The sequence below is a fragment of the Pseudomonas sp. B2021 genome (genome assembly GCF_018135665.1).
GTDB classification, from domain to species: Bacteria; Pseudomonadota; Gammaproteobacteria; order Pseudomonadales; family Pseudomonadaceae; genus Aquipseudomonas; species Aquipseudomonas lactis.
The window spans coordinates 987,109-1,037,280 of the sequence record NZ_SMOF01000001.1 but is presented as its reverse complement, the minus strand read 5'-3'; the positions used below and the strand labels follow the sequence as shown (position 1 = coordinate 1,037,280).

Sequence of the window (50,172 nt, the reverse complement as noted above, 5' to 3'; positions counted from 1 at the left end):
CCGCTGTCAGAGCGGAACCCTAGGTGGCCGTTACCGCAGCAATGGATATGTACACTATCCAACTGTGTTGACTGCCAGGCCGCCTTCGCGAGCAAGCCCGCTCCCACAGGTTGATCGCGGGGGGTCAGGTAGAGAAGCGTCGGTTGGCAGGCCGCCATCGCAGGCAAGCCAGCTCCCACAATTGGATCACCCCAGGCCTCGATTACAAGGCAACCGGCGCCCGCTCGCACAGTGTAATAAGCGCCGCCGCCCACTGCGGCTCATCATTCAGACAAGGCACCAACACCAACTCCTCCCCCCCCGCTTCACAAAATTGCTCGCGACCGCGATCACCAATTTCCTCCAACGTCTCAATGCAATCGGCGACAAACGCCGGGCACATCACCAGCAGCTTCTTCACGCCTTGCTGGGCCAGTGCCTCAAGGCGCGCCTCGGTGTAGGGTTCGATCCACTTGGCCCGGCCCAGGCGGGACTGGAACGCCACCGACCATTTACCCTCCGGCAAACCCAACCGCGCGGCCACGTCCCGCGCCACGCTGAAGCACTGCGCGCGATAACAGGTGGCAAGCACCTCGGGGGATGCGTTCTTGCAGCAATCGGCGTCCTTGAAGCAGTGCTGGCCAGTAGGGTCGAGCTTGGTCAGGTGACGCTCAGGCAAACCATGGAAACTGAGCAGCAAGTGATCGTAATCCTGCTCTACATAAGAGCGCACACTCGCCGCCAGCGCATCGAGGTACTCGGGCTGATCGTAGAACGGTTGCAGGATCGAAAACTGCACATTCAGTTGCTTGTCGCGCACCACTCGCTTGGCTTCCTCTATCACCGTGGTGACGGTGCTGTCGGCAAACTGCGGGTACAACGGCGCCAGTGTGATTTTTTGAATACCCTGGGCGGCCAGGCGTGTCAGGACCGTTTCCAGGGACGGCTCGCCATAACGCATCGCCAGTTCCACCGGGCCCTGGGTCCACTGCGCAGTCATCTGCTGTTGCAGGCGGCGGCTCAGCACCACCAGCGGCGAACCCTCGTCCCACCAGATCGACGCATAGGCATGGGCCGATTGCTCGGGGCGCTTGATCAGGATCAGCGACACCAGCAAGCGCCGCACCGGCCACGGCAAGTCGATCACATAAGGGTCCATCAGGAACTGATTGAGGTAGCTGCGCACATCGGCCACTGAAGTGGACTTTGGCGAACCCAGGTTGACCAGTAACAACGCGTGATCGGTCATGCAACATCCTATCTTTAGAGGCGGCTGGACAAGTCGTCCAGAGCCGCACACAACTCAGTGAACTGGAAAGTGAAACCTGCGGCTTGCAGCCGTTCAGGCAAAGCCTTTTGCCCACCCAGCAACAAGCCGGACAACTCGCCCAGGCCAACCTTCAACGCAAATGCCGGCATCGGCATGAACGCCGGGCGGTGCAGCACCTGGCCCAGGGTCTTGGCAAATTCGCGGTTGCGCACCGGGTGTGGCGCGCAGGCATTATAAGGACCGTTGGCGTCTTGCTTGTGCAGAAGAAAATCAATCAGGGCGATTTGATCCTTGATATGCACCCAGGGCATCCACTGCCGCCCATTGCCAATCGGCCCGCCCAGCGCCAGTTTGAACGGCAGCAGCAGGCGCGACAAAAAGCCGCCCTCGGCAGACAGCACCAACCCCGTACGCACCAGCACCACACGAATGCCCAAGGCTTCGGCACGCTGGGCGGTTTCCTCCCAGGCGATACACAACTGGCTGGGGAAGTCATCCAGCACCGGGCCGCTGGCTTCGGTCAGTTCGCGCTCGCCGCCGTCGCCGTACCAACCCACAGCAGAACCGGAGATCAGCACCGCCGGTTTCTGCTCCAGACTTTCCATCCAGGCCAGCAAGGTTTCGGTGAGGTGAATGCGACTGCTCCACAGCAACGCCTTGCGCTTGTGGGTCCAAGGCCGGTCGGCGATAGGCGCGCCTGCCAGGTTGACTACCGCGTCCACCGCGCCAATCACCTCTTGCAAACGCGCCACCCCGAGCACCTGCGCACCACACACCTGGGCGACCGTTTCCGGTTGCCGGCTCCACACCGTCAGGCGATGGCCTTGTGCGAGCCAGTGCTTGCAGAGTTGGCGACCGATCAAGCCGGTACCGCCGGTCAGCAAAATATGCATGGGACTCTCCTCATGTAACGTTCGCCGCCGCTCACTGGTCTATTTTATAAGCAGGGATCAATTTGATAATGGAGCGTGACGGGGGTTTAAGCCTTAGCTTAACCATAGGTCACGCCACACAATCAGGCACGCCAAAACTTATACCAAAAAACAATATTGTACAGCTATTGGTGTCGGCGTAGTCTGTACCCAACGGTAAAACGAGGCCTCCCATGACTGTTCCCATCGCGATCATTGGTACCGGCATCGCCGGTCTCTCCGCCGCCCGAGCGCTACAAGACGCCGGGCATGCAGTGCAACTCTTCGATAAAAGCCACGGCAGCGGTGGCCGCATGTCCAGCAAACGCAGCGACGCCGGCGCGCTGGACATGGGCGCGCAATATTTCACCGCCCGCGACCGGCGCTTCGTCAACGAAGTGCAGCGCTGGCAGAGCAACGGCTGGGCCGAGCAGTGGAAGCCCCAGCTGTATAACTTCAAGTCCGGGCAATTGACGCCCTCCCCCGATGAGCAGATCCGCTGGGTGGGCACGCCGCGCATGAGCGCCATCACCCGCGCCCTGCTCGACGACTTGCCGGTGGAGTTCGGTTGCCGCATCACCGAAGTCTTCCAGGGAACGCAGCATTGGAACCTGCTCGACGCGGACGGCGGCAATCACGGCCCTTTCAGCCATGTAATCATTGCCACGCCGCCGCCCCAAGCCACTGCCCTGCTGGCCGCCGCGCCCAAGCTGGCGAGCGCCGCCGCCGGGGTAAAAATGGACCCGACCTGGGCCATCGCCCTGGCGTTCGACAAGCCGCTGGATACGCCGATGGAAGGCTGCTTCGTGCAAGACAGCCCCCTCGACTGGCTGGCGCGCAACCGCAGCAAGCCTGGGCGCGACACCACCCTCGACACTTGGGTGCTGCACGCCACCAGCGCGTGGAGCAAGGCCCACCTGGACCTGCCGAAGGAAGCGGTGATCGAACACCTGCACGGCGCCTTCGCCGAACTGCTGCACAGCGCCATGCCCGCGCCGTCATTCAGCCTGGCGCACCGCTGGCTCTACGCGCGCCCATCGAGCAGCCATGAGTTCGGTGTGCTGGCAGACGCCGACCTCGGCTTGTTCGTCTGCGGCGACTGGTGCCTGTCCGGTCGGGTGGAAGGTGCCTGGCTCAGTGGCCAGGAAGCGGCACGACGCTTGATCGAGCACCTGCAATGAACCGCATCAACCCCGCCAAACTGCTGCTGTCAAAATGGACGGCAGCTCATCCGCGCCACAAGGAAAAACACTTCCTGGTCACCGAGTTGTTCCGTGACGAAGAGGGCACGGTGCTGGACATCGAACTGCAAGCCATCCTCACCCGGCGCGCTGAACGCCTGCCCTGGGAGACGTTGAAAAACGCTGAGGACTGGAAAATCGGCTGGAAATAACGCGGCCGCACAAACCTGTACAAATTATTTGACTTGTACAACATCGAGCCTATGATGAGATTTAGTTGTACAAGATTTTTAGCTTGTACAGGATTCTTGCAGAGGTTTGCTTATGTCCAGCCATGTGAAACCGAAGATCGCCATCAGCGCCTGCCTTCTGGGTGAGAACGTGCGCTTCAATGGCGGTCATAAACAGTCCCTGCTATGCAGCCAGACCCTCAGTGACTATTTCGATTTTGTCCCGTTGTGTCCTGAAGTTGCCATCGGCCTGGGCATTCCTCGGCAAGCAATCCGCCTGGTCGGTGACCCCGACCATCCGCAGGCTGTGGGCAGCGTAAACCCCGCGCTCAATGTCACGCAGCCACTGGACGACTACGGCCAGCGAATGGCCCAGGAACATACCGACCTGTGCGGCTACATCTTCATGCAGAAGTCACCGTCCTGCGGCCTGGAGCGGGTCAAGGTCTACCGCGACAACGGCACGCCCGTCGACGGTGGCGGGCGCGGTATTTACGCCCAGGCGTTTTGTGCGCGTCACCCTAACCTGCCGGTGGAAGAAGACGGTCGTCTGAACGACCCGGTGCTGCGGGAAAACTTCCTCACCCGCGTATTCGTGTACGCCAGTTGGCAGCAACTAATGGCCGACGGGCTTACCCGTCACCGCTTGCTGACGTTTCACTCGCGCTACAAGTACCTGCTGATGGCCCACAGCCCGGCGCATTACAAAAGCCTGGGCCACTTGCTCGGCAGCATGGGCAAAGGCATTGACCTGCCAGCGTTGGCCGACGGCTATTTCAGCGAACTGATGGCGGGCCTGAAAAAATGCGCGACTCGCGGTACCCATACCAATGTGCTGCAACACATCAGTGGCTACCTCAAGCAGGCCATCAGTGCCGATGACAAACAGGAAATGCAGACCGTCATCGGCCAATACCGCCACGGCATCGTGCCACTGGTGGTGCCGCTGACCCTGCTCAAGCACCACTTTCGCCAACACCCGGACCGCTACATCGCGCAGCAGGCCTACCTGCAACCGCACCCGGAAAACCTCAGCCTGCGTAATGCGATCTAACCCATGAAACCTGCCCTGCTCGACGAACCCGGCGAAGACCTCGCCCTGGCCCTGGAAAACGGCTGGCTGCCGATCCGCGAGGTGGCGCGCCAGACCGGCGTGAATGCGGTGACGCTGCGCGCGTGGGAGCGTCGCTACGGCCTTATCGTGCCCCAGCGCACGCCCAAAGGGCATCGGTTGTTCAGCGCCGAACATGTGCAACGCATCCAGGCCATTCTCACCTGGCTCAATCGCGGCGTGCCGGTCAGCCAGGTCAAAGGGCTGATCGACTCCGCCCAAGGCAGCCCGGAGCCGATGGAAAACGAGTGGCAGAGCCTGCGCCAGCATTTGGTGAGTGCCATCAGTGAACTGGCCGAGCGCCGGGTCGATGACGCGTTCAACCAGGCCATGGCGCTGTACCCGCCGCGCACCCTGTGCGAGCAATTGATGCTGCCGCTGCTCAACGAGCTGGAACAGCGCTGGCAGGGCCAGTTCGGCGCGCAGATGGAGCGGGTGTTCTTCCTGTCCTGGTTGCGCAGCAAGTTCGGCGCACGGATCTATCACAACAATCGTCAACTCCACGGCGCGCCGCTGTTGCTGGTCAATCATTCCGACCTGCCCCTGGAACCCCACCTGTGGCTCAGCGCCTGGCTGGCCAGCAGTGCCGATTGTCCGGTGGAAGTGTTCGATTGGCCGCTGCCGGTCGGCGAACTGGCCCTGGCGGTGGAACACCTGCAACCGCGTGCGGTGCTGCTGTATTCGAGCAAGGCCCTGCAGGTGCCGGCACTCAGCAAACTGTTGGGCGGCATTAGTTGCCCCACGGTGATTGCCGGACCAACGGTGTGCATCCACCACGCCGAGTTGGGCGTATTAACCCAGGACATCCCTGAGTTGTCCGTGGCCGAGGACCTGTTGTCGGCCCATCAATTATTGATCCAGCGTGGAATTGTCTGAATGCATCTGATCTGGCTGCGCACCGACTTGCGCCTGCACGACAACACTGCCCTGGCGGCCGCGAGCCAGCGTGGCCCCGTTGCGGCTGTTTACCTGATCACGCCCGAGCAATGGCAGGCGCATGATGACGCGCCGTGCAAAGTCGATTTCTGGCTGCGCAACTTGCAGCACCTGAGCCAGGCACTGGGCAACCTCAACATCCCGCTGTTAATCCGCCACGCCGCGACCTGGGACCAGGCGCCGACGGTGCTGAGCCAACTGTGCCGCGAGCTGTCGGTGGAGTCGGTACACGTCAACGAGGAATACGGCATTCACGAGAGCCGCCGCGACAGCGCCGTGGCCCAGGCCCTGGAAGCTGACGGCGTGACCTTCCACAGCTACCTGGACCAACTGTTTTTCCAGCCGGGCAGCGTGCTGACCAAGACCGGCACCTACTTTCAGGTGTTCAGCCAGTTCCGCAAGGTCTGCTACAGCCGCCTGCACAGCGCCCTGCCCCGCGTGGTGCCGACGCCAAAGGCCCAGGCCGAACCTGGCGTGAAGAGCGACCCTGTGCCGACGGCAGTAGAAGGGTTCCCAACACCCAGCGAAACCTTGCGTGCCCTCTGGCCCGCGGGTGAAGACGAAGCGCGCCGTCGCCTCGATGCCTTCGCCGATCAGCAGATCAGCTATTACAAGGATGAACGCGACTTCCCGGCCAAGCCCGGCACCAGTCAGCTTTCTGCCTACCTGGCCGCCGGAGTGGTTTCGCCGCGCCAGTGCTTGCACGCCGCGCTGCAAACCAACCAGGGCGAGTTCGAAAGCGGCGACATCGGCGCCATCACCTGGATCAACGAGCTGCTGTGGCGCGAGTTCTACAAACACATCCTGGTCGGCTACCCACGGGTTTCCCGCCACCGCGCGTTCCGCCCGGAAACCGAAGCCCTGGCCTGGCGCAAGGCGCCCGAAGACCTGGCCGCCTGGCAACAGGCGCGCACCGGCTTGCCGATCATCGACGCGGCCATGCGCCAACTGCTGGAAACCGGCTGGATGCACAACCGCCTGCGCATGGTGGTGGCGATGTTCCTGACCAAAAACCTGCTAATCGACTGGCGCGAAGGCGAGCGCTTCTTTATGCGCCACCTGATCGACGGTGATCTGGCGGCCAACAATGGCGGCTGGCAGTGGAGTTCGTCCACCGGCACCGACTCGGCGCCGTATTTCCGGATATTCAGCCCACTGAGCCAATCGGAAAAATTCGACGGCGACGGCGTGTTCATCAAACGCTGGCTCCCGGAACTGGCCGCGCTGAATAAAAAACAAGTGCACAACCCCGAAGCGGCTGGCGGACTGTTCGGGGTGGCGGATTACCCGCGTGCCATCGTCGATTTGAAACAGTCTCGCGAGCGCGCCTTGGCCGCATTTCGCCGGCTGCCTTCGCGTCAGGAGATGGCCGAACATGAGTGACTTCCTGCGCCAGTTCGCCCCCACCTTCGCCACGCTGGACAAGCACAACCTGCACCTGCTCGGCCGCCTGTACAGCGAGGACGTCGCCTTCGCCGACCCCCTGCATGAAGTTCAGGGCCTGCCAGCGTTGCAGCGTTACTTTGCCGACTTGTACAGCAACGTCAGCGAGCTGAATTTTGACTTCCACGGCTTCGATACCGTGGCCGAAGGCGAGGGCTACCTGCGCTGGACGATGCGTTTTCGTCACCCACGCCTGGCCGGCGGCCAGGTGATCGAGGTGCCAGGCTGTTCCCATTTGATGTGGCACGACAAGGTTTACCGCCATCGCGACTACTTCGATGCCGGCGCCCTGCTCTATGAACATGTCCCCCTACTGGGTCGCGTTATTCGTTGGCTGAAAAGGAGAATGGGATGAGCCTTACACCGCCCCGTCGTTACTGGCTGACCGGCGCCAGCAGTGGTATCGGTGCCGCGCTGGCCGTGGAGTTGCTCGACAGCGGCGCCCACGTGGCCCTCAGTTCCCGCACCCAAGGCCCGCTAGATGCCCTCGCCCTTCGTTATCCAGGCCAGGTGCTGGTGGTGGCCGGCGACCTGACCAACAGCCAGACCGTGCGCGAGATCGGTGAGCGTATCAGCGAGGTCTGGGGTTCACTGGACACCGTGATCCTCAACGCCGGCACCTGCGAATACGTGGACGCCCGGCAATTTGACGCCTCGATCATCGAGCACGTGGTGCGCACCAACCTGCTGGCCAGCAGTTATTGCATCGAGGCCGCGCTGCCGCTGTTGCGCGCCGGGCGTACCCCGCATCTGGTGGGCGTGGCCAGCGCCGTGACCTACCTGCCCATGCCCCGCGCCGAAGCCTACGGCGCGTCAAAGGCCGGCCTGCGTTACTTGTTCGAATCCCTGCGTATCGGCCTGTCGCCGGAAAACATCGATGTCACGGTGATCAGCCCAGGCTTCGTCGACACGCCGCTGACCGAGCGCAATGATTTCCCGATGCCCCTGAGCTGGCCGGCCGACAAAGCCGCGAAACACATCTTCGCCAAGCTGGAAAAACGCCCGCTGGAAATCGCCTTTCCGGCCCTGTTCATTGCCACCTTGTGGCCGCTGTCGAAGCTCCCCAACCGCGCGCAACTGATCATCGGCAAACGCATGCTGCGCAGCCCGCCACCGAAGAAGGACGACCTGTGAAGATCGCCATTATCGGCAGCGGCATCGCCGGGCTGACCAGCGCCTACCTGCTCAGCCGTCGCCACGACATTACGCTGTTTGAAGCCAGTGACTGCATTGGCGGGCATACCCACACGGCCAACGTGACGGTCGACGGCAAAAGCTATGCGGTGGACACGGGCTTCATTGTGTTCAACGACTGGACCTACCCGAATTTCATCCGCTTGCTGGAGCAAATCGGGGTCAGGTTCAAACCCACCGAGATGAGCTTTTCGGTGTGCGACCAAAGCACCGGCTTTGAGTACAACGGCAACAACCTCAATAGTCTGTTTGCCCAGCGCCGCAATATTCTGTCGCCGGGGTTCTGGGGCATGCTGCGCGATATCCTGCGCTTCAATCGCCAGGCGCCCCTGGACTTGCAAGAGCAGCGCATCAGCGCCGACATGACCCTGGGCGATTACCTCACCGCTGGCGGCTATGGCCCCAGGTTTATCCGGCATTACATCGTGCCGATGGGCGCGGCCATCTGGTCGATGTCCTTGGCCGATATGCTCAAGTTTCCGCTGCAGTTTTTTGTGCGCTTCTTCAAGAATCACGGCTTGCTTTCGGTGAGCAACCGCCCGCAATGGTGCGTGATCGAAGGCGGCTCCAGCTGTTATATCGAGCCGCTGACCCGCAGCTTTCGCGAACAGATACGGCTCAACTGCCCTGTGCATAAGGTGCAACGCAGCGACGAAGGTGTAGTTATCCACAGCCCGGCCGGCAGCGAAACCTTCGACCGCGTGGTGTTCGCCTGCCACAGCGATCAGGCCCTGGCCTTGCTCGACGACCCCAGCCAGGCCGAACAGCAGATCCTCGGTGCCCTGCCCTACGCCGACAACGACGTGGTGCTGCACACCGACACACGCCTGCTGCCCGACCGCAAACTGGCCTGGGCCAGCTGGAACTATCGGCTGACGGGCAACGTGCAACAACAGGCCGCCGTCACCTATGACATGAACATCCTGCAAGGCATCGACAGCGCCACTACCTTTTGCGTCAGCCTCAACCAGACGCCGATGATCAACCCGCTGAAGATCCTGGCGCGCTACACCTACGCGCATCCGCAATACAGCCTGGCCGCAGTGGCGGCGCAGGCACGCTGGGAAGAAGTGAACGGCGTGCGCAATACCTTTTACTGCGGGGCCTACTGGGCCAACGGCTTTCACGAAGATGGCGTGGTCAGCGCCCTGCGCGTGGCCCAGGCTTTTGGGGAAACCCTGTGAACAGCGCCTTGTACAGCGGCTGGATCGCCCATCGCCGGTTTACGCCCAAGGCCCACGCCTTTCGCTACCGCATCGGCCTGTTGTACCTGGACCTCAGTGAAGAGGATGAAGTACTGGGGCTTTCGCCGCTGGCCGGCACGGGTCGCCTGGCGCCTTTCGGTTTCCGCCAGCAGGATTACCTGCGTGAATTCACGCGCCACGGCATGAGCCTGAGCGATGCCGTGCGCCAGGAAGTCGGCAAGGCCCTGGGGCAAACACCCCAGGGCGCTATCTGCCTGCTGACCCAGGCCCGCAGTTGGGGCCTGGCTTTTAACCCGGTGAGTTTCTTCTACTGCTTCGAGGCTGACGGGCAACTGGCCGCGATCCTGTGTGAAGTGACCAACACCCCATGGCGCGAGCGCTATCACTACGTGCTGCCCGCCCAGGCACTGGGCGCCGATGAGCACCAGCATTTCGCCGTGGCCAAGGCCTTCCATGTGTCGCCGTTTTTGCCTCGCGGCCTGGAATACCGCATGAGTTTCAGCCCACCCGCCGCCAGGCTCGGCGTGCACATGGCCGATTGGCAAGGCACGCAAAAAGTCTTCGATGCCACCTTGAGCCTGGAAAAACAGGCACTGAGCCGCGCCAGCCTGCATCGCTATTTGTGGCGCTTTCCCTGGATGACCGCCAAGACCGGCCTTGCAATCTATTGGCAAGCTTTGCGCCTGCTGCTCAAACGCACACCGATTTTTTCCCACCAGGCCGCCGATGGCGCCTCTCGCACCGCAGTCGGGTATACCAAGGATCGCCGCCATGAAATCCCCTAGCTTATCGGTCAAGGCTAACCGCCTGAACGTCAACGGCATGACCGCTGCGCTATTGCGCAAAGGCGTGTTGCGCCAGCTCAGCCAATTGCGCCACGGCCAGTTGGTGATCATCGAGGATGGCGAGCGGCAAGTCTTCGGCGCACGGGAAGCGCACCTGCTGGGCGAGATCCAGATTCTCGACGCGGCGGTATGGGGGCTGGTGGCGGCCAATGGCTCGATCGGCGCCGGCGAAGCGTTTATCCATGGTTATTGGACCAGTCCCGACCTCACCGCCGTGGTGCGTGTGATGGTCAGCAACCTGGAGGTGCTCGACGCCATGGAGGGTGGCTTGGCTCGCCTGGCCCGGCCGTTCACTCAGGGCCTGCACTGGCTCAACCGCAACACACGCAAAGGCTCGCAAAAAAACATCGCCGCCCATTACGACCTGGGCAACGACCTGTTCGAAGAATTTCTCGATCCCACGATGATGTACTCGGCGGCGCAGTTCCTGACCCCCGATGACACCCTGGAACAGGCACAACTGAACAAGTTGGCGCGCATCTGCCAGAAACTGGCGCTTAAGCCCAGCGACCATCTACTGGAAATCGGCACCGGCTGGGGCAGCATGGCGTTGTATGCGGCGCAGCATTACGGTTGTCGGGTCACCACCACGACCCTGTCCAAGGAACAGTTCGCCTACACCGCGCAGCGTATTGAGGCGCTGGGCCTGCAAGACCAAGTGACGGTGCTGCTGAGCGATTATCGCGACCTCACCGGTGAGTACGACAAACTGGTGTCGATCGAAATGATTGAAGCGGTGGGCCATCGTTTCCTGCCCACCTATTTCAAACAATGTGCCCAGTTGCTCAAGCCCGACGGCTTGATGCTGCTGCAAGCCATCACCATACGTGAACAGCGCTTTGAACAGGCCAAGCGTAGCGTCGACTTTATCCAGCGCTACATCTTCCCCGGCGGCGCGCTGCCTTGTGTGCAAAACATGCTGCAAATCGTCAGCCGCGACACCGACATGAACCTGCTGCACATGGAAGACTTCGGCCTGCACTACGCCCGTACCCTACGCCTGTGGCATGAGAATTTTCGCCGCGCCCATGGCCGTCTTGCGGAACTGGGTTATGACGAGTACTTCCTGCGCCTGTGGGAGTTTTACCTGTGCTACTGCGAAGGCGGCTTTATGGAGCGCACCATCGGCACCGCACAGTTGCTGCTGGCCAAACCGGCGGCGATCAATCCACCGCTGCTCGGGCGTTTCAGTGCTTAAACCCCTGGCCAATGCCGTGCTGTTTCAGTGCGGCTGGTTTGTCTGCGTGCTCGGCGGCGATAGCCGTTGGCTGCTGATTGGTATCGCGGCGCTGGGCGTCCATCTTCTGTGGATAAGTTCATGGACCAGAGAGGGGCAAGTGATTCTGGCCGTGACGGTGCTGGGCACCCTGGTCGATACGGCACTGCGCGGGCTGGGCGTGTTTGAGTTCAATACACCGGGGCCATTGATTCCGCTGTGGCTGATACTGTTATGGGCCTTGCTGGCCACCACCTTGCGGCATTGCCTGGCCTGGAGCGCACAGCCCTGGTGGCTGGCCAGCCTGCTAGGCGCGGTGGGCGGGCCGTTGTCTTATTACGCCGGCAGCCAATTGGCGGGTGTGAGTTTTGGGTACGGCACCATCCCAACACTGATCGGCCTGGCGCTGTTATGGGCCATGCTCTTTCCGCTGTTGCACAGGATTGCGCAGAGGCTGGAGCATTGACGCCCGTCCGAGCATTCATACGCGTCTAGCGCACTTGCCTTACACTGCGCGCCTATGACCAACATCCCTCACATTCAAATCACCGAACCCGTCACCTGCTCGACGTGCGCGGCCTGTTGCTGCCAGCTGGAAGTCATGCTGATCACCGACACTGGCGTGCCGCAACGCTTTATCGATACCGACGATTGGGGCGGTGAGGTGATGCTGCGCCTGGACGACGGCTGGTGCGCAGCGTTGGACCGCGACACGATGATGTGCACGATTTATGAGCTGCGGCCGCTGATTTGCCGGGAGTTCGAGATGGGGGCGCCGGAATGCCTTGAAGAGCGCGAAGGCATTACCACGGCCTACCGCTGATTCTATAGGAGCGAGCTTGCTCGCGAAAAACCTGAGAACGCCGCGTTAAACCTGATTCGCTGCGTTATCGTTGAGGTTCTTCGCGAGCAAGCTCGCTCCTACAGTGCATTACAACGGCATGGTGTAGTGCAGCGAGTAGCTCTCTACCCCATCGTTATTGCTGCTGATGCCGGCGTTGGAATAATGCGTGGCACGAATGCCCACTTCATGCCCGCCGTTGAACCGCAGGCCGAAACCCAGGCGGTCTTCGAACTGGAAGGACTGGCCGATGTTGTTGTCTTCCAGCCGAGTGCGAGAGAACAACGCCACGCCGATACCGGCTTCGATGTAGGGCTTGACCGACTCGCCGGCAAACTCATACACAAATACCGGCGAGAACGACAGGCTGCTGGCGCCCGCACGGTCATCCCCTTCCCAATAGGTATAGGCGCCGCTCCAGTAGCCGGTCAGTCGGCCGACATTGCTCTGCATCCAGCTTTTGTCCCAATCGGAGGTCAGGCCCAGGCGGTAGGTCAGCGTCGAATCGCTGGTGCTGCCCAAGCCGAACTCCAGGCCGGTGGCCTGGGCTGAAACAGAGTGTCCCAACATAGCGGCCGCAATCGCAGCCAAACAGAACAAGCGCTTCATGTGAAACGTCCTTTGCAAACGGAATAATTGGGTTATGTACAGGCTAACGGGCTATAGAAGCCGACGCATAGCCAGAAGTTCAGCTTTTTTCAGTGTTATTTCACGAAATTTTCACGAGCCAAAGCTTCGCACAACTCCAGGATGTTTCCAAAGTGTCGGTAGGATATTTCTTAGGTGACACCGATCGCCGCTGGTCCAGAACTGTGCAGGTTCAGGTTCGCCAACGGCCAGCAGGTCGCGCTCACCGAGCAAGCGCTTGAGCTGGCGCGCCACGGCGGCGCCGGTATCAATGAGGATGATGCTGGGGGGCAGCATCTGCGCCAGGAGTGGCTTGAGGAAAGGATAGTGAGTACAACCCAGGATGATGGTGTCGCAACCAGCGCTGAGCAGCGGCTCGATATAGCCTTGCAGCAGGGCGCTCAAGGCGGGGCTATTCAGGTCGCCAGCTTCAATCAACTCCACCAGGCCTGGGCACGGCTGGGTAATCACTCGCACATCGGTGGCGAAGCGATCGAGCAAGGCGGCGAACTTGGCGCTTTGCAGGGTGCCGGTGGTGGCAAGCACACCCACCACACCGCTGCGCGTGGCAGCAGCAGCAGGTTTGACCGCAGGCTCCATGCCGACCAATGGCCAGTCGGGGTAGTCCTGGCGCAAATCGGCGACGGCGGCGACGGTTGCCGTGTTACAGGCAATCACGAACGCCTTGGCGCCCCGCTCGCGGAAAAACTCAGCGACCGAGCGAGAACGCTCGAGAATGAACGCCGGGGTTTTCTCGCCATAGGGAATGTGCCCGCAGTCAGCCACGTACAGCAGTGACTCGCGGGGCAATAATTGCTGAATTTCTTCCAGCACCGTGAGGCCGCCGATGCCGGAATCGAACACACCGATAGGCGCGCCCTTAACCATGTTGTGTTCCGCAGACGCTGCAGCCAGGGTCGCGCTTGACGCGCAACTCACGAAAACGCGTGGTCAGCGCATCGATCAACAATAGGCGCCCCACCAACGGCTCACCAAAACCGGCCAGCAGTTTCAAGGCTTCCAACGCTTGCAGGCTGCCAACCACCCCCACCAACGGCCCGACGACGCCGGCTTCGCTGCAGGTCAGTTCAGTGTCGCTGCCGTGCCCATACAAACAGTGGTAACAGGGGCTGTCGGCGCGACGGGAATCGAATACCGACAATTGCCCCTCAAGGCGAATGGCCGCGCCACTGATCAACGGTTTGCCAGCGGTTACGCAGGCCGCGTTGACCGCCTCGCGGGTAGAGAAGTTGTCGCTGCAATCGAGCACCAGGTCCACTGCGTTGACCGCAGCGGCCAGCGAGTCGGCATCCAGCGCAGCACGATGGGCGACCAAGGTGACGTCAGGGTTGATCGCCCTCAAGCGCCCCATGGCCGAATCGACCTTGGTCTGCCCCACGCTGTCAGTGTCATGGATGATCTGGCGTTGCAGGTTGGTCAAATCGACCGTGTCAAAGTCCGCCAGGTGCAACTCGCCCACACCGGCAGCGGCCAGGTAAAGCGCCACCGGAGCGCCCAGGCCACCCAGGCCGACGATCAACGCGCGGCTCTGTTTCAGGCGTAATTGGCCTTCGATGTCGACATGCTGCAACAGAATCTGCCGGCTATAGCGCAACAGCTCCTGGTCGGTCAGCACGGGCGGCGTCCCAAAGTGATGCGTTCGTGACCGCCGAGGTCGATGCGGCTGTGTACGCCTTCAAAGCCCTGGTTCAGCAACAAGTCGCGCACGGCCTGGGCCTGGTCGTAACCGTGTTCGAGCAACAGCCAGCCGCCGTCGTTCAGGTGGGCAGGAGACTCTGCAATGATCAAGCGCAAATCGTCCAGGCCATCGTGCCCCGCCACCAGCGCACTGGCCGGTTCGAAGCGCACATCGCCGGCCACCAGGTGCGGGTCATTGTCGGCAATATAGGGCGGGTTGCTGATGATCAGGTCGAAGCGGTGGCCTTGCAGGGCGCTGAACCAATGGCTGCTCAGCACCGTGGCGTTATGAAGGTGCAGGCGTTGGCGATTGCGCTCGGCCAGGGCCACGGCCTCCAGCACGCGGTCGACCGCCGTGACCTGCCAGGCCGGGCGCTCGCTGGCCAAGGCCAAGGCGATGGCGCCGCTGCCGGTGCCCAGGTCCAGGACCTGGGCGGGCGTGGCGGGCAGCAATTCCAGGGCGGCCTCCACCAGCAGTTCGGTTTCCGGGCGCGGGATCAGGGTGTGCGGCGCCACTTCAAGGTCGAGTTTCCAGAAACCTTGTTGGCCGAGGATATACGCCACCGGCTCGCCGCTGCGGCGGCGCTGCAGGTAGCTGGCAAACGTCAGGGCATCTTCGCTGCTGACGATCTTTTCCGGCCAGGTATGCAGGTAGCTGCGCGATTTACCCAGGGCAGCGGCCAGCAGCAACTCCACGTCCAGGCGCGCTGTCGGCGAGTCGGGCAGGTCAGCGGCGCGCAGCAGGCTGGCAATGATGGTCATTTAGTCACCTATCGCCGCCAGTTGATCGGCCTGGTATTCGGCGAGCAACGGCTCGATCACCGCATCCACGCCACCGGCAAGGATTTCGTCGAGGGAGTACAGGGTGAGGTTGACCCGATGGTCGGTAACCCGGCCCTGGGCAAAGTTGTAGGTGCGGATACGCTCGGAGCGGTCGCCGGAGCCCACCAGCAGCTTGCGTTCGCTGGCAATCGCGTTGGCCGCGGCGCTGGTCTGCTGGTCGTTCAACTTGGCCGACAACCAGGACATGGCCCGCGCACGGTTCTTGTGCTGGGAACGTTCTTCCTGGCACTCAACAACAATGCCCGACGGCAAGTGAGTGATACGGATCGCCGAGTCGGTCTTGTTAACGTGCTGGCCACCCGCGCCGGATGAGCGGTAGGTGTCGACGCGCAAATCCGCCGGGTTGATCTCGATGGCTTCCTGCTCGTCCGGCTCAGGCAACACGGCGACGGTGCACGCCGAGGTGTGGATACGGCCTTGGGATTCGGTGGCCGGCACCCGCTGTACGCGGTGCGCACCGGACTCGAACTTCAGCTTGCCGTAGACGTTGTCGCCTTCGACCCGGGCGATGACTTCTTTATAGCCGCCGTGCTCGCCCTCGTTCTCGGAGAGGATCTCCACGCGCCAGCCGCGACGCTCGGCATAGCGCGAATACATGCGGAACAGGTCGCCGGAGAAAATCGCCGCCTCGTCGCCACCGGTGCCGGCACGGATTTCAAGGAACACGTTGCGCCCGTCGTTAGGGTCCTTGGGCAGCAACATGCGTTGCAGGTCACCCTCAAGCTCAGCGAGTTTTTCCTTGGCTTCGCGGACTTCCTCCACGGCCATTTCGCGCATGTCCGGGTCGCTGTCCTTGAGCAGGGCCTGGGCGCCTTCAAGGTCGGCCTGGACTTTCAGTAGGTTTTTATAGGTGGCCACAATGGGCTCAACTTCGGCGTATTCCTTAGAATAAGCACGGAATTTGGTTTGATCGGAAATGACCTCGCCATCGCCGAGCAAGGCGGTCAGTTCTTCGAAACGGTCCTGGAGCACGTCCAGTTTATTGAGCAGTGACGCTTTCATTGCGGTTTTTTATCCGAAGAGCTGTCTGACGCGCCCTCACCGAGGGCAAAGAGTTCCTGGGCCATGGCCAGCGCATCGAGGCGGCCTTCGGCGGTAAGCTTTTTCAACTGAACGCTAGGGGCGTGAAGCAGCTTGTTGGTCAGGCCACGGGCCAATTGCATCAGCACCTCTTCGGCGCCGCTGCCGTTGGCCAGCATGCGCTGGGCCTTGAGCAACTCTTCATCACGCAGGCGTTCACCCTGCTGACGATACGCCTTGAGCACATCCACTGCCGCCAGTTCACGCAGGCGCACCATGAAATCTTCGGCGCCGGTGCTGACCATTTCCTCGGCGGCCTGGGCGGCACCCTGACGACTCTTGAGGTTTTCAGCGACCACTTCATGCAGATCATCGACGCTATAGAGGTAAACGTCGTCCAACTCGCCGACTTCGGGCTCGATATCCCGAGGAACGGCGATATCCACCATGAAGATCGGCTTGTGCTTGCGAAGCTTCAACGCGCTCTCGACCGCGCCCTTGCCCAGAATCGGCAATTGGCTGGCGGTGGAACTGATGACGATATCACTGCGTACCAGTTCAGCGGGAATGTCCGACAGCAGCACCGCATGCGCACCGAACTGCTCGGCCAGAATGCTGGCGCGCTCCAGGGTGCGGTTGGCAACCACAATACGCTTCACGCCAAGGTCGTGCAGGTGACGGGCCACCAGGGTAATGGTTTCCCCGGCGCCGATCAGCAGGGCCTGGCTGCGCTGCAAGTCGCTGAAGATCTGCTTGGCCAGGCTCACGGCGGCAAAGGCCACGGACACCGGGTTTTCGCCGATGGCCGTATCGGTGCGCACTTGCTTGGCGGAATTGAAGGTGGCCTGGAACAGGCGGCCCAGCAAGGGGCCGACGGTGCCGGCCTCGCGCGCCACGGCGTAGGCGGACTTCATCTGGCCGAGGATCTGCGGTTCGCCCAATACCAGCGAGTCGAGACCAGCCGCCACGCGCATCATGTGACGAACTGCCGCATCCTCTTCATGCACATAAGCGCTGGCGCGCAGGTCATCGAGGCTCAAATGGTGATAATCGGCCAGCCAGCGCAGCACCACATCCGCCGAGAGATGTTCCTGCTCTATATAGAGCTCGCTGCGATTGCAGGTCGAAAGGATCGCAGCTTCGCGGCTGTCGGTGAGCCGGCAGAGCTGCTGCAGGGCCTCAACCAACTGCTCTGGCGTAAACGCCACGCGCTCGCGCACGTCTACGGAGGCAGTCTTGTGGTTAATACCGAGTGCGAGGAAGGCCATTCAATATCGCTGATGATGTCGGGAAGCCGACAATTGTCCTACTTCGAAAGATCCAGAACAACCACCGTCGTCTATTGTCCCTATACCTTATGCCTATCAATGCACTTTTGTAGGAGCGAGCTTGCTCGCGAAAAACCTGAGAGCGCCGCTGAGCGCCAGGCGTCCCGCATTATCGTTGACGATTTTCGCGAGCAAGCTCGCTCCTACAAAGGAAAGGCAAAAGGCAGCAATAGTCGTATTCCGAGTGCCCCGGTTATGTTTGGCCGAAGGCTTGTGTCATGATGATCCGACCGCAGGTTAGTCGTCCTCTTCCTATATGAATAGATCTTCCGCGTTGCTCCTCGCTTTTGTCTTCCTCAGCGGCTGCCAGGCCATGGCCCCCGTGTCGCCGGACGCTACGTCGCCGGTGGAAGACAGCACTCCGGCCCCTGAAAAGCCCAAGGTTTATTCCTCGTTCAGTGAAGAAACGATCTACAGCCTGCTGACCGCTGAACTGGCCGGCCAGCGCAATCGCTTCGATATTGCGCTGGATAATTACGTGACCCAGGCCATCAATACCCAGGACCCGGGGATTTCCGAGCGAGCGTTTCGCATCGCCGAATACCTGGGCGCCGACCAGGCAGCGCTGGACACCTCGCTGATCTGGGCCAAAAACGCCCCGGATGACCTGGAAGCGCAACGCGCCGCGGCCGTGCAACTGGCGCGTGCCGGGCGCTATGACGACTCCATGGTCTATATGGAGAAGGTTTTGCAGGGCAAGGGCGACACGCATTTTGACTTTCTTGCGCTATCGGCCGCCGACACCGACCAGGACACGCGCAATGGCCTGATGAAGAGTTTTGATCGCCTGCTGCAAAAGCACCCTAAGAACAGTCAGTTGATTTTCGGCAAGGCCCTGCTGCTGCAACAGGACGATGAAGCTGACGCCGCGCTCAAACTCCTGGAACAGAACCCGCCGGAAGAAGGCGAAATCGCGCCGATCCTGTTGCGCGCACGCCTGCTGCAAAGCCTTAACCGCGGTAAGGAAGCGATTCCGCTGCTGGAAAAAAGCATCAAGAAATACCCCGGCGACAAGCGCCTGCTCCTGACCTATGCACGCATGCTGGTTGAGCAGGACCGGATGGAAGACGCCAAAGTGCAGTTCGCCAACCTGGTCCAGCAATACCCGGACGACGACGAACTGCGTTATTCCCTGGCATTGGTGTGCCTGGAAGCCAAAGCCTGGGACGAGGCCAAGGGCTACCTGCAAGAGCTGATCGAACGTGACAGCCACGTGGACTCGGCGCACCTGAACCTGGGCCGCATCGCTGAAGAGCGCAACGACCCGCAAGCGGCCCTGCTTGAATACGCCCAGGTCGGCCCCGGCAATGATTATCTGCCCGCGCAATTGCGCCAGGCCGATATCCTGATGAGCAACGGCCGCACCGACGAAGCGGAAAAACGCCTGGCCGCGGCCCGCGATGCCGAACCGGACTACGCGATCCAGCTGTACCTGATCCAGGCCGAGACCTTATCGGCCAACAAACAGGGCGAACGCGCCTGGAAACTGTTGCAACAGGCGTTGCTGCAATACCCCGACGATTTGAACCTGCTGTACACCCGCGCCATGCAGGCAGAAAAACGCAATGACCTGGCGCAGCTGGAAAAAGACCTGCGCCTGATCATCAAGCGTGACCCGGACAACGCCATGGCCCTTAACGCCCTGGGTTATACCTTGTCCGACCGCACTACACGCTACGCCGAAGCCAAGGTGCTGATCGAACAGGCTCATGCGCTCAACCCTGAAGACCCGGCCGTGCTCGATAGCCTGGGCTGGGTGAATTACCGCCTGGGCAACCTCGACGAGGCCGAGCGCTTGCTGCGCCAGGCACTGGAGCGTTTCCCGGACCAGGAAGTTGCCGCGCACCTGGGCGAAGTGCTCTGGGCCAATGGCAAGCAGCGCGAAGCCCGACAAATCTGGGAAAAATTCCTCAAGGAACAACCCGACAGCCCTATCCTGCGCAGCACCATCAAGCGCCTGACCGGATCCGAGACCCTTTAAGCTTATGTTCTTGCGCCACATTATCGTTTTCAGTTTCATCGCCCTGCTCGCCGGTTGCGCGGGCATCGGCAGCCGTGAATCCGTTGAAGGCCAGGGCAACCCGGCACAATGGAAACAACACAAGGACCAGCTCAGCAGCATCGATGGCTGGCAGATCGAGGGCAAGGTCGGGGTGCGTGCGCCGAAAGACTCCGGCAGCGGCACCCTGTTCTGGCTGCAACGCCAGGACTACTACGACATTCGCCTCTCGGGCCCCCTGGGTCGTGGCGCAGCCCGCCTGACTGGCAGGCCAGGGCAAGTAAGCCTGGAAGTGGCCAATCAGGGCCGCTACGAGGCAACCTCCCCGGAAGAACTGCTGGAGCAGCAGATTGGCTGGAAGTTGCCTGTCTCGCATTTGGTCTGGTGGGTGCGCGGCTTGCCGGCGCCGGACAGCAAGAGCCGTCTGAGCCTCAATGGCGACAGCCGCCTCGCCACACTGGAGCAGGATGGCTGGCAGGTCGAATATTTGAGCTATGTGGAACAAAGCGGCTACTGGCTTCCAGAACGTATCAAGCTGCATGGCACCGACCTTGACGTCACGCTGGTGATCAAGGACTGGCAACCGCGCAAGCTGGGGCAATAACGTGTCCGCACAAAAATTGACCCTGCCCTCCCCGGCCAAGCTCAACCTGATGCTGCACATCCTCGGTCGCCGTGAAGATGGCTACCACGAGTTGCAAACGCTGTTTCAGTTTCTCGACTACGGCGATGAGCTGACCTTTGCCGTGCGTGACGATGGCGTTATCCAACTGCACACCGAATTCGACGGCGTACCCCACGACAGCAATCTGATTGTGCGGGCGGCAAAAAAACTTCAGGAACAATCCGGCTGCCCACTTGGCATTGATATCTGGATCGACAAAATCCTGCCCATGGGCGGTGGCATCGGCGGCGGCAGTTCAAATGCCGCCACCACCTTGCTGGGCCTCAATCACTTATGGCAACTGGGCTGGAACCACGACCGCCTTGCTGCGCTGGGCCTCACGCTGGGCGCCGACGTCCCGGTTTTCGTGCGGGGGCACGCCGCATTTGCTGAAGGCGTTGGGGAGAAACTCACCCCTGTAGAGCCCGAAGAACCTTGGTATGTCGTGCTGGTGCCGCAAGTATCTGTAAGTACAGCAGAAATTTTTTCAGATCCGTTGTTGACACGTAACTCTTCTCCCATTAAAGTGCGCCCCGTTCCCAAGGGAAACAGTCGAAATGACTGCTTACCGGTTGTAGCAAGGCGTTATCCAGAGGTACGTAACGCTTTGAATTTGTTAGGTAAATTTACCGAAGCAAAATTAACCGGCACTGGAAGTTGTGTGTTTGGGGGCTTCCCAAGCAAAGCTGAAGCTGATAAAGTCTCGGCCCTTCTTACAGAGACCCTTACAGGGTTTGTAGCAAAAGGAAGCAACGTTTCGATGTTGCATCGCAAGCTGCAAAGTCTGCTCTAAAAGGAACCGAGTGTTAGGCACTCGTTGCAACAGATACAGGGGCGTCGCCAAGCGGTAAGGCAGCAGGTTTTGATCCTGCCATGCGTTGGTTCGAATCCAGCCGCCCCTGCCATTTTCTAATACTCATCCAGGTTACCCTCAGCCTCTAGGTACTGCGCGTGTCCAAGATGATGGTCTTTACGGGGAATGCCAACCCCGATCTGGCTCGACGTGTCGTACGTCAGCTGCATATCCCTCTCGGTGACATCTCTGTCGGTAAATTCTCCGACGGCGAAATTACAGCCGAGATCAATGAAAATGTCCGCGGTAAAGACGTCTTCATTATTCAGCCGACCTGCGCTCCGACCAACGATAACCTGATGGAACTCGTCGTGATGGCTGATGCCTTCCGCCGCTCCTCAGCGACTCGAATCACAGCTGTAATCCCTTACTTTGGTTATGCCCGTCAGGATCGCCGTCCGCGTTCCGCTCGTGTGGCTATCAGCGCGAAAGTCGTTGCTGACATGCTGACCGTGGTAGGTATCGACCGTGTGCTCACGGTTGACCTGCACGCTGACCAAATCCAGGGGTTCTTCGATATTCCGGTAGATAACATCTACGGCTCCCCCGTTCTGGTGGATGACATCGAAGACCAGCGCTTTGAAAACCTGATGATCGTGTCCCCGGACATTGGTGGCGTCGTGCGTGCACGGGCTGTTGCCAAATCCCTGGGCGTGGACCTCGGGATCATCGACAAACGCCGTGAGAAAGCCAATCACTCTGAAGTGATGCATATCATCGGTGATGTCGAAGGGCGTACCTGTATTCTGGTTGATGACATGGTCGACACCGCCGGCACCCTGTGCCACGCGGCGAAAGCCTTGAAAGAGCACGGTGCAGCAAAAGTCTTCGCCTACTGCACACACCCTGTGCTGTCGGGCCGAGCGATCGAGAACATCGAGAACTCCGTGCTGGACGAACTGGTGGTGACCAACACCATCCCGTTGTCCGCCGCAGCTCAAGCCTGTGCACGTATCCGTCAACTGGATATTGCACCGGTCGTTGCCGAAGCGGTTCGCCGCATCAGCAATGAAGAATCGATCAGCGCGATGTTCCGTTAAGGGTCAAACCAACGGATCACCTCACTGACGAAAAGCGCCCCGCCCCAGCATTCCGCTGGGGCGGGGCTTTTTTGCCCATATCGAGTTCGGCGCTGGTCGCAAACGCCCCTCGATGATGGCTATTTTGGAGATACAACATGAACGAATTTACTCTGAACGCCCAAGCGCGTACTGACCTGGGGAAAGGTGCGAGCCGCCGCCTGCGTCACGCCGCCAACATCCCAGCCGTTGTCTACGGTGGTAACAAGCCTGCTGAATCCGTGACCATCCTGGCCAAGGAAATCGCCAAGCTGTTCGAAAACGAAGCTGCCTACAGCCACGTTATCGAGCTGAACGTCGACGGCGCCAAGCAGAACGTCATCGTTAAAGCGATGCAGCGTCACCCTTCCAAGCAGTTCATCATGCACGCTGACTTCGTTCGCGTTGTTGCTGGCCAAAAACTGACCGCCATCGTGCCTGTGCACTTTGTAGGTGAAGAAGCTCCGGTCAAGAAAGGCGGCGAGATCTCTCACGTCCTGAACGAAATCGAAGTGACCTGCCTGCCAAAAGACCTGCCTGAGTTCATCGAAGTCGACCTGTCGGCTCTGGAAATCGGCGCCATCGTTCACCTGTCCGACCTCAAGGCTCCTAAAGGCGTTGAGTTTGTTGCACTGGCTCACGGTGATGACAAAGCTGTTGCCAACGTTCACGCTCCACGCGTTGCTCCAGAAGAAGCTGAAGAAGGCGCTGCAGAGTAATTCACTCTGTATTGCCGGAGCTTGAGGAAACATCGCGGACCGAAACGTAGCGAGAAAGCGGGCGATAACGCGGCGTTTACTCTTGAGTAAATGATGTAGTGTCGTCCACTTTCGCCGCACCTGGGTACGGCGATGTTATCCACAACTCCAAAGGAAGGGCCCCTGTCGTGACTGCCATTAAACTGATCGTTGGCCTGGGAAATCCAGGCGCCGAATACGAACAGACCCGGCATAACGCGGGGGCCCTTTTTGTTGAGCGCATCGCCCACGCCCAAGGCATCAATCTGGTGGCCGATCGCAAATATTTTGGCCTGACCGGGCGCTTCTCGCACCAGGGTCAGGATGTTCGTCTACTGATTCCCACCACCTACATGAACCGCAGCGGCCAGGCTGTCGCGGCGCTTGCGGGCTTCTTCCGGATCAAACCCGAAGAAATCCTGGTGGCCCATGACGAACTGGACCTGCCACCCGGTGTAGCCAAGCTCAAGCTCGGCGGCGGGCATGGTGGGCACAATGGCCTGCGCGACATCATCGCGCAGTTGGGCAATCAGAATAATTTTTACCGTCTGCGGCTCGGCATTGGCCACCCAGGCGTTGCCAGTATGGTTTCAAATTTCGTCCTGGGTCGTGCGCCACGCGCCGAACAGGAAAAACTCGATGCCAGCATCGATTTTGCCCTCGGCGTGCTGCCGGATATCTTCGCCGGTGAATGGAACCGTGCGATGAAAAACCTGCACAGCCAGAAGGCCTGACTCTTACCGAGGGGAAACACCATGGGATTCAATTGCGGCATCGTCGGCCTGCCCAACGTCGGCAAATCCACCCTGTTCAACGCCCTGACCAAGTCCGGTATTGCGGCGGAGAACTTCCCCTTCTGCACCATCGAACCCAACAGCGGCATTGTGCCGATGCCGGACCCGCGTCTTGACGCACTGTCGGCCATCGTCAATCCCAAGCGCATCCTGCCGACCACCATGGAGTTCGTCGACATCGCAGGCCTGGTTGCCGGCGCCTCGAAAGGTGAAGGCTTGGGCAACAAGTTTCTGGCCAACATCCGCGAAACCGATGCCATCGCCCACGTGGTCCGCTGCTTTGAAGACGAGAACGTGATTCACGTCTCCAACAGCGTCGACCCCAAGCGCGACATCGAGATCATCGACCTGGAACTGATCTTCGCCGACCTCGACAGCTGCGAGAAGCAACTGCAAAAAGTCGCACGTAACGCCAAGGGCGGCGACAAGGATGCAGTGGTCCAGAAAGGCCTGCTGGAGCAACTGATCGCGCACTTCACCGAAGGCAAGCCGGCGCGCAGCCTGATGAAGAACATGGGCGCAGACGAGAAGGCCGTGATCAAGGGCTTCCACCTGCTGACCACCAAGCCTGTGATGTACATCGCCAACGTTGCCGAAGACGGCTTCGAGAACAACCCGCTGCTCGACGTGGTCAAGGCCATTGCCGACGAAGAAGGCGCCATCGTTGTTCCGGTGTGCAACAAGATCGAAGCGGAAATCGCCGAGCTCGACGACGGCGAAGAAAAGGACATGTTCCTCGAGGCCCTAGGCCTGGAAGAGCCTGGCCTGAACCGCGTGATCCGCGCCGGCTACGAAATGCTCAACCTGCAGACCTACTTCACAGCCGGTGTCGAAGAAGTTCGCGCCTGGACCGTCAAGGTCGGTGCCACCGCGCCACAGGCCGCCGGCGTGATCCACACCGACTTCGAAAAAGGCTTCATCCGCGCCGAAGTGATCGCCTACAACGACTTCATCCAGTTCAAGGGTGAAGCCGGTGCCAAGGAAGCTGGTAAATGGCGCTTGGAAGGCAAGGACTACATTGTTAAAGACGGCGATGTGATGCACTTCCGCTTCAACGTATAAGCGTTAGCTGAACACCCTGCCCTATACAAGAAACCGATGCATTGCGTCGGTTTTTTGTTGCCTCCTATTTCTATCTACCACTCAACTAAAGTCCCTCTACATAGAAACCTTAATCATCCAGATCCGGCGATCCATTTGAACGATGAATCCCTCAACCCTTAAGTCTTCTCCTACACTAAACGCTCAATAACCGACACTAAAGCACTTGAATAATACAGCGCGCTGACATAGTTAATCTTTCACACATTCTCCCGCAGCATTTTCATACTCACAGCCACGATGACATTTTTGATTATTTGCGTTCTACTGGCCGTACGCCAACAGCGTTCTATCAACAGTGAAGTGATAGCGATAGTGGAGTACCCGGACTATGTCAGCCTCTTACAAAATAACAAATGAGACATACCTCCCCTCTGTTGAAGCCTTGGACATCGAGCATACGCTCAAGAGTACTGCGGCGCTCGATATCGACATTTTATTATTAGGAGAGACGGGGACGGGCAAGGATACCTTGGCCCAACGGATCCATCGTTTGTCGGGACGACGAGGTCATTTTGTTGCCGTGAACTGCGCCGCCATCCCGGAAAGCCTCGCAGAGAGCCAGCTGTTCGGCGTCAACAGCGGCGCCTATACCGGAGCAGTGCAATCACGTGCGGGTTTTATCGAAGCCGCCCATCTGGGTACCTTGTATCTGGATGAAATCGACAGTATGCCGCTCTCCATGCAAGCCAAACTGCTACGGGTACTGGAATCAAGGGGTGTGGAACGGCTGGGCTCAACCCGGTTTATCCCGGTAGACATGCGAGTCATCGCCTCTGCGCAGCAATCCCTGCATGAGATGGTCGAGCAGGGAAGGTTCAGGCGCGACCTGTATTTCCGCCTTAACGTCGTAAATATCAATCTGCCTCCGCTGCGCAATCGCCGTGACCGAATCGTCCCGTTGTTCCTGAATATGATTCAAGAGGAAGCCGAGCACTATAAGTGTCTCGCCCCAAACCTGTGCAGCGAGCTGGTCCAACAGTTGCTGTGCCACCCTTGGCTGGGGAATGTGCGTGAGCTGCGCTCCACTGCCAAACGTTTTGTGCTGGGCCTGGTGCCGTTATCAAGCTCACCCTCGAACGTTACAAACGAGCCAATCAACCTGAAAGAACGCCTGCAACAAATCGAGAAAGCTCTGATTGAAGAGTCGTTGCGTCGTCATACCTATTGTGTGGACGAGGTGGCTGCAGAGTTGGGGATGGCGAAGAGAACGCTTTACTATCGCATGAAACAACTAGACATACAGTAGCCCGCAGCGCAGTCCACAGCCACCGAAGAAATTTCCAGACACACCCTTCAAGTAAAAGCTGGAACCATATTCGCTCCGGAACCACATAAGGATGAGCCTGATATATTTAGTGCCTATTGGAAGCAAAAATATTGCAACTATATATCAAGACTCAGACATCATTTCTTAGATATTGGAGTGTCACTATGAGTACTTCTAGCGTTAACGCACAAACCTATCAACCCCCTGTCCAAAGCTTCGGCGGCGGCGGCGGCGAAAACGAAGACCTTAAACAAGAAAGGAAAGAAGCGGCTCGCCAATCCCTGAAGGACAGTATTGAGGCCTTCAAGATCACTGAGCAGAAAAAGAACATCGACGCGATACGCTAAATAGCATTACCGCTCTTTGTCACCAAAGGGCGGTTCCCCAAGAGGTCTATATGCAGATAAAAGAATTCGATGTATTACGCGAATATCAGAACGGCCTCACAGCCCGCAGGCCCCCTGCCCAACCTACGCACCACGGCGAAGATGTAAACTTTTTCAGCTCGTTATTGGAACCCTCGATGCAACGGGCTACCGCCACGTCATCATCGAATGCCCTGACCGACGCTTTGCAGCATTTGGACAAAGCGAAAAATGGCATGAGTCGAGGCCTCAAGGACTTCAACAATGAGTTCAAAGAGAAAAGTCGGGTCAACTATGCCTCTCATCTTTCAGACTCCGTACTGCTGACCCAAACCCTAGTGAAGTGCGTCGGCAAGGGCGCGCAATGCCTAGAAAAAGTCAGTAACCTACAGTAGGAAAAAATGATTCGTTTTCTATCCATCGGATTAGTTTTCTCGCTGACGCTGATACTGGGCGGCTGCGGCGAAAGTGTCGAACTGCATCGCCAGCTCTCCGAGCAGGATGCCAATGAGGTCATCGCGGAACTGGCTGACAAACACATACGCGCGCAGAAAGTACCTGCCAAGGACGGCGTCGTGGTGCGTGTCAATGCAGCCGATATCAGCCGCGCCGTTCGCACACTGGAAGCGGTCGGATTACCCAAGGTCGCCCGTGCCACGATGGGTGACACCTTCCGCAAGGAGGGTGTCATCTCTACCCCGTTGGAAGAGCGTGCCCGGTATATCTACGCCCTGTCCCAGGAGTTGGAGGCTACGCTGTCAAACATCGATGGCGTCATCGTCGCTCGTGTACACGTGGTGCTGCCCGAACGCGTGGCTCCCGGTGAACCCGTCCAACCCGCCTCCGCCTCGGTGTTCATCAAGCACGACCCGCGACTGGAGCCCGACAGCATCCGGGCGCGCGTACGCAGGATGGTATCCAGTAGTATTCCCGGCATGACCACTGCATTGGATAACGCGCAGAAGCTCACGGTGGTTTTTGTGCCGGCAGCGGCTTACCAAGAGCAGCAACGCCTGAGCTATTTCGGTCCGTTCCTGGTCCCCGAGGAAGACATCGGTTTTTGGCGTACCACTGTCAGCTTGTTGGTTATCGGCGCGATACTGACGCTCGTCGCTGCGCTGTTCTGGCGCATACGAGGCCAACGATCAAGGCAGGAACCTGTCGCCCCAGCGCATCTACCGAATGAGTGATCATCTGGCCTGGGCCCAATGGTGGGCCAGTCCGTGGCAGTTTTCGCACCCGGATGCGACCAGCGCTCAGGCTTACCATGCATTACCCGCCTTGTGTCGCAGCCAACCCGCGCTGGCGTGTGCAGCGTTGGGCATCGAGCCGTGCCTGCCTCCCCCTCCCCGTGCAACGGTGCTTGGTTTGGCCCTGGCTTCACGGGAGCAGTTCGATCTGGCGATAGCGCTACTGGAGCTTACGTGCCATCCCAACGTCGACAGCCCCTTGTACGATGAACACCGCAAGTGGTGTGAGCGCCTCGCCAAGGCGCTGCACCCTGACACGCTGTTGCAGCCGGAGAGTGATTCACTGCAGTTGCTGAGGGCATGGGTTGAGCCTGCTGTCTGGCAACGTCTTCGGCTACGCTTGCCCCCTGACCGGGTACAGGCGCTTGAAACCACTCACCTGCCACTCGACGACGCGCATGGCCGGCTCAATACGCTGTGGCAGGCGATTGTCTGGCGTATCGAAGCAACGGGCAGCGAAACAACTCGTCGTTAACTGCAACAAGCCAGAGCAATTGTCTATGTTGACCCTACGCAAAATCGAATTGCACAACGGCGCTTGCGGGCAGCCAAAAGTATTGATTACCCGGGAGATGCTCGCCGATTGCGTTCAGTCCGCGCAGTTGCTGGGTAGCGCACAGGCTCAAGCTGAAGAGTTGCTGCGCCAGGCGGCTGAGCATCGCGAAGAAATGCTCGAGCAGGCCCGCCTCGACTTCTGGTCACGTGCCCACGCGCAACTCAGCGCGTGGGCGCGCCAACGCCAGACAATGTGTGACAGCCTCGAACACTACGCAACATCCATTGCCAGCCGAGCCTTCCACTGCCTGTTGGAAGAAGTGCCGCCCCCAAAGCGTCTTTCGGCACTGGTCAAACAGTTGGTAGCGACGCAAATTCCACCTATCAAGGCAACCTTGGTTTGCCACCCGCACGAGCATGAGCAGATAGCCCAAGCCTTGGCCCGGTTGGGCTCTACACCCTGGAAGCTTCGCCCCGATGACCAGATCAAACCTCAATCACTGCTACTGGAAACAGATGAAGGCGATTTTCGTATCGACTGGGCCTCGATGCGAGAAATATTGTTTACAGGCGAGTAGGACATAGCGGTAGAGGCAGGCGATATCTTTAAAAAAATGTCTGCCGATGGAACTGGTGGCAAACAACCCGCCACACAGTTCAGACACATCTGGAGTAAAAATCATGGACTTTCACGGAAACCTGAAAAACCATCTACTGAAGCAAGTTCAGGCTGATATCAAGCGAGTCAATACAGCCTATAAAGATCCGATTGCGCTCGATGCGGATATCGAATACTTCGGCGACCTCATGAAACAACAAAAGCTCTCTATCATCGCGCTAAACGAACATACGCGCTCCAGGCATACGCTGCTCAAAACAGCGCTGGATGGCGTGCAGTAAGTTGCGAGCACTCCTTACCAGTTGGCTGAATGGCCACGAAGAGCAGCTCACTTTGTTTGAGAACGAAGACGAAATCATCGTTCAACGCGTTTCGAACAGACTGCTGGTAAAGGTCCAGTTGACCAAAGCGGGCGAAGACAAAGCCCATCTGCGCACCTGGATGCGTCTGGGAGGCCCCAGCCTGAGCTATTTTCACGGCGCAGTTGCATTAGCGCCATCCACCGGTGCGCTTTGGCTTATTCAATGTGTGGCGATGGGGAACGGCGAACAGCTGGCGAAGTGTCTCGAATCCCTTCTCAACCAACGCGATACCTGGCGTGCCATCGTCGCGCGCCAGGCGCGGTCTGTACGCACATTCATACCCACGTCGCTGCGCTCGATACCGCACTAATCAGAGACTTTCCCATGCCTGACAAAAAAGACAAGCACAAACGCTTGCGCCCTCACGTACCTGCTTCGACCCACCGCGCCGCCTGGTGTTGGCTCATCATGCTGCCTGGGTGGCTGCTGCCACTGGATAGCGCGCTGGCAGCAATCCCTGCCGAATGGAAAAACACGGCCTACGCTTATGAAGCCCAGCACAAACCAGTGCGCGAAGTGCTGGAAGATTTTGCCCAGACATTTGGTACTCAGCTCCAGGTCGAGGGGCTGCTCGAAGGTAACGTCAACGGCAAGATACGCGCTAATACGCCACAGTCATTGCTCGACCGGCTGGGGGTTGAGCACCGCTTCCAATGGTACATGTACAACAACACCCTTTATATCAGCACCCTGGACCAGCAAGAATCCGCACGCCTGGAAGTCTCTTCCGAGACCATCGCGGACCTCAAGCAAGCGCTGACCGATATAGGCTTGCTCGACAGTCGTTTCGGCTGGGGCGAGTTGCCGGAAGACGGTGTTGTGCTGGTCTCCGGCCCGAAAGTTTACATCGAACAGATCAAGCGTTTCAGCAGCCAGCGCCGTTCCGCGGATGAAAAACAGAGCGTGTTGAGCTACCCACTGAAGTTCGCCAGCGCGGCGGACCGCCAAATGGAATACCGCAACGAAAAAATCACCATCCCCGGTGTAGCCACCATGCTACGAGGGCTTCTGGAACCGCGCTCAACCTCGACGTTTTCGGCACAGGCTCAACGCTCCATCACCCAACCCGCGTTCATTACGCCCGTGGTTCCACGCTTGAGCAACCCGTTGCTGGGGCAAATGCTCGGCTCCACCGCGACAACCGGGCTGAACGGCTCGACCGATACGGGCATGTCAATCACACCGCGGGCCCCGGTCAGCCCAGCCCGTATCCGCGTCGAAGCCGACTTGCGCAATAACGCCATCCTGATTTATGACGTGCCGGAACGGCAGGCCATGTATCGCGAACTGATCACTCAACTCGACGTGGCACGCAAACTGGTGGAAATCGATGCCATCATCCTCGACATCGAGCGCACGCAACTGCGTGAGTTCGGGGTGAGATGGGGCTTTCAGAACAGTCGCTTCAGTGGCGCAGCCAACATGATTTCCGGCAACGCTCAACTGACCATTGAAAACCGCGGTCGTTTCGACGCGGAGATACGCGCGCTGGAAGCCAAGGGCCTGGCAACCATGGTGTCCAATCCATCAGTCCTGACCCTGGAAAACCAGCCTGCGGTAATTGATTTCAACCGGACCCAATACCTGACTCGCGGTCGGCAGAACGCTACGATTTTACCGATCACCGTGGGTACCAGCTTCCAGGTCGTGCCCCGCGTCATCACGAGCCGTGGTGGCCATCAGATTCAGCTGTTGGTAGATATCGAGGACGGTAACTTCGAAGAGGCCAACCCTACTCCCGGCAGCTTCGATGTACGCCGAGGCAAAGTCAGCACTCAAGCCATCATGGCCGAAAAACGCTCGCTCGTGGTCGGTGGTTTCCACGTCACCGAAAGCACCGACAAGCGCAGCAAGGTACCCCTGCTGGGTGATATTCCTCTATTGGGCAAGGCGTTGTTTTCCTCGACTGAACGACAGAACAATCGGCGCGAACGTCTATTTATCCTCACTCCACGCGTTATCGGCGACCAGGCCGACCCGTCACGCTACCTGCCCCAGGCAGACCAGGTCGAATTGCAAGCCGCTCTTACCCCCCTGGCCAGGCGCTCCGACCCTCACCAGCCAGTGATCAAGCGCAGCGACATTATCAGTACCCTGGCGCACCTGGTCACCGGGCAAGTGCCCAAAGCCTTCAAGGTAGCGCCGATGCCCCTGGGGTTGAACACCTTGTGCAGCACCCGCAGCCTGCTGGCGCTGAACACCGAGCGCAGCCAATGGTACGCCGGCCCGCAGTACAACGTAGCCGTGGTGGTGCTGCGCAATCAGTTCAACCGCAATGTGCGTATCGACGAAAAGGAATGCAGTACGTCGCAAACCCTGGCCGTGAGTGTCTGGCCGCGCGCCTGGCTCAAGCCGGGCGAGGAAGCAGAAGTGTTTATCGCCATGCGACCGGTGGTCAAGGATGAACACATCAGCGTGCCTCGTCCCTCCCTGATCACTCCAACCCAAAAGGCCAAGCCATGAAACATCGCTTGCTGTACGTCACCCTGATCGGCGCGGCGCTGCTTGTCGCCGGCTGCACGCCCACCTGCAAGGGCGACTCCTGCTCACGTCCGCAATCGACCAAGGACAAGCTGGTGATCTGGTGGCCGCCACAAATGCGCGTCGAACCCGGCCCAGCCGGAGAACGTCCGGACTATCAGACAGTGTCGCTGGAACGATGAGCGCCCACGGAATCCCGGCCGATGAACGCCAGGTCTTCCTCGACAGCCTGGTGGGCGGCTCTGCCGCTCACCTGAAACTTGGCCCGGGGGTAACGGCCAGCAGCCTGCAAGCCGGAACCCGTCAGGGTCTGGCCCTGCACGTGGCTCGCGAGGCACTGCAAGCTTCACAATTGCAGAACGTGCTGGAGCGGCGTTTCGAGCAAGCCGTGGCATTCGATGGCTGCTTTATCTACATTGACGCACAGGACGCCCTGGTGATCTGGCATGCACTGCCTCCACAGCGCAACCTGCTCAACAGCCTCCTCAGCCGAATGTTGTCGTTGGCCAACCTTGAAACCCTGGATGCGCGTACCCGGGGCTGATCAACGCAGATCAAGCTCCGGCAATTCCAGGGTTTCACGCTTGGCCTCATCATCAAGCTCGCGCAGGGTGCGGTAGATCAATGCCACGGCCTGCAGAGTTTCACGAGGAATGGTCGCCCCCAGCTTGTTCGTATACAGCGTACGGGCCAACCACACGCACTGGATCACCGGTACATCGGCCGCTTTGGCGCGAGCAATCAACGCACGAGCGTCGTCATCAGTCCCTTTGCTCACCAGCAGGGGCAGCGGCGTTTCACCGGGGCGGTAATACAAGGCCACGGCAAAGTGCGTCGGGTTGACCACCAGCATATCGGACTCCTCCAGCTTGGGCAGCTTGACCTTCGGCTCCTCCTGGGCCAACTGCTGCGCCAGGGCGCGGCGCTGCCCCTTCACGTGGGGATCGCCCTCCATGTCTTTGTACTCTTTCACGACCTCGACCTGGGTCATGCGCATGCGCTTGGCAAAGAAGTACTTCTGCATCGCCAGGTCGATAAGCGCCAGCACCAGCAATAACCCAAGACAGGCATGCAGCAGATAGCGGAACAGGGCGATCAACCCCAGGATGTAGCTTTGCAGATCGCTGCTGGCCATATTGATCAACACCCCCAGGGAAGGCCAGATCACCACGTACAGGATCAGGCCCAGCAGTGTTGCCTTGACGATGCTCATCAACAGGTTCATTACCGACTGGACAGAGAACATTTGCTTGAGTTGGCTGAGCGGGTTCAGACGATTGAAGTCGAGCTTCAAGGAGTCCGGTGCGAACAGAATCCCGAACTGCATCCAGCTGCTGACCAGCTTCGTGATAATCGCCACCGCGGCCATCAGCAGGGCGAAGGAGAAAAACAACATCAAGCCTTCGACCATCACTTCTTCCAGCGCCTGCGGGAAAGGCAAGGACAGGCGCGAGATCGGCAGCAGCATCAACTGCTGGAAACGTTGCAAGCTGCTTTCGGCGGTGAACAAGGCGATTTCGCTGATGGCTGTCAGCACCAGCAGCTTACCCACATCCTGGCTTTGGGCGACTTGGCCTTTCTTACGCTGATCGCGCAGCTTCTTGGCTGACGCGGGGTGCTTCTTTTCCCCCGAATCACTCATGACAGCGAGACCTCGAAAAACACGCCCAGGGAGTGCTTGAGGTCTTTAAGCAAGCCCATGCGTCCGACGATCAGGTCCTGCAGCAACGCAAAATACAACAACAGCACTCCGATACCCGCCAGGCTCTTGAGGGGCGGCGCCAGCGTACTCACTTGCAATTGCTGACTGTAGACCCCCAGCAGGGCAACGCCGAACTCCAGCAACAGCAGCACTGCAATAAAGGGAGCGGCGTAGAGCATCATGTGCATGAAGGTATCGCCCAGCAGGCCGACAAATACATCGAAGCCATCGGCAGCGGGCAGTGGGAACCACACCGTCGGTGGCCAGAGCAGATAGCTGTCCCAGATCACCTGCGTCAACGCCCCAAGGCCCATGCTGGCCATCAGCAAAAAAATCGCCAATTGCTTGAACAAGTGCCCGGCTGGCGTAGCGTCTGGACCAAGCGAGGGGTTGAGCTGACCACCGGCCAAAGCGCCCCGCTGGTTGTCCAGCAACGCCCCAACCGACTCGAACAGCCAGAACGGCATGGACAGCAACACGCCCAGCAATAATCCCAGGGCCAACTCTTTGAAGACCAGCCCACCGAGCATCAGCGCCGAGTATTCCTGGCCCGCCAGCATGACGTGAATGGCAGGTGCAGGCAGCAGTGCCATGACCATCACAATGCTGTGCCGCAGCATGCCGCGTATATGTTGAAAACAGAATGCCGCCACGAGGAAGGCACAGGGGTAGATACGCGCCATGGCGACCAGCAGGCTGGGCAAATACTCAAGATATAGCAGCACAGGCAAGACCTCAGTGCAGGGCCGAGCGACCGATCATGTCAAAGGTCACGTTCATCAATTGGATCAACTCCACACCGATCCAGCGGCCGGTCATGATCAGGGTGATCCCCACTGCCACCAGCTTGATACCAAAGGGTAACGTCTGGTCCTGCACCTGCATCAGCGCCTGCACCAGGGAGGTCATGACCCCCACCACCACCGCCACAATCAGCGGCGGCGCCGTCAGCATCACTACCAGCAACATGCCCTGCTTGAATAATACGATGGGTTCCATAGGCCACTCAGAGATAGGAAAGGAACAGGCTGTCGAGCAACCGCGACCACCCGGAGACCATCACGAACAAGAGCAATTTGAGCGGCAGGGAAATGGTCATGGGCGAGACCATTTGCATCCCCAGCGCCAACAAGAGATTGGAGACAATCAGGTCAATCACGATGAAAGGGATATAGATCAGGAAGCCGATTTCGAACCCCGCCTGCAACTGTGACAGCACAAAGGCCGGCGCCAGCAGGATCAGGTCCTCACGTTGAACCTCCTGCGCCATCTGTGCCGGCCACATGCGCATGGCATTTTCCAACAGGTGGGTAAGGATATCCGGGTCACTGTTGCGCAGCATGAAGGTGCGCAATGGTTTGATCGCCTCCATTCCCGTCTGCTGAAGTGCGCCCACGCTGGTCAGGTCCAGGGGCGACACCTTGACGATCTCGGCCATCTCATAGCCTACAGGCGCCATGATGAACAGGGTGGCCGCCAGGGCAATACCATTGATGGCCATGCCCGGAGGCACCTGCTGCGCACCGATGGCATTGCGGGTGATCATCAGCACAATCACGATCTTCAGGAACGCCGTGCAGACGACCAACAGCATGGGCATCAACGACAATGCCCCCAGAAATATTGCCAGGACGACCGGATCTATTCCCTGGAAACTACTCATCGAGAAAAGATCACGCGAGTCATCTGCAGCCCCAGCCGCCCGTCCACTTCAACCAACTGGCCCTGGCCGAGGGGGCGGTCGCCGTAGTAGAGCCCCGCAGTGCCAGGGGCGTAGCCTGCGACCCCCAGCACCGCGCCGGGCGCAAGGTTGCGCAATTCGCCGAGGGTCAGGTTCAGCGTACCGCACCGCACATTGAGCGCCATGCTCAGCTCGTCGAAGGGTTCATGCCCGAACACATCCATCACCGCTGTTTCATCCTCATGCCCTGAGTAAGGCTGTGTTGCAAAATCCTCGTCCACAAACATATCCTCGATAGAAGTAAGGGTAAGACGCGTCGGCCCGGATCCAGCGTCGATCCAGCCCACCAGACGCTGTTTGCCAACCTGCACGTGGCCGGTTCCCGACGCACTGAAAAAGGCTCGTTCAAGCACCAGCACGTCACCGGCACGCAAGCTGCGCAGCTGGTGCATCGACAACCGCAGGCGCCCGAGCGTTACGTCCACCGCCAGCTGAAACTGCGCCGGCATTGGCTCAGCCTTGAGCCGCCACGGCCCCGCCTTGCATAGCGCCAGAAAGCTCTCGACAGACAGCCACAGATAGCCCGTGACGCGAGAGGCGCCGAGCGTCACGCAGAGTCGACAACCAAAGTTCAAGGGGCGGGTGCCGGGCAGCAAACGCAGGTAACCAAACAGCGCTTGCACCTGAGGGCTCAGATGATGCTGAAACAACTCCCAGAACCAGGCGTCGGGATCGTTGCCGGCCTGTGCGAACGTCACCGGGCATTCGCCCATCAAGCTCAACTGCGGTCCTGGCTCACTGAAGGCCAATACTCCACAGGCGGTTTCGAAGCAGAGCGGCTGTATACCCACCGGAGCAGTACCAGGCTCCATTCTCAACTCGCCTCTCGACCCGGCGACCTCGAACGGCATACACAACCCTTGCCCCAACCGCTGCCGGGCAACCGCAATATCGGCTTTGAATGTGGGAAATATCAGAGGTGGCAGCATCATGCCTGCGCCGATTTTGCCAGATACACATTGACGGGCTGGCGCAGGCTCGCCGCCAGCCGTTGCTCACATTGTTGGCGTACGCCACTGAGCCAGCGCGCCGTGTTGTCTTGCTCCGCGTCCAGCTCGACATTCCAGCTCCCCTGCTCCCGGCGGACACTGGCGTTGATCCGTCCCAGGCGGCCCAGGTGAAAAACCGCCATCATCGGCCATTGCGAACCGACGAGCATTCGCGGCGCCAACTGCTCGGTCAACGCCTCGATCATGGCGACATCGCCCGAGGCTTTGATTGCGTTCAGAGACGTTCCATATCCCCCGCCGTCCTGGCCCCCATCGTTAAACAACCGGGCGAACAATCGTCCTTGCTCCCAAGGCACGAGGGCGCCGAATTCAGGCGCACGGTCATCGCGAGACTCACGCGGACGCGGACGTTCAGGCGGACTAACTGAAACCTGTTTCATATCGGCTCCTGCGTCAGTAACTTAGATAGCTCTTGGATTTTTTCCACCTGGCGCAAGCACAAGGTGACGTGTTTCTGCGCGTGGCCGACCTGTGCAGCCTGCTCGTGCTGCTGCTCTTTGAGTTGCAACAACTGGCCTTCTTCACGCCGGGTACCCGCCGATAATTGCCGCTCCTTGGCATTCCAGTTTTTCAGCGCCTTGAACGTCACTACCTGCCCCTGGTGCAAACTCAACAGCTCGGCGCATTGCCGGGCCTCTTCCAGGCGGGTTTGCTCGAGGACTTCTTGCGCCTCCCGGATGTGCTCGACCAGCGCTTGCTGCGCCCGTTTTGCCTCACGCAGCGCACGCTCGGCGCGGTCAGCACGGTGTCGGCGCAAACGTCGCAGGGTGTCGATTTCACCCGGTAACACTTCAGAATGGGACATGGGCGGTCAACTCAGCCAATTGATCCATGGTGGCGGCAAGCGGCGAAGGTTCGCGCAAGTCCTGGCGCAGAAAGCCATCCACCGCCTGCCGACTGTCAACTGCCAGGTCGGTGAGCGCATCGTTGCCGGGCTGATATTCCCCTAGCTTGAGCATCAGCTCGATCTGCTGGTAAGCCGACAGCAAGCGTCGTAACGCCGTACCGGCACGGATATGCACGGGCTCGGCGACATTGCTCAGAATCCGCGAAAGGCTGGCCAGTACATCGACCGCCGGGTAGTGGCCGCGCTCGGCCAGCTTGCGCGACAGGACGATATGCCCGTCGAGCAGAGAGCGCACCTCATCCGCCACCGGATCGTTCATGGAGTCCTGTTCGATCAGCACTGTATAGATGGCCGTGATCACGCCTTCACGGGTCAAGCCGGCACGCTCCACCAAGCGTGGCAGCAAACTGTAGACCGACGGCGGCAGACCACCGCGCCCCAAGGGTTCACCGGCAGCCAGGCCGATTTCACGCTGGGCCCTGGCAAAACGCGTCAGAGAGTCGATCAGCAACAGCACCCGCTGGCCCTTACGCCGGAAACCTTCGGCCAGCGCGGTTGCCGTGAACGCGGCACGCGCGCGCTCCATGCTTGAGCGGTCGGAGGTTGCGCACACCAACACGGCCTTGGCACGCAACTGCTCGTCCAGTTCGTGATCAAGAAACTCGCGCAACTCCCGGCCCCGCTCCCCGATGAGACCGAATACGATCACATCGCACTCCACGTTACGGGCGATCTCGGCCAACAAGGTGGTCTTGCCACAACCGGCACCGGCAAACAGCCCCACACGCTGGCCTTCCCCTAGGGTCATCAGACCATCAATCGAGCGCACACCCGTAGCGAGTGCACGGTTGATCCGCGGCCGTTCGGTAGGAAGAGGCGCCTCGCATAACACGGTGGTCGCCCCAGGTGTGTCCGCTTCCACGAACGCGCCCACACCATCGCCCGCAATCGGGCGACCAAAACCATCCAGCACCTGTCCCAACAGCTCATCACCGACCCGAACCTGATGCGGAACCCCCAACCGCGCAACGCTGGCCCCTACACGCACGCCTTCCAGATTGCCCAGGGCACTGAGCACCGCATCGCGCTGATCGAACCCGATGATCTCGGCGAGCATGTAGTCGCCTGGTGTTTTTTCCACTTGGCATAGGTCGCCGATACGGGCCTGCGGCAATCGGCATTGCAGCAGCATGCCGTTCACGCGCTGAATACGACCGCGCATTGTCACCGGTGCGAAACTGCTCAACGCCTGTGACTGGTTCAGTTGCCAGGCCTCCAGACGCTCCTGCAGCGACCCCTTCACCAGCCCACCTCATAACGTTGCTCGCCGTCGAAAACCACTTTGCTGTTATCAATCAAAACCAGGCGCAGACCATCTACTTCATCACCCACGAATAAGCGGGTTCCTTCTTCAAGCACCACGTGGCCATTCGGACCGCCCACTATCTGCAAGATCTTGAACGGTAACCTGGCATCGCGTACCCGTACGCGACTGATCACCGGCACCACAGTGTCGAATTGCTCGGCAAAACGGTCGAGCATGCGCGCAATCAGTTCCACTTCATCTTGGGAAACAACACCATTGAGGGCAATCTGACCATTGACGATCTGCAAGCTGACACGCTGGAGCAATTCGCGCTCGTTGAGCATCCTCACGAGTTGCTGGCGCACCTCAGCGGGTGAGTCCAACCCAGGTTTCTGAATGACCGCCGGCATCAGCGATGCCTGGGCCTCGCGCTCACCGCTGAAGATAATGCCGACCGCAGCGATGATCACGGCGCATAGCAGCACCAGGCTGACCAAGCGTTTTTGCTGCAACGCGGAAATGGAAGACAGCGTCAGCGGCAATGGCGCCTGGGGCAAGGGCTCCGTTGCCGGCTGAGGCGGTTTGAGCACTGATGCCTGGCGCCAAGGATGATCGGCAGGGCTGACACACAAGCTGACGGAGCCAATCACAAACGGCGTGTTGAGTGCCAGATCGCCGATCTGCGCCAACATTTGCCCATCGCTGTTTTTCAGCAGCCCCGCTTCAGCCTGCACCGACCATCGCCCTTCGAGCAATAACAGGCGTGCGTGGTGCTCGGCGACACCAGGGTCATCCAGCAAGAGGTCGGCGCCCGCGTTGGCGCCAAGGCTCCATTGCTCACCAAACAGAGGCAGCGCGGCCCCTTGATGCGAACCATCCAACACTCGGAGTTCGAACATCAGTACGCCCCCCCGTACTCTGCAAGTAGCGATGTGTTCATGCCAATGTCCCGTACATCAACTCATCCTGGCCAAGGTCAAAACGCCCCAGCACCTTGACCTTGGAATTGCTCCCCAGCTCGGCGAAAGACAACACCGGTACATGGTTGAATTCCTCAAGCAACAAGGTTCGCAAGGGGCTGCGCAAATCCTGCGCCACCAACAACACGCTTTTTATTTTTGCGCGTGCACTGAAGGCCTGGTTGAGCAGGTTGATCAGCGCAGCGCTATTGTCGTTGTCGAGTGCAAAGAACACCCCGGTCTGGGTCTGGCGCAGTGCCTCGCGCAAAACACTTTCGGTCTGCGGTGACAACAGCCAGGCATGCAGCCCATCGGCCTCGCTGTACTGATGGTAGATCTGCGACTTGAGGGCAATGCGCGCATAGTCCGCCAGTGCTTCGGGCTCACGTTCGTGCTGGCCGTATTCGATCAGCGATTCGACAATCAACCTCACGGCGCGCAGCGGAACCCCTTCGCTGGCCAGACGTTGCAGTACCGCCGAAAAGCGCGAGATCGGCATGATGCGCTGCAGTTCCTGCACCAGTTCGGGTTGATTGTTCTCCAGCCAACTGAGGATCGCCTTGCTCTCCTGAATCCCCAGGAACTGCGGCCCGCTGAGCATCATCGCCGTCTTCATGCGCTCGACGATCAGGCTCGTCGCATTGAAGCGCTCCAACTGCGTGTCATTGAGCAGTGGGTCGTCAGGTGGCAGCCAGAGCCAATCCTGTTCGTTACGCTCGGCCAATCCCGGTATGCCATGCTCAGGCTCAACCGTCAGGGCACTGCGCTCTACGGCAACGCGCTGGACCACAGACGCCTTGACCATTGGCACTTCATGGACGCAGAAGCGCATTTCATCATCGGCCAGCGAGTCATCGATCTCGACCTCAAACGGCGGCAATGTCAGGCCGATATTGGCAACCAGGGAATTTCGAACCTGGCGGATGCCGTGAATAAGATCGGTCACCTCAGGCGTGCCGCGCAGGGCCGAGGGAAACTGCAACAGATAAGGCCGGGACGGATCAAACCCGCGCAGGTCCTCTTTGCCATTTTCTTCAGGCCGCATGGCTTCGACGGCTTCGGCTTCTGGCTGCGCTTCACGTCGGCGCCGCCGGTCGAGGTAATAACCCAAGGCGCCGGTCATCATCGCTAGCAGGATAAACACCAGCGTCGGCATGCCAGGCACGATCGCAAATACCAGCATGGCCACCGAGGCGATCATCCAGCTCTTGGGCTCACTGGTCATCTGGCGTGCGATCTCGGCGCCCATGTTCGTGACGCCCTTGCGCCCTTCCGGTGCCACGCGGGTAATGATCATACCGGCGGTCAGGGAGATCAGCAGCGCGGGAATCTGCGCAATCAGGCCATCACCGATGGTCAGCACAGAATACAGCGCCATCGAATCGCCAGCGCTCAAACCGTGCTGGAACATCCCCGTGGAAAATCCCCCCAGCAGGTTGACCACCACAATGATCAAGCCAGCGATGGCATCGCCTTTGACGAACTTCATCGCGCCATCCATGGCGCCGAACAGCTGGCTCTCGCGAGACAACTGTTCACGCTTGTCGCGCGCTTGCCCACCGTCGATCAAGCCGGCACGCAAGTCACTGTCGATGGACATCTGCTTGCCCGGCATTGCGTCCAGGCTGAAGCGCGCCGCCACTTCGGCAACCCGCTCAGAGCCCTTGGTGATCACCAGAAAGTTGACCAGGGTGAGGATCAGGAAGATCACCATCCCAACAGCCAGGTTGCCGCCCACTACGAAGTTGCCGAAGGCCTCAACGATATCGCCAGCGTCCTGTTCGAGCAGAATCAAGCGCGTCGTAGCGATCGACAATGCCAGCCGAAACATGGTGGTCAGCAACAAAATCGACGGGAAGGAAGAGAACGCCAAAGGCCCGGGCAAGTACAGCGCCAGCATGATCAACAGGCAGGAAATACAGATATTCAGCGCAATCAGAATGTCCACCAGCCAGGTAGGCAGCGGCACGATGAAGATGAACACAATGGCCATGATCACCACGGCGCCCAAGACCTCGGCGCGCTGCGCTACCTTGAGCAGTATGCCGTTGACGGTGGACAGCACGTTCACGCCAGGATACTCGAATTAGGAAAGCCAGGGCTTATGCCTTCGAGGCGGGCAAGCTCGTCCATCACCAGTAGAAAGTTGTGCAGCGCCTCTTGGCGTGACTGGCTATCCGGCCACAAAGCCAGGGGCAATTTCAGAAACAGTGGATAAAGCGCATTGAGCGCCACGAGTGTTGTCGTGCCGGCCCCCATATCTTCGGCCAGGCGCATGACTTCATTTGTCACGATGCCGGTACTTGTATAACCCAGCAGGCGTTGCAGCAGGCTTACCGCATGCAGTTCGGTTGCAAGGTTCTGGACCAGCTCACGACAGCTGCACAACACCCCGCTCAATGCACTGCAGCTGCGCAGCCCTACCAGCAAGGTGCGCAACATTGCCGTAGGCACTGAGGACACATGGGCGGCGATGTCGGCCGTCAGGGCGCTGGACATCACATTCAAGCCATGTGCAAAACGGTCGTCACCGTAGACGCCCAGCAGCGCCTGCATCATGGTGGCCAGGGATTGCCGTGTCACCACACTGGCGTAGTACAGCGCGCGCAGCGCCTGGCGCTCTTGTGGATCACCACCCGCCGTCTGCAAGGCCATGGCGATATTCAGGCCCGCCTGTATCTGCCCTTTGAAACGGACCTCCAGCTTGGCAATAGCATCCCGCGCCAGGTCGGCTTCGGAGCTGCGCACGTCGGCCTCGGCCTGCTCTCACACCGCCTTGAGTACCACGAAGGTGCGCGCCGGATCACCGCCAGTGGCCTCCAGCAACTTATCGATGCTGGGTTGCATCAGCAATTGCAGCCTGATTCGACGCGCTACCGCGGCAAAGCTTTCCTGGGCCGGATGCCCCAACTGCTCATAGAGCTGCGCGAGCGCCTGGACAGGAGGCACACGTACGCCAATTTTGCGTTTGTCCAACGTACGGCTGCTGGATTCAACCTCCTGACTGAAGTGCAGGAAAAGATCATCGATACCTTGGCCTGGCTCAGGCTTGGCGGCCGGGCTAACGGTGGGGAGTTCCACACGCGGGGTCATTGGCACATCGGGGGTAGATTCGACTTTCATGGGCAGGCCAGTACAGGAAGAGAGTGCCAATGTGTGGTTAGGCCCGTCCAGATGGTTCCATCGAAACTCGCTCTTCCAACAAGGTGAAAAAACCCGCACAAGCCCCTGGTGCCTTTTGCAAATTACTGCACAAAAGCGCCACGAAATTAAAGTATTTATATATATAAATCATTGGGTTATGTGCAGATTCTCCTTTGGCACAGGCAGTGCAAAAGAGGTAAACGCCGAAACTATTTCGACTGCGTCTACCTTAAGGAAAAATCATGAATATCCCTATTGAAGCCTTAGCTCACCTTGGTGGCAGTTCGCCTCAATTCATGCTCCATCTGACAGACGACCAACAGAAAAAACTCCGACGTTTCATTCACAAACGGGTACTCAACCCGGAAGACGCGGATGATCTTTTGCAAGTGACATACTTGGAAGCCTGGCGCAATCGCGAGCGTTTCAGTGGTACCGCGACGCTGAGTACCTGGATGTGCGGTATCGCGCAAAACCTGATCCGCAACCACTTTCGACGCCTATATGCCAAGCCTGCACATTGCGAATTCGATGAGTCGCTGTGGCACGGACAGGAAGAAAGCCACAGCCTGGACTGGGAATTCGAGGTCAACCGGAGACTGGAAAATACCCTGAGCGCGATCGATCACTTGCCCACAGAAATGCGTAGGACGTTGTATGCCTCGCTGGAAACCGACGGCAGCTACCAGGACACCGCCGACGTACTGGACATTCCTATCGGCACCGTGCGCTCGCGCCTGTCACGGGCACGCGAACAGCTCAAGCGCGTCACCCACCCCCCACTGCACACGTAAGTTGAATTAGTCGGTCAAGCGTTGGGCGACAGGGATATCTGCCCAACACTGTCGGACTTGGCCCCGAGTAAACCTTCAAAGACACCGAGCTTCTTCTACTCCCCTCATCCACGGTGCATTCGCCACCGCCCGTCGCCAAAATCAGCGCTTTGGCTTAAACAGTTGAAAGCGTAGAAAAATTTTCAACAAAAACGCTTGACGCATTGCCGTTCCAAGCGAATAATGCGCGCCACTTGGCTACATAGCTCAGTTGGTTAGAGCATAGCATTCATAATGCTGGGGTCCGGGGTTCAAGTCCCTGTGTAGCCACCAAGTACTAAAAACGGCTTACCGAAAGGTAGGCCGTTTTTTTATGCGCGCAAAAAACTCCCTAACTGTATTTTGACGCCCCCCACCCCCACTGTTAGTGTCCAGCCTCCCCTAAACACGGAGTGCCCCGATGCAACTGGACATCTACCAAGTCGACGCTTTCAGCCACCATCCCTTCGGCGGCAACCCGGCAGCGGTGTGCCCACTCACTGAGTGGCTGCCCGACGAGCAACTGCAGCAGATTGCGGCCGAAAATAATCTTTCGGAAACCGCGTTCTTCGTACCCCGTGGCGACTTCTATGAGTTGCGCTGGCTCACCCCGCAAGTGGAGGTGGACCTGTGCGGCCATGCCACGTTGGCGGCCGCGTGGGTGCTGATCCATCAGCTGGCGGACGCCCCGCAGGTGTTGCGCTTTGCCACCCGTAGCGGCGAGTTGCGGGTAACGCGCAACGGTGATGAGCTAGCGATGGATTTTCCAGCCAAAAAACCCGAACGCTGCGAGCCGCCCCACGGCATGTTGAGCGCCCTGGGACTTGAAACCGCCGAGGTGTTTGGCACCGACGACTACATTGTGCTGGTGGAGAATGAAGCCCAGGTAGCGGCCCTCACACCGGATTTCGCACGGCTCAAGGGCCTGCCTAAACGCGGGATTGCGGTGACCGCCAAAAGCACTCGGTTTGATTTTGTCTCGCGCTGGTTCGGCCCGAATGTGGGCGTCAATGAAGACCCGGTTACCGGCTCGGCGCACACCTCACTGGCACCGTTCTGGGCCGAGCGCCTGGGAAAATCGCAATTGAGCGCCGAGCAAGGCGGTCAGCGTAAAGGCCAGTTGCGCTGTGAACTCCAGGGCGACCGGGTGATTATTTCCGGCAAGGCCGTGCTGTACATGCAAGGCACGATTTACCTGTAAAAAGCAGTACCCCAAGGACAACAGCCCCTTCTCACTATGAACGGAGTTCAGCGCGTGTTTTTGATTTCCCGTCGCAGCCTGACAGTCATCGCCGCAGCCCTGGCCCTCGCCGCCTGCCACACGCCGGTCAACGAACAGCCACCGGCCCCGGAGCTGGGCTCGGGCTATCGCACCGACCTGAGCACCCGCCACGCCGAGCGCCATATGGCCGCCGCCGCCAACCCACTGGCCGCTGAAGCCGGGCGTGAAATGCTGCGTCAAGGCGGTTCAGCCATTGATGCGGCGATTGCCATGCAAGCGGTATTGACCCTGGTGGAACCGCAGTCGTCCGGCATCGGCGGCGGTGCATTCATCATGCTGTGGGATGGGCACAACGTGCAGGCTTACGACGGCCGCGAAACTGCGCCGGCCGGGGCGACGGAGCGCTTGTTCCTGAAGGGCGACGGTACGCCGATGGCGTTCACGGATGCGCAGATTGGCGGGCGCTCGGTGGGCACGCCAGGGGTATTGCGCGCCCTGGAGATGGCGCACAAAAAGAGCGGCCACTTGCCATGGGCCAAGCTGTTCGAGCCGGCGATTCGCTTGTCGGAGCAAGGCTTCGCCATTTCCCCACGCTTGCACAGTTTGATCGCGGCTGACCGCTTTATCGCGCAATCGCCCGACATGGCGGCGTACTTCCTGAATGCCGATGGCTCGCCAAAAGCCACCGGCACGCTGCTGAAAAACCCGGCACTGGCCGTCGTGTTCAAGCGCATCGCCAAGGAAGGGCCGGACGCGCTGTACCAAGGCCCGATTGCCGAGGAGATCGCACGCAAGGTCCAGGGCCACCACAATGCCGGCAGCCTGTCCCAGGCCGACCTCAAGGGCTACGCCGCCAAGCAACGCGCACCGCTGTGCACCGACTACAAACAATGGAAGGTCTGCGGCATGCCACCGCCGTCCTCGGGCGGGATAGCCGTGGCGCAGATCCTCGGGACACTGCAGGCCCTGGAAACCCGCGACCCGCGCCTGGCCATCGCCCCGATGACTCCGATCAAGAGTGCTTCGCCGGCCGGGCTTGAACCGACACCCGAGGCCGTGCACCTGCTCGCCGAAGCCGGGCGCCTGGCCTTTGCCGACCGCGCGCTGTACGTGGCCGATGCAGACTTCACCCCCGTCCCGGTCGCCGGCCTCGTCGCGCCGAGTTACCTGGCGCAGCGCGCCACGCTGATCGGCGAGCGCAGCATGGGCATCGCCAAGCCGGGGCAACCTGCTGGTATTCAGGTGGCGTACGCACCAGACCGCTCGCCACTGCGCATCTCCACCTCACAAGTGGTGGCGGTGGACGACCAGGGCGGCGCCGTGTCGATGACCACCACGGTGGAGGCGGCATTCGGCTCCCATGTGATGGTCCAGGGCTTTTTGCTCAACAACCAGATGACCGACTTCTCCTTCATCCCCGAAGAAAACGGCCAGCCTGTGGCCAACCGCGTGCAACCGGGCAAACGCCCACGCTCGGCCATGGCGCCGACCTTGGTGTTCGACCGCAACTCGGGCGAACTGCTGGCTACCGTCGGCTCCCCCGGCGGCTCGCAGATCATCGAGTACGTGAGTAAATCCCTGGTGGCCATGCTCGACTGGAAGCTCGATCCGCAGGCGGCCATCAGCCTGCCCAACTTCGGCAGTCGCAATGGTGCTACCGAGTTGGAAGCTGGGCTGTTCAGCCCGGCGCTTAAACAGGCGCTCAAGGACAAGGGCCACGCCCTGAGCGAGATCGAGATGACCAGCGGCGTGCAGGCCATCGTGCGCACACGGGATGCCCAGGGCAAGGTGACGCTCAGTGGTGGCGCGGACCCTCGGCGTGAAGGTGAGGCGTTGGGTGATTAAGGTGTTGATCTATCCGTACAGGCTTATAAAAAAAGACCTGCACCCTTACGCCTTAAATCCTACGCGGAGCGCCAGAACTCAAAGTGCCATGTCATCTTTTGCGATAAAAACCTTCTTGAGCAGCCCCATCTCACCTGCGATTTTCTGGCCCGCCCTTTCTTGCCAGAGGCTACGTCAAAGACGTAGAATTTCGCGTGTTCACTCTCATAGAATCCCCTCTCTTCAGCAGGCAATGGCCTGACTATTGGACTGAAGATGAAAAAGGTATCTTCATGGCGTTTCTCGCCAGCCATCCTGATGCTGGAAATGTCATTCCGCGCTCGGGAGGTTGCCGAAAGATACGCTGGAGCATGGAGGGCCGGGGTAAAAGTGGATCAGTGCGGGTCATCTACACCACACAACTGGAGTGCGGAGCAGTCGTCGCGCTACTGATTTATGGCAAGAGCGCCACGGAGAATATTCCGGCACATATCCTGTACAAAATCGCAAAGGAAATGAACCATGCCACTCACTGATAAAGAACTGAAGGAACGTGACGCCAAACGCAATATAGGCGAAGAACTACTCACAGCCATTCAGGATGTCAAAGCGGGACGTTACGGGGCCGTGCAGCACGTTGAGGTCACTCAGGCTGCCGAAGCAAGAAGCAAGACAGGGCTCTCACAACCCAAATTTGCCGAGCTTCTGGGCGTGTCAGTAAGAACCCTTCAAGAATGGGAGCAAGGGCGTCGCGCACCTTCCGGAGCAGCACGTTCGCTACTGCATATTGCGGCCATAAGGCCGGACGTTTTTCGCGAAGTGCTCAGTAACGCCTGATGGCGTTACTGCTTCGGGCCAATCACTGGCGGTTGATCTTCAAGCCCTTGCGCCCCGCATGCCGCTCCAGCGCCAGCTCGATCAACCGGCTCACCAGCTCGCTGTAGCTCATGCCCGCCGCCTGCCACAGCTTAGGGTACATGCTGATGCGAGTAAAACCGGGCAGGGAGTTGATCTCGTTGATCAGCACTTCGCCGTCCGGCGTCAGGAACACATCCACCCGCGCCAACCCGACGCAGCCCAACACCTCAAACGCTTCGATGGCCAGGCGGCGAATGCGCTCGCTGGCTTCATGGCTGATATCCGCCGGCACCACCACCTGGGCGGCCTGGCCGTCGATGTATTTGCTGTCGTAGGAATAAAAACCACTGCTCACCACGATCTCGCCACAACCGCTGGCGATGGGCTGGTCATTACCCAGCACGGCGCATTCGATTTCACGGCCTTGGACGGCGGACTCCACCAGCACTTTCTCATCAAACCCCAACGCCAGTTCAACGGCAGCGCGGTATTCGGTTTCGTCACTGACTTTGCTCACCCCCACCGACGAACCCTGGTTGGCGGGCTTGATGAACATCGGCACACCGAGCTTGCCAGCGGCCGTTTCGAACGAAGTGCGCGCCGCGTTAGCTCGCGTAAGGGTGATGAACGGCGTGACCGCAATACCCGCGTCACGCAGCAGGCGCTTGCTGATGTCTTTGTCCATACACACCGCCGAGCCGAGCACGTCGGAACCGACGAAGGGCAAGTCCGCCATGCGCAGCAAGCCTTGCAGGCAACCGTCTTCACCGAGGGTGCCGTGGACAATCGGGAAGATCACGTCGATGTGTTCCAGCACGCCCTGGCCGCAGGTTTCCACCACTTGCTGGCTGGCCTTGCCAGGCACCACGGCTAGTTCACGGTTGGACTGGTTGAGGGCGATGAGCGCCGGGTTTTCCTGATTGAGCAGGAAGTTCGAGGTGTCATTGAGGTGCCAGTGGCCGGCCTTGTCGATACCGATCAAAACCGGCTCGAAGCGTGAGCGATCAAGGGCATCGACAATGTTGCGCGCCGATTGCAGCGAGACCTCATGCTCAGCCGAACGCCCACCAAAAATAATCCCTACCCGCACCTTGCTCATAACCGGCCTCACTGTTGAAAGTAAGGATTCTTACCACGGGTGGTCAGCGATTTGCTACCAGATGTGCCTTGCCCAACACCTGCACAATCGTACAAGACCCCGGCAGACAACCGGTGCAGACTCAGTTAACGTGTTTCCACCTCCTTTTGTGACAAGTCACCATGGGCAACCCCACCCACTCCCTCGACTGGCTGCACCGCGCGCCCCACGCCAGCGGCCTGGACCGTATCGAGGCGTACTTTGCCGGCTTCGCTTTCGACCCCCACCGCCATGACACCTACGCCATCGGGCGCACGTTGTTCGGCGTGCAGAGTTTTCATTACCGCGGCGGTACGACCCACAGCCTGCCCGGCACCACCATGGTGATCCACCCGGATGAAACCCATGACGGCCGCGCCGGCAGCGACGAAGGTTTCAAGTACCGGATGATTTATGTGGAGCCGGCGCTGATCCAGCAGATCCTCGGTGGGCAGCCGTTGCCGTTTATCCCCGGCGGTTTGTCCACCGACCCAAGGCTGCACCGCGCCAGCGAAGTGTTGCTACAAAGCCTCGATTGCCCGATAGACCCGATGCAAGAGCAAGACGCCCTGTTCGACCTGGCCCACGCGCTGAGCGATGCGTCCGGGGCCATCATCCGCCGTAAATCCTTCGACTACATCGCGGCCGAACGCGCTCGTGAATTCATCCACAGCGCCCTGGGCCGCAGCATCACCCTGGATGAAATAGCCGACCACGCCGGCCGTGACCGCTGGGCGTTATCGCGGGATTTTCGCGTGTTGTTCGGCACCAGCCCCTACCGCTACCTGACCATGCGCCGGCTGGACCTGGTGCGCCACTTATTGGCCCAGGGCCAATCGTTGGTGGATGCGGCCATGACCGCAGGCTTCACCGACCAGAGCCACATGACCCGCCAATTTCGCAGCACCTACGGCATGCCGCCATCGCGCTGGGTGAAAATGCTCGGACGCTGAGTGCTGGGTTGGACTGTGGGAGCTGGCTTGCCTGCGATGCAGACACCTCGGTGTATCAGGCGCACCCTATTGATGCCATCGCAGGCAAGCCAGCTCCCACAGTTGGATGTGGTCGTGTTACTGGCATTTGGTCATGGTTTGTAAAAGGCCAGCAAGCCGTGTCCCTTTAAATTGCAGGACGTTTCCGAGACAATCCCCGCCGCCTTGTGCCTGTTGGAATCGATGGCTAGTCTTCGGTCCGTCACTGCCTTTTCAGTGATCGGGTTTAGTCGCCCGGACTCTAATCAGGCGCATGGTCCTCCATGAGGTTTTATGGTGGCTGTGCGCAGGGCACCCTCGGGTGCGCCGGATTTTCCTGATTAGCCGGTCGACTAACCTGCGTACAGCCGCCACCCTTCGTTTAGTCGCGACTGGGCCGGCTTCTGCCTTAATCAGGAGTTACACCATGACCAAAGCACTTCCCGATCCACCCATGGATTGCCTAGTCGTCAATGAAGAACTCAGCTTCGAAGACGCTCAACTCTATATTTCCCATCTGATCAACAGCGCATCGGCCACGGTGTGGGACTGTTGCGATCACCTGCAACCCCACGACCGCGCCCGAATCCATGCCGTATGGCACTTGCTGGAGATGGCCAAGACCGTAGTAAACCGCACCCTCGAGTGCATGCCACGAACCTGAAGACACCATAAACCCCATGTGGCGGGTGGGAATTTCCTGGCCATTGGCCAACCGATTGTCGGGCGCCAG

General features: G+C 59.6%; 56 protein-coding genes, 2 tRNA genes and 2 pseudogenes. 39 read left to right on the top strand and 21 right to left on the bottom strand.

Annotated elements, in window-relative coordinates; all coding sequences use genetic code 11:
• Positions 1–202 precede the first annotated feature (202 nt).
• Positions 203–1,228 carry a ferrochelatase gene (gene hemH / locus E1K68_RS04590; RefSeq protein WP_212613832.1) on the bottom strand — a complete coding sequence of 342 codons (1,026 nt, stop codon included), beginning with the start codon at positions 1,226–1,228 and terminating at the stop codon, positions 203–205.
• 14 nt (positions 1,229–1,242) lie between these two features.
• Positions 1,243–2,142 (bottom strand): TIGR01777 family oxidoreductase, encoded by a 900-nt coding sequence (locus tag E1K68_RS04585; protein WP_212613831.1) that lies wholly within the window; start codon positions 2,140–2,142, stop codon positions 1,243–1,245.
• 212 nt (positions 2,143–2,354) lie between these two features.
• On the opposite strand from E1K68_RS04585, the gene E1K68_RS04580 reads away from it, so the two are divergent.
• The 12 genes from E1K68_RS04580 (at position 2,355) to E1K68_RS04525 (ending at position 12,344) form a co-directional block, all read left to right on the top strand.
• Entirely contained in the window at positions 2,355–3,341 is a 987-nt protein-coding gene (locus E1K68_RS04580) for an NAD(P)/FAD-dependent oxidoreductase (protein ID WP_212613830.1), read from the top strand.
• Complete coding sequence (locus E1K68_RS04575; RefSeq protein WP_003188381.1) at positions 3,338–3,553, top strand: TIGR02450 family Trp-rich protein; 216 nt, start codon at positions 3,338–3,340, stop codon at positions 3,551–3,553. The genes E1K68_RS04580 and E1K68_RS04575 overlap by 4 nt, the downstream gene beginning before the upstream one ends.
• Positions 3,554–3,665: 112 nt before the next feature.
• Positions 3,666–4,625 carry a DUF523 and DUF1722 domain-containing protein gene (locus E1K68_RS04570; protein ID WP_034134404.1) on the top strand — a complete coding sequence of 320 codons (960 nt, stop codon included), beginning with the start codon at positions 3,666–3,668 and terminating at the stop codon, positions 4,623–4,625.
• Positions 4,626–4,628: 3 nt separating this feature from the next.
• On the top strand, positions 4,629–5,558 hold the full coding sequence (locus E1K68_RS04565) for a MerR family transcriptional regulator (RefSeq protein WP_032893648.1): 930 nt from the start codon (positions 4,629–4,631) through the stop codon (positions 5,556–5,558).
• Positions 5,559–7,001 carry a deoxyribodipyrimidine photo-lyase gene (gene phrB / locus E1K68_RS04560; protein WP_094775123.1) on the top strand — a complete coding sequence of 481 codons (1,443 nt, stop codon included), beginning with the start codon at positions 5,559–5,561 and terminating at the stop codon, positions 6,999–7,001.
• Positions 6,994–7,416 (top strand): nuclear transport factor 2 family protein, encoded by a 423-nt coding sequence (locus E1K68_RS04555; protein ID WP_014716844.1) that lies wholly within the window; start codon positions 6,994–6,996, stop codon positions 7,414–7,416. Before phrB ends, E1K68_RS04555 begins: the two co-directional genes overlap by 8 nt.
• Positions 7,413–8,195: an SDR family NAD(P)-dependent oxidoreductase gene (locus E1K68_RS04550; RefSeq protein ID WP_003188373.1), complete on the top strand. Its 783-nt coding sequence runs from the start codon at positions 7,413–7,415 to the stop codon at positions 8,193–8,195. Before E1K68_RS04555 ends, E1K68_RS04550 begins: the two co-directional genes overlap by 4 nt.
• On the top strand, positions 8,192–9,439 hold the full coding sequence (locus E1K68_RS04545; RefSeq protein WP_169855835.1) for an FAD-dependent oxidoreductase: 1,248 nt from the start codon (positions 8,192–8,194) through the stop codon (positions 9,437–9,439). The genes E1K68_RS04550 and E1K68_RS04545 overlap by 4 nt, the downstream gene beginning before the upstream one ends.
• Positions 9,436–10,245, top strand: coding sequence for a DUF1365 domain-containing protein (locus tag E1K68_RS04540; protein ID WP_003188369.1), 810 nt, complete (start codon positions 9,436–9,438; stop codon positions 10,243–10,245). Before E1K68_RS04545 ends, E1K68_RS04540 begins: the two co-directional genes overlap by 4 nt.
• Positions 10,232–11,503: a cyclopropane-fatty-acyl-phospholipid synthase family protein gene (locus E1K68_RS04535; protein WP_020302482.1), complete on the top strand. Its 1,272-nt coding sequence runs from the start codon at positions 10,232–10,234 to the stop codon at positions 11,501–11,503. Before E1K68_RS04540 ends, E1K68_RS04535 begins: the two co-directional genes overlap by 14 nt.
• On the top strand, positions 11,496–11,987 hold the full coding sequence (locus E1K68_RS04530; protein WP_034134408.1) for a DUF2878 domain-containing protein: 492 nt from the start codon (positions 11,496–11,498) through the stop codon (positions 11,985–11,987). The genes E1K68_RS04535 and E1K68_RS04530 overlap by 8 nt, the downstream gene beginning before the upstream one ends.
• A 54-nt stretch (positions 11,988–12,041) precedes the next feature.
• Positions 12,042–12,344 (top strand): YkgJ family cysteine cluster protein, encoded by a 303-nt coding sequence (locus E1K68_RS04525; protein ID WP_003188364.1) that lies wholly within the window; start codon positions 12,042–12,044, stop codon positions 12,342–12,344.
• Positions 12,345–12,452: 108 nt separating this feature from the next.
• Here the strand turns inward: E1K68_RS04525 and E1K68_RS04520 are convergent, their stop codons facing one another.
• The 7 genes and pseudogenes from E1K68_RS04520 to E1K68_RS27685 form a co-directional block, all read right to left on the bottom strand.
• Complete coding sequence (locus E1K68_RS04520; protein WP_003188363.1) at positions 12,453–12,971, bottom strand: acyloxyacyl hydrolase; 519 nt, start codon at positions 12,969–12,971, stop codon at positions 12,453–12,455.
• Between the two features lie 111 nt (positions 12,972–13,082).
• Positions 13,083–13,877: a glutamate racemase gene (gene murI, locus E1K68_RS04515; RefSeq protein WP_003188362.1), complete on the bottom strand. Its 795-nt coding sequence runs from the start codon at positions 13,875–13,877 to the stop codon at positions 13,083–13,085.
• Positions 13,870–14,625 carry a molybdopterin-synthase adenylyltransferase MoeB gene (locus E1K68_RS04510; RefSeq protein ID WP_003188361.1) on the bottom strand — a complete coding sequence of 252 codons (756 nt, stop codon included), beginning with the start codon at positions 14,623–14,625 and terminating at the stop codon, positions 13,870–13,872. The genes murI and E1K68_RS04510 overlap by 8 nt, the downstream gene beginning before the upstream one ends.
• A complete protein-coding gene (gene prmC / locus E1K68_RS04505) occupies positions 14,619–15,449 on the bottom strand; it encodes a peptide chain release factor N(5)-glutamine methyltransferase (protein ID WP_003188360.1) in 831 nt (276 codons plus the stop codon). The genes E1K68_RS04510 and prmC overlap by 7 nt, the downstream gene beginning before the upstream one ends.
• Complete coding sequence (gene prfA / locus E1K68_RS04500; protein ID WP_003188358.1) at positions 15,450–16,532, bottom strand: peptide chain release factor 1; 1,083 nt, start codon at positions 16,530–16,532, stop codon at positions 15,450–15,452.
• Positions 16,529–17,818 (bottom strand): glutamyl-tRNA reductase, encoded by a 1,290-nt coding sequence (hemA, locus tag E1K68_RS04495; RefSeq protein ID WP_003188356.1) that lies wholly within the window; start codon positions 17,816–17,818, stop codon positions 16,529–16,531. Before hemA ends, prfA begins: the two co-directional genes overlap by 4 nt.
• A 108-nt stretch (positions 17,819–17,926) precedes the next feature.
• A pseudogene (locus E1K68_RS27685) lies at positions 17,927–18,013 on the bottom strand (outer membrane lipoprotein carrier protein LolA); the annotation flags it as partial.
• 121 nt (positions 18,014–18,134) lie between these two features.
• On the opposite strand from E1K68_RS27685, the gene E1K68_RS04490 reads away from it, so the two are divergent.
• The 19 genes from E1K68_RS04490 (at position 18,135) to E1K68_RS04400 (ending at position 32,470) form a co-directional block, all read left to right on the top strand.
• A complete protein-coding gene (locus E1K68_RS04490; RefSeq protein ID WP_003188355.1) occupies positions 18,135–19,859 on the top strand; it encodes a tetratricopeptide repeat protein in 1,725 nt (574 codons plus the stop codon).
• Positions 19,860–19,863: 4 nt separating this feature from the next.
• Complete coding sequence (lolB, locus tag E1K68_RS04485; protein WP_003188354.1) at positions 19,864–20,481, top strand: lipoprotein insertase outer membrane protein LolB; 618 nt, start codon at positions 19,864–19,866, stop codon at positions 20,479–20,481.
• Between the two features lie 49 nt (positions 20,482–20,530).
• Positions 20,531–21,334 carry a 4-(cytidine 5'-diphospho)-2-C-methyl-D-erythritol kinase gene (ispE, locus tag E1K68_RS04480; RefSeq protein WP_244858858.1) on the top strand — a complete coding sequence of 268 codons (804 nt, stop codon included), beginning with the start codon at positions 20,531–20,533 and terminating at the stop codon, positions 21,332–21,334.
• Between the two features lie 37 nt (positions 21,335–21,371).
• A tRNA-Gln gene (locus E1K68_RS04475) sits at positions 21,372–21,446 on the top strand.
• A gap of 46 nt (positions 21,447–21,492) precedes the next feature.
• Positions 21,493–22,434, top strand: a complete 942-nt coding sequence (locus tag E1K68_RS04470; RefSeq protein ID WP_003171603.1) for a ribose-phosphate pyrophosphokinase — start codon at positions 21,493–21,495, stop codon at positions 22,432–22,434.
• A 137-nt stretch (positions 22,435–22,571) separates the two neighbouring features.
• Positions 22,572–23,171 (top strand): 50S ribosomal protein L25/general stress protein Ctc, encoded by a 600-nt coding sequence (locus E1K68_RS04465; RefSeq protein ID WP_003188351.1) that lies wholly within the window; start codon positions 22,572–22,574, stop codon positions 23,169–23,171.
• A gap of 167 nt (positions 23,172–23,338) precedes the next feature.
• On the top strand, positions 23,339–23,923 hold the full coding sequence (gene pth / locus E1K68_RS04460; RefSeq protein ID WP_003188350.1) for an aminoacyl-tRNA hydrolase: 585 nt from the start codon (positions 23,339–23,341) through the stop codon (positions 23,921–23,923).
• A gap of 21 nt (positions 23,924–23,944) precedes the next feature.
• Positions 23,945–25,045 (top strand): redox-regulated ATPase YchF, encoded by a 1,101-nt coding sequence (gene ychF, locus E1K68_RS04455; RefSeq protein ID WP_032893664.1) that lies wholly within the window; start codon positions 23,945–23,947, stop codon positions 25,043–25,045.
• Positions 25,046–25,415: 370 nt separating this feature from the next.
• On the top strand, positions 25,416–26,333 hold the full coding sequence (locus E1K68_RS04450; protein ID WP_212613828.1) for a sigma 54-interacting transcriptional regulator: 918 nt from the start codon (positions 25,416–25,418) through the stop codon (positions 26,331–26,333).
• A gap of 185 nt (positions 26,334–26,518) precedes the next feature.
• Positions 26,519–26,701, top strand: coding sequence for a hypothetical protein (locus E1K68_RS04445; RefSeq protein ID WP_003188346.1), 183 nt, complete (start codon positions 26,519–26,521; stop codon positions 26,699–26,701).
• Between the two features lie 50 nt (positions 26,702–26,751).
• Positions 26,752–27,114 (top strand): hypothetical protein, encoded by a 363-nt coding sequence (locus E1K68_RS27680; protein WP_003188345.1) that lies wholly within the window; start codon positions 26,752–26,754, stop codon positions 27,112–27,114.
• A 6-nt stretch (positions 27,115–27,120) separates the two neighbouring features.
• Complete coding sequence (sctJ, locus tag E1K68_RS04435) at positions 27,121–27,909, top strand: type III secretion inner membrane ring lipoprotein SctJ (RefSeq protein ID WP_003188344.1); 789 nt, start codon at positions 27,121–27,123, stop codon at positions 27,907–27,909.
• Entirely contained in the window at positions 27,902–28,444 is a 543-nt protein-coding gene (locus tag E1K68_RS04430) for a hypothetical protein (RefSeq protein WP_034134416.1), read from the top strand. The genes sctJ and E1K68_RS04430 overlap by 8 nt, the downstream gene beginning before the upstream one ends.
• Positions 28,398–29,042: a type III secretion system stator protein SctL gene (gene sctL, locus E1K68_RS04425; RefSeq protein ID WP_346344321.1), complete on the top strand. Its 645-nt coding sequence runs from the start codon at positions 28,398–28,400 to the stop codon at positions 29,040–29,042. Before E1K68_RS04430 ends, sctL begins: the two co-directional genes overlap by 47 nt.
• 103 nt (positions 29,043–29,145) lie before the next feature.
• A complete protein-coding gene (locus E1K68_RS04420) occupies positions 29,146–29,364 on the top strand; it encodes a hypothetical protein (RefSeq protein ID WP_003188341.1) in 219 nt (72 codons plus the stop codon).
• A complete protein-coding gene (locus E1K68_RS04415) occupies positions 29,351–29,755 on the top strand; it encodes a type III secretion system chaperone (protein WP_003188339.1) in 405 nt (134 codons plus the stop codon). Before E1K68_RS04420 ends, E1K68_RS04415 begins: the two co-directional genes overlap by 14 nt.
• A gap of 14 nt (positions 29,756–29,769) precedes the next feature.
• Entirely contained in the window at positions 29,770–31,908 is a 2,139-nt protein-coding gene (gene sctC, locus E1K68_RS04410; RefSeq protein ID WP_212613827.1) for a type III secretion system outer membrane ring subunit SctC, read from the top strand.
• Positions 31,905–32,108 (top strand): HrpT family type III secretion system protein, encoded by a 204-nt coding sequence (hrpT, locus tag E1K68_RS04405; protein ID WP_003188336.1) that lies wholly within the window; start codon positions 31,905–31,907, stop codon positions 32,106–32,108. Before sctC ends, hrpT begins: the two co-directional genes overlap by 4 nt.
• Positions 32,105–32,470: a transcriptional regulator gene (locus tag E1K68_RS04400; RefSeq protein WP_212613826.1), complete on the top strand. Its 366-nt coding sequence runs from the start codon at positions 32,105–32,107 to the stop codon at positions 32,468–32,470. The genes hrpT and E1K68_RS04400 overlap by 4 nt, the downstream gene beginning before the upstream one ends.
• Here E1K68_RS04400 and sctU read toward each other — a convergent pair whose 3' ends face one another.
• From sctU to E1K68_RS04345, 11 genes and pseudogenes are all read right to left on the bottom strand, one after another.
• A complete protein-coding gene (gene sctU, locus E1K68_RS04395) occupies positions 32,471–33,568 on the bottom strand; it encodes a type III secretion system export apparatus subunit SctU (RefSeq protein WP_003188332.1) in 1,098 nt (365 codons plus the stop codon). It lies immediately after the preceding gene.
• Positions 33,565–34,353 (bottom strand): type III secretion system export apparatus subunit SctT, encoded by a 789-nt coding sequence (gene sctT, locus E1K68_RS04390; RefSeq protein ID WP_003188330.1) that lies wholly within the window; start codon positions 34,351–34,353, stop codon positions 33,565–33,567. The genes sctU and sctT overlap by 4 nt, the downstream gene beginning before the upstream one ends.
• A 10-nt stretch (positions 34,354–34,363) precedes the next feature.
• Positions 34,364–34,627 carry a type III secretion system export apparatus subunit SctS gene (gene sctS / locus E1K68_RS04385; RefSeq protein ID WP_003188329.1) on the bottom strand — a complete coding sequence of 88 codons (264 nt, stop codon included), beginning with the start codon at positions 34,625–34,627 and terminating at the stop codon, positions 34,364–34,366.
• Positions 34,628–34,634: 7 nt separating this feature from the next.
• Positions 34,635–35,291, bottom strand: a complete 657-nt coding sequence (gene sctR / locus E1K68_RS04380; RefSeq protein WP_212613825.1) for a type III secretion system export apparatus subunit SctR — start codon at positions 35,289–35,291, stop codon at positions 34,635–34,637.
• On the bottom strand, positions 35,288–36,301 hold the full coding sequence (locus tag E1K68_RS04375; protein WP_003188327.1) for a FliM/FliN family flagellar motor switch protein: 1,014 nt from the start codon (positions 36,299–36,301) through the stop codon (positions 35,288–35,290). The genes sctR and E1K68_RS04375 overlap by 4 nt, the downstream gene beginning before the upstream one ends.
• Positions 36,298–36,759 carry a type III secretion system HrpP C-terminal domain-containing protein gene (locus tag E1K68_RS04370; RefSeq protein ID WP_003188326.1) on the bottom strand — a complete coding sequence of 154 codons (462 nt, stop codon included), beginning with the start codon at positions 36,757–36,759 and terminating at the stop codon, positions 36,298–36,300. Before E1K68_RS04370 ends, E1K68_RS04375 begins: the two co-directional genes overlap by 4 nt.
• Entirely contained in the window at positions 36,756–37,184 is a 429-nt protein-coding gene (locus tag E1K68_RS04365; protein WP_003188325.1) for a YscO family type III secretion system apparatus protein, read from the bottom strand. Before E1K68_RS04365 ends, E1K68_RS04370 begins: the two co-directional genes overlap by 4 nt.
• Positions 37,171–38,529: a FliI/YscN family ATPase gene (locus E1K68_RS04360; RefSeq protein WP_003188324.1), complete on the bottom strand. Its 1,359-nt coding sequence runs from the start codon at positions 38,527–38,529 to the stop codon at positions 37,171–37,173. The genes E1K68_RS04365 and E1K68_RS04360 overlap by 14 nt, the downstream gene beginning before the upstream one ends.
• On the bottom strand, positions 38,526–39,431 hold the full coding sequence (locus E1K68_RS04355; protein WP_003188323.1) for an FHA domain-containing protein: 906 nt from the start codon (positions 39,429–39,431) through the stop codon (positions 38,526–38,528). Before E1K68_RS04355 ends, E1K68_RS04360 begins: the two co-directional genes overlap by 4 nt.
• 37 nt (positions 39,432–39,468) lie before the next feature.
• Entirely contained in the window at positions 39,469–41,562 is a 2,094-nt protein-coding gene (gene sctV, locus E1K68_RS04350) for a type III secretion system export apparatus subunit SctV (RefSeq protein ID WP_003188321.1), read from the bottom strand.
• Positions 41,559–42,614 (bottom strand): annotated as a pseudogene (locus E1K68_RS04345) (TyeA family type III secretion system gatekeeper subunit). Before E1K68_RS04345 ends, sctV begins: the two are co-directional and overlap by 4 nt.
• A 263-nt stretch (positions 42,615–42,877) precedes the next feature.
• Between E1K68_RS04345 and E1K68_RS04340 the strand changes: the two are divergent.
• The 6 genes from E1K68_RS04340 to E1K68_RS04315 all read left to right on the top strand — a co-directional run bounded on the left by E1K68_RS04340 (position 42,878) and on the right by E1K68_RS04315 (position 47,330).
• Positions 42,878–43,429, top strand: coding sequence for an RNA polymerase sigma factor (locus tag E1K68_RS04340; protein WP_003188319.1), 552 nt, complete (start codon positions 42,878–42,880; stop codon positions 43,427–43,429).
• 235 nt (positions 43,430–43,664) lie between these two features.
• Positions 43,665–43,741 (top strand) — tRNA-Met (locus tag E1K68_RS04335).
• A gap of 127 nt (positions 43,742–43,868) precedes the next feature.
• Positions 43,869–44,648, top strand: a complete 780-nt coding sequence (locus E1K68_RS04330; protein WP_003188317.1) for a PhzF family phenazine biosynthesis protein — start codon at positions 43,869–43,871, stop codon at positions 44,646–44,648.
• Between the two features lie 36 nt (positions 44,649–44,684).
• Positions 44,685–46,514: a gamma-glutamyltransferase gene (ggt, locus tag E1K68_RS04325; protein ID WP_212613824.1), complete on the top strand. Its 1,830-nt coding sequence runs from the start codon at positions 44,685–44,687 to the stop codon at positions 46,512–46,514.
• A gap of 194 nt (positions 46,515–46,708) precedes the next feature.
• Positions 46,709–47,029: a hypothetical protein gene (locus tag E1K68_RS04320; protein WP_019817026.1), complete on the top strand. Its 321-nt coding sequence runs from the start codon at positions 46,709–46,711 to the stop codon at positions 47,027–47,029.
• Positions 47,016–47,330: a helix-turn-helix domain-containing protein gene (locus tag E1K68_RS04315; RefSeq protein WP_019817027.1), complete on the top strand. Its 315-nt coding sequence runs from the start codon at positions 47,016–47,018 to the stop codon at positions 47,328–47,330. The genes E1K68_RS04320 and E1K68_RS04315 overlap by 14 nt, the downstream gene beginning before the upstream one ends.
• A gap of 22 nt (positions 47,331–47,352) precedes the next feature.
• Here E1K68_RS04315 and ddlA read toward each other — a convergent pair whose 3' ends face one another.
• Positions 47,353–48,450, bottom strand: coding sequence for a D-alanine--D-alanine ligase (gene ddlA / locus E1K68_RS04310; protein ID WP_212613823.1), 1,098 nt, complete (start codon positions 48,448–48,450; stop codon positions 47,353–47,355).
• A 161-nt stretch (positions 48,451–48,611) separates the two neighbouring features.
• Here ddlA and E1K68_RS04305 point away from each other — a divergent pair, with 161 nt between their 5' ends.
• Positions 48,612–49,421, top strand: a complete 810-nt coding sequence (locus E1K68_RS04305; protein ID WP_034134431.1) for an AraC family transcriptional regulator — start codon at positions 48,612–48,614, stop codon at positions 49,419–49,421.
• A 445-nt stretch (positions 49,422–49,866) separates the two neighbouring features.
• The gene (locus E1K68_RS04300; RefSeq protein WP_014716802.1) at positions 49,867–50,103 is read left to right on the top strand and encodes a hypothetical protein; all 237 of its coding nucleotides are present in this window, start codon (positions 49,867–49,869) and stop codon (positions 50,101–50,103) included.
• Positions 50,104–50,172 lie beyond the last annotated feature (69 nt).

Coding starts and splice junctions, on each gene's coding strand:
- hemH (WP_212613832.1), bottom strand. CDS start 1,228: ATGACCGATCACGCGTTGTTACTGGTCAACCTGGGTTCGCCAAAGTCC.
- E1K68_RS04585 (WP_212613831.1), bottom strand. CDS start 2,142: ATGCATATTTTGCTGACCGGCGGTACCGGCTTGATCGGTCGCCAACTC.
- E1K68_RS04580 (WP_212613830.1), top strand. CDS start 2,355: ATGACTGTTCCCATCGCGATCATTGGTACCGGCATCGCCGGTCTCTCC.
- E1K68_RS04575 (WP_003188381.1), top strand. CDS start 3,338: ATGAACCGCATCAACCCCGCCAAACTGCTGCTGTCAAAATGGACGGCA.
- E1K68_RS04570 (WP_034134404.1), top strand. CDS start 3,666: ATGTCCAGCCATGTGAAACCGAAGATCGCCATCAGCGCCTGCCTTCTG.
- E1K68_RS04565 (WP_032893648.1), top strand. CDS start 4,629: ATGAAACCTGCCCTGCTCGACGAACCCGGCGAAGACCTCGCCCTGGCC.
- phrB (WP_094775123.1), top strand. CDS start 5,559: ATGCATCTGATCTGGCTGCGCACCGACTTGCGCCTGCACGACAACACT.
- E1K68_RS04555 (WP_014716844.1), top strand. CDS start 6,994: ATGAGTGACTTCCTGCGCCAGTTCGCCCCCACCTTCGCCACGCTGGAC.
- E1K68_RS04550 (WP_003188373.1), top strand. CDS start 7,413: ATGAGCCTTACACCGCCCCGTCGTTACTGGCTGACCGGCGCCAGCAGT.
- E1K68_RS04535 (WP_020302482.1), top strand. CDS start 10,232: ATGAAATCCCCTAGCTTATCGGTCAAGGCTAACCGCCTGAACGTCAAC.
- E1K68_RS04525 (WP_003188364.1), top strand. CDS start 12,042: ATGACCAACATCCCTCACATTCAAATCACCGAACCCGTCACCTGCTCG.
- E1K68_RS04520 (WP_003188363.1), bottom strand. CDS start 12,971: ATGAAGCGCTTGTTCTGTTTGGCTGCGATTGCGGCCGCTATGTTGGGA.
- murI (WP_003188362.1), bottom strand. CDS start 13,877: ATGGTTAAGGGCGCGCCTATCGGTGTGTTCGATTCCGGCATCGGCGGC.
- prmC (WP_003188360.1), bottom strand. CDS start 15,449: ATGACCATCATTGCCAGCCTGCTGCGCGCCGCTGACCTGCCCGACTCG.
- prfA (WP_003188358.1), bottom strand. CDS start 16,532: ATGAAAGCGTCACTGCTCAATAAACTGGACGTGCTCCAGGACCGTTTC.
- hemA (WP_003188356.1), bottom strand. CDS start 17,818: ATGGCCTTCCTCGCACTCGGTATTAACCACAAGACTGCCTCCGTAGAC.
- E1K68_RS04490 (WP_003188355.1), top strand. CDS start 18,135: ATGAATAGATCTTCCGCGTTGCTCCTCGCTTTTGTCTTCCTCAGCGGC.
- lolB (WP_003188354.1), top strand. CDS start 19,864: ATGTTCTTGCGCCACATTATCGTTTTCAGTTTCATCGCCCTGCTCGCC.
- ispE (WP_244858858.1), top strand. CDS start 20,531: ATGCTGCACATCCTCGGTCGCCGTGAAGATGGCTACCACGAGTTGCAA.
- E1K68_RS04465 (WP_003188351.1), top strand. CDS start 22,572: ATGAACGAATTTACTCTGAACGCCCAAGCGCGTACTGACCTGGGGAAA.
- ychF (WP_032893664.1), top strand. CDS start 23,945: ATGGGATTCAATTGCGGCATCGTCGGCCTGCCCAACGTCGGCAAATCC.
- E1K68_RS04450 (WP_212613828.1), top strand. CDS start 25,416: ATGTCAGCCTCTTACAAAATAACAAATGAGACATACCTCCCCTCTGTT.
- E1K68_RS04445 (WP_003188346.1), top strand. CDS start 26,519: ATGAGTACTTCTAGCGTTAACGCACAAACCTATCAACCCCCTGTCCAA.
- E1K68_RS27680 (WP_003188345.1), top strand. CDS start 26,752: ATGCAGATAAAAGAATTCGATGTATTACGCGAATATCAGAACGGCCTC.
- sctJ (WP_003188344.1), top strand. CDS start 27,121: ATGATTCGTTTTCTATCCATCGGATTAGTTTTCTCGCTGACGCTGATA.
- E1K68_RS04430 (WP_034134416.1), top strand. CDS start 27,902: ATGAGTGATCATCTGGCCTGGGCCCAATGGTGGGCCAGTCCGTGGCAG.
- E1K68_RS04420 (WP_003188341.1), top strand. CDS start 29,146: ATGGACTTTCACGGAAACCTGAAAAACCATCTACTGAAGCAAGTTCAG.
- E1K68_RS04415 (WP_003188339.1), top strand. CDS start 29,351: ATGGCGTGCAGTAAGTTGCGAGCACTCCTTACCAGTTGGCTGAATGGC.
- sctC (WP_212613827.1), top strand. CDS start 29,770: ATGCCTGACAAAAAAGACAAGCACAAACGCTTGCGCCCTCACGTACCT.
- hrpT (WP_003188336.1), top strand. CDS start 31,905: ATGAAACATCGCTTGCTGTACGTCACCCTGATCGGCGCGGCGCTGCTT.
- E1K68_RS04400 (WP_212613826.1), top strand. CDS start 32,105: ATGAGCGCCCACGGAATCCCGGCCGATGAACGCCAGGTCTTCCTCGAC.
- sctU (WP_003188332.1), bottom strand. CDS start 33,568: ATGAGTGATTCGGGGGAAAAGAAGCACCCCGCGTCAGCCAAGAAGCTG.
- sctS (WP_003188329.1), bottom strand. CDS start 34,627: ATGGAACCCATCGTATTATTCAAGCAGGGCATGTTGCTGGTAGTGATG.
- sctR (WP_212613825.1), bottom strand. CDS start 35,291: ATGAGTAGTTTCCAGGGAATAGATCCGGTCGTCCTGGCAATATTTCTG.
- E1K68_RS04375 (WP_003188327.1), bottom strand. CDS start 36,301: ATGATGCTGCCACCTCTGATATTTCCCACATTCAAAGCCGATATTGCG.
- E1K68_RS04370 (WP_003188326.1), bottom strand. CDS start 36,759: ATGAAACAGGTTTCAGTTAGTCCGCCTGAACGTCCGCGTCCGCGTGAG.
- E1K68_RS04365 (WP_003188325.1), bottom strand. CDS start 37,184: ATGTCCCATTCTGAAGTGTTACCGGGTGAAATCGACACCCTGCGACGT.
- E1K68_RS04355 (WP_003188323.1), bottom strand. CDS start 39,431: ATGTTCGAACTCCGAGTGTTGGATGGTTCGCATCAAGGGGCCGCGCTG.
- E1K68_RS04340 (WP_003188319.1), top strand. CDS start 42,878: ATGAATATCCCTATTGAAGCCTTAGCTCACCTTGGTGGCAGTTCGCCT.
- E1K68_RS04330 (WP_003188317.1), top strand. CDS start 43,869: ATGCAACTGGACATCTACCAAGTCGACGCTTTCAGCCACCATCCCTTC.
- ggt (WP_212613824.1), top strand. CDS start 44,685: ATGAACGGAGTTCAGCGCGTGTTTTTGATTTCCCGTCGCAGCCTGACA.
- E1K68_RS04315 (WP_019817027.1), top strand. CDS start 47,016: ATGCCACTCACTGATAAAGAACTGAAGGAACGTGACGCCAAACGCAAT.
- ddlA (WP_212613823.1), bottom strand. CDS start 48,450: ATGAGCAAGGTGCGGGTAGGGATTATTTTTGGTGGGCGTTCGGCTGAG.
- E1K68_RS04305 (WP_034134431.1), top strand. CDS start 48,612: ATGGGCAACCCCACCCACTCCCTCGACTGGCTGCACCGCGCGCCCCAC.
- E1K68_RS04300 (WP_014716802.1), top strand. CDS start 49,867: ATGACCAAAGCACTTCCCGATCCACCCATGGATTGCCTAGTCGTCAAT.